This is a genomic window from Sphingobium chlorophenolicum (genome assembly GCF_000722875.1).
Lineage (GTDB): Bacteria > Pseudomonadota > Alphaproteobacteria > Sphingomonadales > Sphingomonadaceae > Sphingobium > Sphingobium chlorophenolicum.
Map to the genome: position 1 here is coordinate 1 of NZ_JFHR01000048.1, position 43064 is coordinate 43064.

44 protein-coding genes and 1 tRNA gene are annotated in these 43064 nt (G+C 64.7%); 16 read left to right on the forward strand and 29 right to left on the reverse strand.

What is annotated here, in order from left to right; genetic code table 11:
- Positions 1 to 219 (forward strand): GIN domain-containing protein (locus BV95_RS17120; protein WP_202901571.1); only part of this gene is annotated, 219 nt, incomplete at its 5' end.
- Positions 220 to 449: 230 nt separating this feature from the next.
- Here BV95_RS17120 and BV95_RS17125 read toward each other — a convergent pair.
- Positions 450 to 1322 carry an alpha/beta fold hydrolase gene (locus BV95_RS17125; RefSeq protein WP_037454873.1) on the reverse strand — a complete coding sequence of 291 codons (873 nt, stop codon included), beginning with the start codon at positions 1320 to 1322 and terminating at the stop codon, positions 450 to 452.
- 134 nt (positions 1323 to 1456) lie between these two features.
- Positions 1457 to 3025 (reverse strand): PAS domain S-box protein, encoded by a 1569-nt coding sequence (locus tag BV95_RS17130; protein WP_037454877.1) that lies wholly within the window; start codon positions 3023 to 3025, stop codon positions 1457 to 1459.
- A 172-nt stretch (positions 3026 to 3197) separates the two neighbouring features.
- Between BV95_RS17130 and BV95_RS17135 the strand changes: the two genes are divergently transcribed.
- Positions 3198 to 3271 (forward strand) — tRNA-Gly (locus tag BV95_RS17135).
- A 187-nt stretch (positions 3272 to 3458) separates the two neighbouring features.
- On the opposite strand, the gene BV95_RS17140 is transcribed toward BV95_RS17135, so the two are convergent.
- Genes BV95_RS17140 through cyoA form a run of 7 tightly spaced genes read right to left on the reverse strand, consistent with a single transcriptional unit; the run spans position 3459 to position 10092 of the window.
- Positions 3459 to 3989 carry a response regulator transcription factor gene (locus tag BV95_RS17140; protein ID WP_037454879.1) on the reverse strand — a complete coding sequence of 177 codons (531 nt, stop codon included), beginning with the start codon at positions 3987 to 3989 and terminating at the stop codon, positions 3459 to 3461.
- A complete protein-coding gene (locus BV95_RS17145) occupies positions 3982 to 5307 on the reverse strand; it encodes an ATP-binding protein (protein ID WP_037454776.1) in 1326 nt (441 codons plus the stop codon). The genes BV95_RS17140 and BV95_RS17145 overlap by 8 nt, the downstream gene beginning before the upstream one ends.
- Positions 5304 to 6029, reverse strand: coding sequence for an SURF1 family protein (locus BV95_RS17150; RefSeq protein WP_037454779.1), 726 nt, complete (start codon positions 6027 to 6029; stop codon positions 5304 to 5306). The genes BV95_RS17145 and BV95_RS17150 overlap by 4 nt, the downstream gene beginning before the upstream one ends.
- Positions 6026 to 6421, reverse strand: a complete 396-nt coding sequence (gene cyoD / locus BV95_RS17155) for a cytochrome o ubiquinol oxidase subunit IV (protein ID WP_037454782.1) — start codon at positions 6419 to 6421, stop codon at positions 6026 to 6028. Before cyoD ends, BV95_RS17150 begins: the two co-directional genes overlap by 4 nt.
- Positions 6418 to 7041, reverse strand: coding sequence for a cytochrome o ubiquinol oxidase subunit III (gene cyoC, locus BV95_RS17160; RefSeq protein WP_037454785.1), 624 nt, complete (start codon positions 7039 to 7041; stop codon positions 6418 to 6420). The genes cyoD and cyoC overlap by 4 nt, the downstream gene beginning before the upstream one ends.
- A gap of 5 nt (positions 7042 to 7046) precedes the next feature.
- Positions 7047 to 9047, reverse strand: a complete 2001-nt coding sequence (gene cyoB, locus BV95_RS17165; protein ID WP_037454788.1) for a cytochrome o ubiquinol oxidase subunit I — start codon at positions 9045 to 9047, stop codon at positions 7047 to 7049.
- Positions 9048 to 9051: 4 nt separating this feature from the next.
- Positions 9052 to 10092, reverse strand: coding sequence for a ubiquinol oxidase subunit II (gene cyoA, locus BV95_RS17170; RefSeq protein ID WP_156028699.1), 1041 nt, complete (start codon positions 10090 to 10092; stop codon positions 9052 to 9054).
- 244 nt (positions 10093 to 10336) lie between these two features.
- On the opposite strand from cyoA, the gene BV95_RS17175 reads away from it, so the two are divergent.
- Positions 10337 to 11668, forward strand: coding sequence for an MFS transporter (locus tag BV95_RS17175; RefSeq protein WP_037454793.1), 1332 nt, complete (start codon positions 10337 to 10339; stop codon positions 11666 to 11668).
- Between the two features lie 54 nt (positions 11669 to 11722).
- Here BV95_RS17175 and BV95_RS17180 read toward each other — a convergent pair whose 3' ends face one another.
- The 5 genes from BV95_RS17180 to epsC form a co-directional block, all read right to left on the reverse strand.
- Complete coding sequence (locus BV95_RS17180) at positions 11723 to 12574, reverse strand: glycosyltransferase family A protein (RefSeq protein ID WP_037454796.1); 852 nt, start codon at positions 12572 to 12574, stop codon at positions 11723 to 11725.
- Positions 12575 to 12576: 2 nt separating this feature from the next.
- Positions 12577 to 13845: an ammonium transporter gene (locus BV95_RS17185; RefSeq protein ID WP_037454881.1), complete on the reverse strand. Its 1269-nt coding sequence runs from the start codon at positions 13843 to 13845 to the stop codon at positions 12577 to 12579.
- A 334-nt stretch (positions 13846 to 14179) separates the two neighbouring features.
- The gene (locus BV95_RS17190; protein ID WP_037454798.1) at positions 14180 to 15112 is read right to left on the reverse strand and encodes an NAD(P)H-dependent flavin oxidoreductase; all 933 of its coding nucleotides are present in this window, start codon (positions 15110 to 15112) and stop codon (positions 14180 to 14182) included.
- Between the two features lie 217 nt (positions 15113 to 15329).
- The gene (locus tag BV95_RS17195; protein ID WP_037454800.1) at positions 15330 to 15689 is read right to left on the reverse strand and encodes a DUF2794 domain-containing protein; all 360 of its coding nucleotides are present in this window, start codon (positions 15687 to 15689) and stop codon (positions 15330 to 15332) included.
- Positions 15689 to 16399, reverse strand: a complete 711-nt coding sequence (gene epsC / locus BV95_RS17200; RefSeq protein ID WP_037454803.1) for a serine O-acetyltransferase EpsC — start codon at positions 16397 to 16399, stop codon at positions 15689 to 15691. Before epsC ends, BV95_RS17195 begins: the two co-directional genes overlap by 1 nt.
- A gap of 159 nt (positions 16400 to 16558) precedes the next feature.
- Here epsC and BV95_RS17205 point away from each other — a divergent pair, with 159 nt between their 5' ends.
- Positions 16559 to 17332, forward strand: coding sequence for a sulfite exporter TauE/SafE family protein (locus tag BV95_RS17205; protein WP_037454806.1), 774 nt, complete (start codon positions 16559 to 16561; stop codon positions 17330 to 17332).
- A gap of 39 nt (positions 17333 to 17371) precedes the next feature.
- Positions 17372 to 18298, forward strand: a complete 927-nt coding sequence (locus BV95_RS17210) for a hydrogen peroxide-inducible genes activator (RefSeq protein ID WP_037454809.1) — start codon at positions 17372 to 17374, stop codon at positions 18296 to 18298.
- Between the two features lie 119 nt (positions 18299 to 18417).
- Here the strand turns inward: BV95_RS17210 and BV95_RS17215 are convergent, their stop codons facing one another.
- The 3 genes from BV95_RS17215 to pgsA are packed head-to-tail and all read right to left on the reverse strand — an operon-like array spanning position 18418 to position 19676.
- Entirely contained in the window at positions 18418 to 18858 is a 441-nt protein-coding gene (locus BV95_RS17215; protein WP_037454812.1) for a molybdenum cofactor biosynthesis protein MoaE, read from the reverse strand.
- Positions 18855 to 19109, reverse strand: a complete 255-nt coding sequence (locus BV95_RS17220; protein ID WP_037454815.1) for a MoaD/ThiS family protein — start codon at positions 19107 to 19109, stop codon at positions 18855 to 18857. The genes BV95_RS17215 and BV95_RS17220 overlap by 4 nt, the downstream gene beginning before the upstream one ends.
- Before the next feature lie 3 nt (positions 19110 to 19112).
- Positions 19113 to 19676: a CDP-diacylglycerol--glycerol-3-phosphate 3-phosphatidyltransferase gene (pgsA, locus tag BV95_RS17225; protein WP_037454818.1), complete on the reverse strand. Its 564-nt coding sequence runs from the start codon at positions 19674 to 19676 to the stop codon at positions 19113 to 19115.
- Positions 19677 to 19822: 146 nt separating this feature from the next.
- Here pgsA and BV95_RS17230 point away from each other — a divergent pair, with 146 nt between their 5' ends.
- Positions 19823 to 21118: an MFS transporter gene (locus BV95_RS17230; protein ID WP_037454821.1), complete on the forward strand. Its 1296-nt coding sequence runs from the start codon at positions 19823 to 19825 to the stop codon at positions 21116 to 21118.
- Positions 21119 to 21128: 10 nt separating this feature from the next.
- On the opposite strand, the gene BV95_RS24990 is transcribed toward BV95_RS17230, so the two are convergent.
- Entirely contained in the window at positions 21129 to 21608 is a 480-nt protein-coding gene (locus tag BV95_RS24990) for a hypothetical protein (RefSeq protein WP_457920852.1), read from the reverse strand.
- Between BV95_RS24990 and BV95_RS17240 the strand changes: the two genes are divergently transcribed.
- The 8 genes from BV95_RS17240 (at position 21553) to BV95_RS17275 (ending at position 29571) form a co-directional block, all read left to right on the forward strand.
- Positions 21553 to 23517 carry a transglycosylase domain-containing protein gene (locus BV95_RS17240; protein WP_081873417.1) on the forward strand — a complete coding sequence of 655 codons (1965 nt, stop codon included), beginning with the start codon at positions 21553 to 21555 and terminating at the stop codon, positions 23515 to 23517. The two genes, BV95_RS24990 and BV95_RS17240, sit on opposite strands and share 56 nt — an antisense overlap.
- A 133-nt stretch (positions 23518 to 23650) precedes the next feature.
- Positions 23651 to 24073 carry an iron-sulfur cluster assembly scaffold protein gene (locus BV95_RS17245; RefSeq protein ID WP_037454828.1) on the forward strand — a complete coding sequence of 141 codons (423 nt, stop codon included), beginning with the start codon at positions 23651 to 23653 and terminating at the stop codon, positions 24071 to 24073.
- A gap of 14 nt (positions 24074 to 24087) precedes the next feature.
- The gene (locus tag BV95_RS17250; RefSeq protein ID WP_037454882.1) at positions 24088 to 25908 is read left to right on the forward strand and encodes a monovalent cation:proton antiporter-2 (CPA2) family protein; all 1821 of its coding nucleotides are present in this window, start codon (positions 24088 to 24090) and stop codon (positions 25906 to 25908) included.
- On the forward strand, positions 25905 to 26231 hold the full coding sequence (locus tag BV95_RS17255; protein ID WP_037454831.1) for a DUF423 domain-containing protein: 327 nt from the start codon (positions 25905 to 25907) through the stop codon (positions 26229 to 26231). Before BV95_RS17250 ends, BV95_RS17255 begins: the two co-directional genes overlap by 4 nt.
- 45 nt (positions 26232 to 26276) lie before the next feature.
- Entirely contained in the window at positions 26277 to 26747 is a 471-nt protein-coding gene (locus BV95_RS17260; protein WP_037454834.1) for a Fur family transcriptional regulator, read from the forward strand.
- Positions 26748 to 26796: 49 nt separating this feature from the next.
- A complete protein-coding gene (gene dxs, locus BV95_RS17265; RefSeq protein WP_202901572.1) occupies positions 26797 to 28731 on the forward strand; it encodes a 1-deoxy-D-xylulose-5-phosphate synthase in 1935 nt (644 codons plus the stop codon).
- A 65-nt stretch (positions 28732 to 28796) separates the two neighbouring features.
- The gene (locus BV95_RS17270; protein WP_037454837.1) at positions 28797 to 29252 is read left to right on the forward strand and encodes an SRPBCC family protein; all 456 of its coding nucleotides are present in this window, start codon (positions 28797 to 28799) and stop codon (positions 29250 to 29252) included.
- Complete coding sequence (locus tag BV95_RS17275) at positions 29239 to 29571, forward strand: ArsR/SmtB family transcription factor (protein WP_037454840.1); 333 nt, start codon at positions 29239 to 29241, stop codon at positions 29569 to 29571. Before BV95_RS17270 ends, BV95_RS17275 begins: the two co-directional genes overlap by 14 nt.
- 9 nt (positions 29572 to 29580) lie before the next feature.
- Here the strand turns inward: BV95_RS17275 and BV95_RS17280 are convergent, their stop codons facing one another.
- From BV95_RS17280 to gpmA, 8 genes are all read right to left on the reverse strand, one after another.
- Entirely contained in the window at positions 29581 to 29991 is a 411-nt protein-coding gene (locus tag BV95_RS17280) for a DUF3035 domain-containing protein (RefSeq protein WP_013847079.1), read from the reverse strand.
- Complete coding sequence (gene lspA / locus BV95_RS17285) at positions 29991 to 30506, reverse strand: signal peptidase II (protein WP_037454843.1); 516 nt, start codon at positions 30504 to 30506, stop codon at positions 29991 to 29993. Before lspA ends, BV95_RS17280 begins: the two co-directional genes overlap by 1 nt.
- Before the next feature lie 117 nt (positions 30507 to 30623).
- Complete coding sequence (gene ileS, locus BV95_RS17290) at positions 30624 to 33494, reverse strand: isoleucine--tRNA ligase (RefSeq protein WP_037454885.1); 2871 nt, start codon at positions 33492 to 33494, stop codon at positions 30624 to 30626.
- Positions 33495 to 33620: 126 nt separating this feature from the next.
- Positions 33621 to 34559 (reverse strand): bifunctional riboflavin kinase/FAD synthetase, encoded by a 939-nt coding sequence (locus BV95_RS17295; RefSeq protein ID WP_037454846.1) that lies wholly within the window; start codon positions 34557 to 34559, stop codon positions 33621 to 33623.
- An 8-nt stretch (positions 34560 to 34567) separates the two neighbouring features.
- On the reverse strand, positions 34568 to 35092 hold the full coding sequence (locus BV95_RS17300; protein WP_037454848.1) for a dihydrofolate reductase: 525 nt from the start codon (positions 35090 to 35092) through the stop codon (positions 34568 to 34570).
- A gap of 144 nt (positions 35093 to 35236) precedes the next feature.
- Positions 35237 to 36307 carry a 5-(carboxyamino)imidazole ribonucleotide synthase gene (locus BV95_RS17305; protein ID WP_037454851.1) on the reverse strand — a complete coding sequence of 357 codons (1071 nt, stop codon included), beginning with the start codon at positions 36305 to 36307 and terminating at the stop codon, positions 35237 to 35239.
- 1 nt (position 36308) lies between these two features.
- Complete coding sequence (gene purE, locus BV95_RS17310) at positions 36309 to 36803, reverse strand: 5-(carboxyamino)imidazole ribonucleotide mutase (RefSeq protein ID WP_037454854.1); 495 nt, start codon at positions 36801 to 36803, stop codon at positions 36309 to 36311.
- 158 nt (positions 36804 to 36961) lie between these two features.
- Positions 36962 to 37648: a 2,3-diphosphoglycerate-dependent phosphoglycerate mutase gene (gene gpmA, locus BV95_RS17315; RefSeq protein ID WP_037454857.1), complete on the reverse strand. Its 687-nt coding sequence runs from the start codon at positions 37646 to 37648 to the stop codon at positions 36962 to 36964.
- Positions 37649 to 37802: 154 nt separating this feature from the next.
- Here gpmA and sppA point away from each other — a divergent pair, with 154 nt between their 5' ends.
- Positions 37803 to 39704: a signal peptide peptidase SppA gene (sppA, locus tag BV95_RS17320; RefSeq protein WP_037454860.1), complete on the forward strand. Its 1902-nt coding sequence runs from the start codon at positions 37803 to 37805 to the stop codon at positions 39702 to 39704.
- Between the two features lie 121 nt (positions 39705 to 39825).
- Here the strand turns inward: sppA and BV95_RS17325 are convergent, their stop codons facing one another.
- Positions 39826 to 41049, reverse strand: a complete 1224-nt coding sequence (locus tag BV95_RS17325; RefSeq protein WP_037454886.1) for a polyhydroxyalkanoate depolymerase — start codon at positions 41047 to 41049, stop codon at positions 39826 to 39828.
- Positions 41050 to 41173: 124 nt separating this feature from the next.
- Here BV95_RS17325 and BV95_RS17330 point away from each other — a divergent pair, with 124 nt between their 5' ends.
- Positions 41174 to 41830 carry a glutathione S-transferase gene (locus BV95_RS17330; protein ID WP_037454864.1) on the forward strand — a complete coding sequence of 219 codons (657 nt, stop codon included), beginning with the start codon at positions 41174 to 41176 and terminating at the stop codon, positions 41828 to 41830.
- Here the strand turns inward: BV95_RS17330 and BV95_RS17335 are convergent.
- Both BV95_RS17335 and BV95_RS17340 read right to left on the reverse strand, forming a co-directional pair.
- Positions 41827 to 42528 (reverse strand): glutamine amidotransferase, encoded by a 702-nt coding sequence (locus BV95_RS17335; RefSeq protein WP_037454866.1) that lies wholly within the window; start codon positions 42526 to 42528, stop codon positions 41827 to 41829. The genes BV95_RS17330 and BV95_RS17335 overlap by 4 nt on opposite strands.
- Positions 42529 to 42599: 71 nt before the next feature.
- On the reverse strand, positions 42600 to 42848 hold the full coding sequence (locus BV95_RS17340; protein ID WP_037454870.1) for a CBU_0592 family membrane protein: 249 nt from the start codon (positions 42846 to 42848) through the stop codon (positions 42600 to 42602).
- Positions 42849 to 43064: the final 216 nt, after the last annotated feature.

The following is a 43064-nucleotide window of genomic DNA, read 5'->3' on the forward strand; positions in this document are numbered from 1 at the left end:
GTGCGGGTCAGCGGGCCGGGCGCGGTGGCGGCAGAGGGATTGCGGGCGCGGCAGGTTGTGGTGGCGAATGATGGGCCGGGGAACGTGGCGTTGATGGCGGAGGTGACGGCGAAGGTGACGGCGTCCGGGTCGGGCGATGTGACGGTGGCGGGGAAAGCCGCGTGCAGCGTCGATAATCGCGGGACGGGGCGGGTGAGTTGCGGGGGTGAGGTTTATTAGGGAGCTATTCAGAATGTCGGGAACTGGCCATTAGCAGACATCAATTCCTCCCTACGCGAAGCGTGGGGAGGGGGACCGCCGCCGAAGGCGGTGGTGGAGGGGAAATACGAAGGTCGTGCCACCTTCCCCTCCACCAGCCTACGGCTGGTCCCCCTCCCCATCTCTCGATGGGGAGGAATAGGATAGGTCGGCTAACCACCCACGCTGACGGGAGCGGTCAGCCCGTCGCTTTACAGGAACCCGCGCAATTCCGCGATGAAGCGGTCGAACTGGTCGTGATGCAGCCAATGGCCCGCATTCGCGAATTCGACCAGTCGGGCATTCTGGAAATGCGCCGCGCGTCCGTCCTTCACCGGATTAGACGCCCAGCTATCCAGCCCCAGGCACAGCAGCGTCGGGCAGGTGATCCGGCTCCAGAATTGGGGCAGGTCTTCGTCGTTCCACGCCTGGGGCGCGGGATCGTACACATAGGGGTCGAATTTCCAGCGGTAGCTGCCATCCTCGTTGCGGTTGACGCCGTGGATGGTGAGGTGCATCGCCTGTTCGACCGACAGATGGTCGTTGCGTTCCCGCATGCGCGCCACCGCCGCCTCTATAGTCGGATAATGGCGCCGGGTCTGGCGGGCGCGGGCGCGCCTTTTCTCTATCCAGCGCAGCCATTGTTCGGGGGCCGGTTTCCCGGCATATTCCGCGATCCGGGTAGGCGACAGGCCCAGACCCTCTATGGCGACCATCTTGGCGACCTTTTCCGGGAACAGCCCGGCATAGCGCAGGGCGATCGACCCGCCCAGCGAATGGCCGACCAATATCACCGGGTCGCGGCCCAACTGCTCCACCAGTTGCGCCAGGTCGTAGACATAATTGGTCATCATATAGGAGCCTTCGGCCGACCAGGCGCTGTCGCCATGGCCGCGCAGGTCGAGCGCGATGACATGATAATCCTTCGACAATTCCCGCGCCGTCCAGTCCCAGCTTCGCGCATGGTCGAACCCGCCATGCACCAGGATCAGCGTGGGCGCCGCGCTGTTGCCCCAGTCCAGATAATGGAGGCGCATGCGCAGCGACGTGTAGAAATGCGAAGTCGGCGCGGCTTGCCTGGTCATGCGATCCTGCGAATTTGTGGGACGGGGGCGGGCGATGTTCATCTCTCTTTGGCGAACTGCCCGTCGCATGCAAGGGGCGAGCGCGGAAAATCCATATTTTACGGATGTTTCGCCCGGTGCTGGTAAATATAGCGTTACAGGTCGCCCGGCTGGGGGGCGAGCCTGACGATCTTCCGTCCCCCTTGCGTCGCGGCGGTCACCATGCGGGCCAGTTCCACTTGCTTGAACGGCTTGTCGAGCCGGGGCCGCCGGGTCATGTTGGGCGGCAGTTCAGCGAAGCCGGTGATGATGATGACCGGCAGGCCGGGCAGCCTCCCCTCAATCTCCTCCGCCAGTTGCATGCCGTTCATGCCCGGCATGGCGAAGTCGGTGACGACCAGGTCGACGCTGCCCTGCTCCAGCACCCTCAGCGCGTCCGCGCCCGACGTCGCCAGGAACACCGTATGGCCCAGTTCCTCCAGCATGCCCGCGGTGTTGGTCAGCACCAGATCGTCGTCGTCCACCGCCAATATGACCATCGGCTCCGCCCCCGGCAGGGCCAGAACATCGATGGCCTCGGCCGCCTCTTCCGCGGCGGCGTCGGAAGCGACCGGCAGCCAGAGCGACACGGTGGTGCCCTGTCCCGGCTGGCTGGCGATCACCAGCGATCCGCCGCATTGTTCGGCGAAGCCATGCACCATCGACAGGCCCAGCCCCGTGCCCTTGCCCACCCCCTTGGTGGTGAAGAAGGGTTCGCGCGCCCGTTCCAGCGTCGCGGCGTCCATGCCCTCGCCCTCGTCCACGACGGACAGGCGTATATAGCGCCCGGCCTCCGGATCGGGGCGTCGGCCCGGCGGCGGGCTGTCCTCCGCGCCCTCTATGACGATCCGCCCGCCCTCCGGCATGGCGTCCCGCGCATTGATCGCCAGGTTGACCAGCGCCAGTTCAAGCTGCGCCGGATCGGCATGGGCGGCGCTCAGATGCAGGGGAAAGCGCGTCTCTATGACGACCCCCGCGCCCAGCGTCGCCCGCAGCAGGTCGGCCATGTCGCGCACCAGCGCCATGCAATCCACGCTTTGCAGCTTCAGTTCCTGCTTGCGGGCGAAGGCGAGCATGCGCTGCGTCAAGGTCGCGCCGCGTTCGGCGGCGGTCATCGCATTGTCGATGTAGCGCGACACGTCCGCCCCGGTCGCCAGCCGCTGCTTCGCCAGGTCCAGGCTGCCGACGATCACCGCCAGCAGATTGTTGAAATCATGCGCGACGCCGCCGGTCAGCTTGCCGATGGCGTCCATCTTCTGCGCCTGGAAGATGGTTTCCCGCGCCTCCTCCAGCGCCAGTTGCGCCTCCCGCCGTTCGGTGAGGTCGCGGGTGATCTTGGCAAAGCCGATCAGTTCGCCGTCCGCCTCCCGGATCGCGTCGATGACAACATGCGCCCAGAAGCGCGAGCCGTCCTTGCGGATGCGCCATCCCTCCGCCTCGAACCGGCCTTCCCGCGCCGCCGTTTCCAGCGCTCTAGAGGGCAGGCCCGCCAACCGGTCCTCCTCCGGATAGAAGCAGGAGAAGTGCCGGCCCAATATCTCTTCGGCCTCATAGCCCTTGAACCGGCGCGCCCCGGCGTTCCAACTGACGATGACGCCGTCGGGCGACAGCATGTAGATGGCATAGTCGGTGACGTTCTGGACCAGCAGTTCGAAGCGGTTTCCAGAACCTTCCGGCGGCGCCATGCTCATCTGAGGGGTTCCTGTGGAATATCTTGTTCGCCATGAACAACGCGCCCGCGTGCCGGACGTTCCGCTTCCGAAAGCGAATGTTCGCGGTCCCCTGCCGCTGCGTGAAATTCTGAGGGGCGATGTCGTTGACGCCATAAGGATCAGCGGCTAAGCCCCGTTCCATCAGGCGGGTGTAGCTCAATGGTAGAGCAGAAGCTTCCCAAGCTTACGACGAGGGTTCGATTCCCTTCACCCGCTCCAAGATTTTCCTGACATTTTCAGCCTGATCCTCCCTGCGCGAAGCGTGGGGAGGGGGACCGGCCGAAGGCTGGTGGAGGGGAAATGGCGTGACCTGCGTATCTTCCCCTCCACCATGCTTCGCATGGTCCCCCTCCCCATCTGTCGATGGGGAGGAATAGGATGGGTCACTCCTACACGAAACGCTCGCTTACCCCACCTGCCGTTTGGCCAGTTTGCGGGCCAGCGTCCGGCGGTGCATGCCCAGACGCCGCGCCGCTTCGGAAATGTTGAAGTCACTGTCTTTCAGCACCTCATGGATATGTTCCCATTCCAGCGTCTTGATCGATGTCGGGCGCGGGGCCAGCGGGGTGGAGGGGTCGCCGGTCGAACGGGCGAAGGCGGCCTCTATGTCGTCGGTGTTGGACGGCTTGGCCAGATAGTTGGACGCGCCCAGCTTGATCGCCTCCACGGCGGTGGCGATGCTGGCGAAGCCGGTCAGCACCACGATCACCATCGCCGGGTCATGGGCATGCAGCGTCTGCACGCAGACCAGCCCGGATTCCGCGCCAAGTTTCAGGTCGACCACCGCAAAGCCCGGCTTGCTGCCCGCCAGAACCGTCTCCAGCGCGGCATGGCTGTCCGCCGTCAGCACCGTGTAGCCGCGCCGTTCGAAGGAGCGTTTCAGGGTTTTCGCGAAGGCCTCATCATCTTCGACGATCACCAGCAGGCGCTCAGACATCGGCATGTTCCTCTTCCAGCGCCACGGTGCCCAGCGGCAGGCGCAGCAGGATCAACGCGCCGCCGTCCGCGCCGTTGCTGGCCGATACGCTGCCGCCCAGCTTACGCACGACATTGACCACCAGGAAGAGGCCCAGGCCATGGCCGCCCTGCCCCTTGCTCGACCGGTAGGGTTTGCCGAAATCCTCCAGCATGGCTTCGGAAAAGCCGCTGCCATTGTCGCGCACCGCGATGTTGAGCGAGGCGCTGTCGCGTCCCACCAGCAGGTCGATATAGGTCGCGCCCGCCTCCCGCGCATTGTCCAGCAGATTGCCGATCGCCTGCCGGATCACCGGATCGGCGATGATGCGCGGATAATCATGCGGCCCGAAATCGCAGCGCAGCGGCATGCCGGGATTGGCCCTGCGCCACTCCATGGCGATGCCGTCGATGAAGTCGCGCACATTGGTGACTTCGGGCGCCTCGCCCCGCGCCTCACCGGAGGAGATGAGGATGCCGGTGACGATTTGCTTGCAGCGCTGGACGGCGGCCTGCATCTCGTCCACCTCCTCGATCAGGGTGGGATGCTCCCTGACCTCCGGCATATGTTTCCAGTCGCCCAGCACCACCGCAAGCTGGGACAGGGGCGTGCCCAGTTCATGCGCCGCGCCCGACGCCAGCAGGCCCATGCGGACGATATGCTCCTCCTCCGCCGCCTGTTGCCGCAGCCGGGCGAGATAGGCCTCCCGCGCCTGAAGGTTGCGCGTCACCGGCAGCACAAACAGCACCAGCAGCACCGCGACCATGGTGAGGCAGATCCAGGTGCCGACGATATGCAGGTCGAACAAATGACCCTCCAGCGCCCCGCGCAGGTCCAGCGGCCGGTAATGCAGCGCCAGCAACCCCGCGCACAGCGCCGATACGAAGACGATGCCCCAGATGCTCCAGCGGTCGAGCAACACCGCGCCCAGCGCCACCTGCACCAGATAGAGGGAGATGAAGGGATTGGTCGCCCCGCCGGAAAGATAAAGCTGCGCCGTCAGCAGCAGCACGTCGAACAGCAGCGACAGGAACAGTTCGGCATGGGACACGTCGGTCCGCCTGCGCAGCACGCCGAAGCTGAGGCCGTTCATCACCATCGCCATGCCCGCGACCAGCAGCATCGGCGCCAGCGGCAGGCGGATGCCCATGATGAAATGCACCGCCAATATGGTGATGAGCTGGCCCGCGATGGCCAGCCAGCGCAATTGCACCAGCAGCGCCAGATTCTTGCGCCCGGCGGCGTCGGCGGGCCACTGGCTGGGTTGCCAGAGGGTGCTGATCGGCAGGTTCCGGTTCATCCCCGGCGGTCTTTTCGCGCCTGACGCATGACGATTATGTACCCGCCCGCGACCATCGCCGCCAGCACGAACCATGTGATCGCATATTCCAGGTGGCTGTTGGGGAATTTGACGATGGTGAGGCCGCCGACAGGCAGGCTGTCGGGGCCGCAGGCGGCGTCGGCGTCCATGAAATAATCGGCCAGCGGGCCGCTGATCCCCCGCGCGGCGGCGATGGCGGCGACGTCGCGGGAATACCAGCGGTCGGCCGCAGGGTCGTTGGAGCGCAGGAAGCCGCCGCCCGGTTCGCTGAGGCGCAGCAGGCCCGTGACAAGCACCTTCCCCTGCGGCCTTGCATAATCGCGGCGCTTATCGGGCGGCACGAAGCCGCGATTGACGATCAGGGTGAAGCCCTGGTCGGTGACGAGGGGCGTCAGCACCCAGAAACCCGCGCCGCGCACCGTCACGGCCTGCACCAGCGCGGCCTTGTCATGGAGGAAATGGCCTGAAATCCTGACCCGGCGATATTCGTCGGCTCTGGTGGCTGCGCGGGGGGCCGGAATGGGGAGCGCGTGGATTCGCGCATCGACGCGGGCGATCAGGTCGCGCTTCCAGGCGAGGCGCTGGACCTGCCAGCTTCCCAGGACGCAAAATCCCGCGAAGAAGAACAGCGCGATCAGCGTCAGGCCGATCGCAAAGGCCGGGGAGCGGCCGGAGCGCCCCCCGTCTTGGGCCGTCTTCACGGCATCTCGCTCATGTTCCGCATGGCGCTCATGTCCATGTCCGCATGCGGCATCATGTTGGCGTTCAGATGGTACATAACCCACAGCGATCCCGACAGGACGATGACGACCAGCACGAGCGTCAGCATCATCGCCATGAACGACCAGCCGCCTTCGATGCGGGTGTTCATGTGTAGGAAGTAGATCATGTGAACCACCACCTGCACGGCGGCAAAGCCCATGATGATCACGCCGGTCAGTTGCGGGTCGTTCAGCACGCCCGACATCACCAGCCAGAAGGGGATGGCCGTCAGGATCACCGACAGGCCAAAGCCGATCATGTAGCTGCGAAAGCTGCCGTGCGCGCCTTCTTCATGATAGCCGTGGTCGTGGGAATGGACAGCGTCGCTCACCGCAGGACTCCCATCAGATAGACAAAGGTGAAGACGCCGATCCAGATGACGTCCAGAAAGTGCCAGAACATCGAAAGGCACATCAGGCGGCGTTTGTTGGCGGGGATCAGGCCCTTTTTCGCGACCTGCACCATCAGCGTCACCAGCCAGATCGAACCGAAGGTGACGTGCAGACCGTGGGTGCCGACCAGCGTGAAGAAGGACGACAGGAAGGCCGAACGCTGTGGCCCCGCGCCCTCATGGATGAGGTGCGAGAATTCGTAGAGTTCGATGCACAGGAACGCCCCGCCGAACAGCAGGGTGACGAACAGCCAGCCCTGCGTGGCGCTGACCCGGTTCTTTTCCATCGCCAGCATGGCGAAGCCATAGGTGATGGAGGAGAAGAGCAGCATCGCGGTGTTGAGCGCGATCAGCGGCAGGTCGAACAGGTCCTTCGGCCCCGGCCCGCCCGCATAGCTGCCGCCCAGCACCGCATAGGTGGCGAAGAGGATGGCGAAGATGAGGCAGTCGCTCATCAGGTACATCCAGAAGCCCAGATTGGTGCTGTGGCCTTCGTGGAGGTGCGGTTCCTCCGGCAGATGATAGGCCCGGGGTTCCATCGTTGCAGTTGCGCTGCTCATGTGGGTTACACTCCCGCCGCGAGGATGCGCGTGCGCTCTTCCTCGGTGCGCGTGACGACATCCGCGGGGATGTAGAAGTCGCGCTTGTAGTTGAAGCTATGGCCGATGGCGACGGCGACCAGGCCGATGAAGCTCAGCCCCGCGAGCCACCAGATGTACCAGATCAGCGCGAAGCCGCAGAGCGTGGCGAGCGCGGCAAGGATCACGCCCGCTCCGGTGCTGCTGGGCATATGGATCGCCTGATATCCGGTCAGTGGACGCTGGTAGTTATTCTTCTTCATGTCAGCCCAGGTGTCGGTGTCGTAGACGACCGGCGTGAAGGCGAAATTATATTCCGGCGGGGGCGAACTGGTCGCCCATTCCAGCGTGCGGCCGTCCCAGGGATCGCCCTCCACCTTCAGCTCGTCGCGCTTCCAGATGGAGACGGCGAACTGGACCAGCATGGCGCCGATGCCCACGGCGATGATGGCGGCGCCGATCCCGGCGATGACGAACCAGATCTGGAGCGACGGATCGTCGAACACGCGCATGCGGCGGGTGACGCCCATGAGGCCGAGCACATAGAGCGGACCGAAGGCGAGCCAGAAACCGATGTTCCAGCACCAGAAGCTGACATGCCCCCAAAACTGGTTCAGCCTGAAGCCGAACGCCTTGGGCCACCAATAGTTGATCGCCGCGAACAGGCCGAACAGCACGCCGCCGATGATCACATTATGGAAGTGCGCGATCAGGAACAGCGAGTTGTGCAGCACGAAGTCCGCCGGAGGAACGGCCAGCAGCACGCCGGTCATGCCGCCGATGGTGAAGGTCAGCATGAAGGCGACGGTCCACATCATCGGCAGTTCGAAGCGAATCCTGCCGCGATACATGGTGAACAGCCAGTTGAAGAGCTTCGCCCCCGTCGGGATCGAGATGATCATCGTCGTGATGCCGAAGAAGCTGTTGACGCTGGCGCCCGACCCCATGGTGAAGAAGTGGTGCAGCCACACGAGGTAGGACAGCACCATGATCGTGCAGGTGGCGTAGACCATGGAGGTGTAGCCGAACAGCCGCTTGCCGGAGAAGGTCGAGGTGACTTCGGAAAAGACGCCGAACAGCGGCAGGATGAGGATGTAGACCTCCGGATGGCCCCAGATCCAGATGAGGTTGACGTACATCATCGGATTGCCGCCGAAATCATTGGTGAAGAAGGCGGTGCCCGCATAGCGGTCGAGCGACAGCAGGACCAGCGTGGCGGTCAGGATGGGGAAGGACGCGACGATCAGCACGTTCGCGCAGAGCGACGTCCAGGTGAAGACCGGCATCTTCATGAGGGACATGCCCGGCGCGCGCATCTTCACGATGGTCGCGATCAGGTTGATGCCCGACAATGTCGTGCCGACGCCCGCCACCTGCAGCGCCCAGATATAATAGTCGACGCCGGTTGCCGGGCTGTAGGCGATGCCCGACAGCGGCGGATAGGCGAGCCAGCCGGTCTGCGCGAACTCACCCACGAACAGCGAGATCATCACCAGCACCGCGCCGCCCGTCGTCATCCAGAAGCTGAAATTGTTGAGGAACGGGAAGCTGACGTCGCGCGCGCCGATCTGGAGCGGGACGATATAGTTCATCAGGCCGGTGATGAACGGCATCGCCACGAAGAAGATCATGATGACGCCGTGCGCGGTGAACACCTGGTCATAATGGTGCGCGTTCAGATAGCCTTCGGAGCCGTTGAAGGCCCAGGCCTGCTGGATGCGCATCATGATCGCGTCGGAAAAGCCGCGCAGGAACATGACGAGGCCCAGCACCATGTACATGATGCCGATCTTCTTGTGATCGACGCTGGTGAACCATTCCTTCCAGAGGTAGCCCCAGAGCCCGAAATAAGTGAGCGCCGCGACGAGCGCCACGCCGCCGATCACGACGCCGATGAAGGTCGCGACGACCACCGGCTCATGCCACGGGAAGGCGTCCCATGTCAGACGACCGAAGATCATCTGCGTTGTTGTGAGTGTTCCAGTCATGGCCTTACCGATGCTGCGCGTGCGCGTCAGCGCCGCTGTGGGAAGAGGGGGCGACAGGGGCGTCGGGGGCGGTTTCCTGCCCCTTATTCTCGTCCGACTGTTCGATCACATGGCTGTTGGGAAAATCGTAGCGCAGGCCCTTCGTGTCATGCGCCGACTCCTTGCCCGCGCCGCCCATCATGTTGATGTGCATCAGTTCGCCCATGCAGCGCTGGCCGGGCTTGGGGCAGAGGTTCACCACCGCGTCGAACAGCTTGGGATCGACGGCGGAGAAATAGGCGACGGGCGCCTTCTCGCTCGGCTTTGCCAGACCCAGATAGACGGTGCGGTCGAGATTCGCGCCGCTTGCCTTCACCTTCGCCACCCAGGCGTCGAAATCGCCCCGCTCCAGCGCCTTATAGGCGAAGCGCATATGGCTGAAGCCCGCGCCCGAATAGTTGGCGGAGAAGCCCGTGCCGCCGACCGCCTTGTTGGCGACCGCGTGCAACTGCGTCTTCATGCCCGGCATGGCGTAGATCTGCCCGGCCAGTTCGGGGACATAGAAACTGTTCATGACCGTCGAGGCGGTCAGGTCGAACCGCACTGGCACATTGGTCGGAATGGCCAGTTCATTGACCGTGGCGATCCCCAGTTCCGGGTAGATGAACAACCATTTCCAGTCGAGCGCCACGACCTCCACCGTCAGGGGCTTCACCTTCGGGTCGATGGCGGTCTTCGCGTCGATCCGGTCGAGCGGGCGATAGGGGTCCAGCTTGTGCGTGCTTACCCATGTCAGCGCGCCCAGACAGATGATGATCAGCAGCGGCGCCGACCAGATCAGCAGTTCCAGCTTGGTGGAGTGATCCCAGTCCGGATCATAATCCTTTTCCGCCGCTTTGTTGGCCGAACGGTAGCGCCAGGCGAAGAAGACGACCAGCGCCATGACCGGCACGACGATCAGCAGCATCAGCGCGGTCGAGATGAGGATCAGGTCGCGCTGCTGCACCGCAATATCGCCCGACGGGTTCATCACGACCCAGTCGCATGCCGTCAACGGCAGCGCCATGATCGGCGCGCACCTACGGAAAGTTCGGGTCCAATTAGGGGATAAAGGGTGTGACATGATGTGCGCCTAACCCTTCCGCTGGAGGCCGAAAAGTGGACAGTTTGTCCCATTGTGCGCAAACGCAAAAAACGCTTGAGCTATGGGATACTGCTTAGACTCTGCGGCTTTTCTGTTATGCTGCCCGCCAGTGGCCATCGGCAGAACAGAAAAAGGTTCCGATGGCTTAGCCAAGGAGCGGATGTCTATGAGTTCACAGGCAATGACCTTCACCTCCCGGTCGCTGGAGGATGATGCGCGCCTGATCAATGCGCGGGACCACAATATCGCGCCGGGTGACATTTCCATCGGTGTGATCATCGGTCGCACCTCCGAATTCTTCGATTTCTTCGTCTATGCCATCGCTTCGGTGATCGTGTTTCCCAGTCTGGTCTTCCCCTATGTGGATGCGCTGACGGGGACGCTCTATTCCTTCGCGATCTTCGCCGTCGCCTTCATCACGCGGCCGGTCGGTTCGCTGATCTTCATGGCCATCGACCGCCACTTCGGGCGCGGAACGAAACTGACGGTGGCCTTGTTCCTTCTGGGCGGGTCGACCGCGTCGATCGCCTTCATGCCCGGTTATGAGACGATTGGCCACTATGCCGCCGTCGTCCTGATCATTTTGCGGGCCGCGCAGGGGGTCGCGCTCGGCGGAACATGGGATGGACTCGCTTCGCTGCTGTCGCTGAACGCGCCGCGGCATCAGCGCGGCTGGTATGCCATGGTGCCGCAGCTTGGCGCGCCGCTGGCGCTGCTGGTGGCGAGCGGGCTGTTCGCCTTCTTCCTGACGACTCTGTCGCGGGCGGATTTCCTCGACTGGGGCTGGCGCTATCCCTTCTTCGTGGCCTTCGCGATCAACGTCGTGGCGCTGTTCGCCCGGCTGCGTATCGTGGTGACGCATGAGTTTGAGCGGCTGTTCGAGCAGAAGGACCTGCAACCCTCCGAAGTGCTGCCCACCGTCAAGGCGGAGGGGCGCAACATCGTCATCGGCGCCTTCGCCCCGCTGGCCAGCTTCGCGCTGTTCCACATGGTGACGGTGTTCCCGTTGAGCTGGGTGGCGCTCTTTACCAAACAGCCGCTGGAGCGCTTCCTGATCATCGAGATGATCGGCGCGTCGGTCGGCCTGCTGGCCATCGTCGTTTCGGGCTTCATCGCTGACCAGATCGGCCGCCGCTCGTTGCTGGCATGGTCGGCGCTGGGCATCGCGATCTTCAGCGTGATGGCGCCGCTGCTGCTGAATGGCGGCGATCTGGGCGAGGTCGCCTTCATGATCCTGGGCTTCATGCTGCTGGGGCTGGCGTTCGGCCAGTCGTCGGGCGTGGTGGCGTCGAACTTCGCGACCGAAACGCGCTATACCGGATCGGCGCTGACGTCGGACCTGGCGTGGCTGGTCGGTGCCGGTTTCGCGCCGCTGGTGGCGCTGCTGCTGTCGGTGAAGTTCGGGCTGGCCGCTTCGGGCATCTACCTGCTGTCGGGCGCGGTGGCGACGATGGTGGCGCTCTACATCAACAAGGAACTGGCGGGGCGGGATCGCTGAGGTCCGTCAGCCATATTCGAAACGGGGCCGGGGGAGTATTTTCCCCGGCCTTTTTCATGCCCGCGCAGAGGCCCGCATGCGCGCCAACGCCCGCCGGTCGAACCATCCCGCAGGCAGCGCGCGCGGCGAAAAACGCGGCAACCACTCCCCATAAAGCGCATCCATGCGCGCCGGCAGCCCGTCGACGCCCTCCCGGCCCATGATGTCGGAAATGATCCGGTTCTGGAAAAAGCGCACCGAATAGTTGATCATCCGCCGATATTGCATCCGCAGCGTGGAGGGCCGCAGCAGGCTCACCGCCTCGCACCGGAAGCCGGCATCCTCGCAAGCGAGCACCCGATCCCGCACCCAATCGGCATCGCGCCCCAGACCGGTATGCGCCCAGGCCGCGACCAGCCCGTCATCCCCGATCAAATCCTCCGGCAATCGCAGGCCCCGCGCCCGGATTGCGGCGGCGAACCGTCCCGACAGGGCGTAGAGATCGCCGAACAATCCACGCTCTTCCCGCAAGCTGCGGCGATAGGCCTCCACAGAGCGCCCGTTGACCGGCATCCCTGCCGCCGCGTGGGCCTCAGGCTGTGCCGCGAGGGCAGTTGTCAGCGCATCGATCGATCCGGTTACGATCTCCGCATCGCCGTCCAGGAAGATGACGGCATCCTCATCCCCGTTCAGCAGATCATGCACGAAATGATTCCAGGTCCGCGCCTTGCCCCCGGCGGCCAGATCATGGACGATGACATTCGCCCGTCCGTCCGCCGCCTCCCGCGCCCGCGCCGCCGTGGCGTCCGTCGAACCGTTCACCAGCACATGGAAGACGCTATCCGCCCGATCCAGCGGCAGGGACGCCAGGCACAGCCCGATCCGCCGCTCCTCCTGATGCGCGAATATGCCGACGGCGATGCCCACCTTCAGCGAAAATCCCAGCTTTGCTGTCCATGCTGCGCCAGATCGAGGCCCTCGGCTTCGTCCCGCACGCCGATGCGGGCGGGCACCACGACCGACAGCATCAGCGCGATAATCGCCGATCCCGCCATCGCCCAAAGCGCCACCGCCGCTATCCCGGCCAACTGCGCGACAAAGGCGCCGCTGAGGCTGATCCCCGCCGCGAAGCCGACCCCGCCCAACACCGGCAGCACGAAGGGGATCAGCAACAACATGCCGATCAGCCCGCCCAGCCCATGGATCAGGAAGACGTCCGCCGCATCGTCGATCCGCTCGCCCAGCAGCGCCTTGACCACCCGGCAGAGCAGAGCGGCGATCAGCCCGATCGCCATCGCGCCGCCCGGCCCGACCAGCGCCACCGAGGCGGAAATCGCCACCATCCCCGTCAAGGCTCCCGAAATCGTGCCCGTCGCCGTTACCCGGCCAAGGTCGATCCGCTCCACCAGAATCCAGCCGAATGCGCCTGCACAAGCGGCAAAATGCGCGTTGAGGATGGCCGTCGCGGCATTGTCCGTCGCGCCGAAGGCCCAGCCGCCGACGATCCCGGCCCAGCCGATCCACAACAGCGCGCCGCCCGCCAGTCCCAGCAGCGGCGCATGGCCGCCGGAGACGGCCCGCCGCTTGCCCACCACCAGCGTGAGCGCCAGCGCTGAAAAGCCCGCGCAAAGGTGAACGACCAGCGCGCCCGCAAAGTCCATGACGCCCAGATTCGCCAGCCATCCGCCGCCCCAGACCCAATGCACCACCGGCGCATAGACCAGCAGCAGCCAGAGCAGGGCGAAGACGGCCATCCACCCCAGACGCACCCGCTCCGCCACCGCGCCGGGCAACAGGCAGGCGGCAAAGATGGCCAGCCCCATCTGGAACAGCACAAAGGCCGATTCCGGCACGGTCAGCCCGTCCCGCAACGCCCCCAGATCAGCGAGCAGGACATGCGCCCGCCCACCCAGCCATCCGCTCCCCGGCGCATAGGCCAGACTATATCCGACGATCCCCCAGAGCAGCGAGACCCCTGCGGCCACCACCAGCCCCTGCATGCCCACCGACAGCGCGCTGCGCGCACGGACCAGCCCCGCGTGACGCAGAATCAGTCCCGGCAGCGCCGCCAGCAGCACCAGCACGCCGCACAGGATCATCCAGGCCGTATCGCCGCTATCGGCCACGGCGACCTGCGCCGTGGCGGTTTGCGGCGCCATCAGCGCGGGAAGGAGGAGAAACGCAAGCAGACGATGCATCAGGCGATCCAGCAGTCCAGAAATCGACCCGCCGTAACCCATGCGGAGTAAAGACTTGCCTAACCCCTGCTTAATTTCCGCGACTTAGGCGGCTTGGATGAATTTGGGATGGCGGGGGATGCAATGGCGGACGCTCTTAATCCTCCCTACGCGCAGCGTGGGGAGGGGGACCATGCGAAGCATGGTGGAGGGGAAATGGCGCGACCTGCGTATCTTCCCCTCCACCACCGCTTTCAGCGGCGGTCCCCCTCCCCATCTTACGATGGGGAGGAATAGGATGGGTCCGCTTTCCACCCAATCACTCGGTCGGGCGATAACCGAATTTGTCTACTGCCTAGGCTTTGAAACCGGCGGTCGCGGCCTGATATTGCGCCTTCAACTGCTCTATGAAGGCGGCGGCGGGCTGGACCTGGCTGATCGCGCCGATCCCCTGCCCCGCGCCCCAGACGTCGCGCCATGCCTTCTTTTCGCCGCGTGCCGCGCTGGAAAAATCCATGTCGGCCGCCTTGGGCAGATTGTCGGCGTCCAGCCCCGCCGCGGTGATGCTGGGGCGCAGATAATTGCCGAGGACGCCGGTGAAATAATCCGAATAGACGATGTCGCCCGCGCCGCTTTCCACGATCATCTGCTTGTAGGCGGAATCCGCATTGGCTTCCTCCGTCGCGATGAAGGGGGAGCCCATATAGGCGAAATCCGCCCCCAGCATGCGCGCCGCCGCGATCGACCGGCCGGTGGCGATCGAACCCGACAGGGCCAGCGGGCCGTCGAACCAGGCGCGGATCTCCTCCACCAGGGCGAAGGGCGACAGGGTGCCCGCATGGCCACCCGCCCCCGCCGCCACGGCGATCAGGCCGTCCGCGCCCTTCTCTATCGCCTTGCGCGCGAAGACATTGTTGATGACGTCGTGCAGGACGATGCCGCCATAGCTGTGCACCGCTTCGTTCACATCCTCCCGCGCGCCGAGCGACGTGATCACGATGGGAACGCGATATTTGACGCAGAGGGCGAGATCCTCCTCCAGACGGCTGTTCGTCTTGTGGACGATCAGGTTGACGGCGAAGGGAGCGTCCTTTTCCGTCAGCGCGTCCTGCAATTGTTGCAGCCATTGTTCGAACACGCCAGACGGACGGGCGTTGAGCGAAGGAAAGGAGCCGATGATCCCGGCGCGGCACTGCGCGATCACGAGCGCCGGTTGCGAGATGATGAACAACGGCGAACCGATCAGCGGCAGGGACAAACGGCCTTCCAAAAATGCCGGCAAACTCATGGGCCAAGCCTCTCCTTCATAATGTCGCGAATGCGCTATCATTTACCGCGGCGCAGCAAAAGACCGAATCTTGCGGTCGGGCGCGGGGGGGAAGGTTGCGTTCGGGGGGCGGGGATTTTGGCGCGACCGGAGCATTTCCCCTCCACCGGCCTGCGGCCGTCGAAGAGAGGCACGTGACTCTCTTCGACCCTCCCCATCTTTGATGGGGAGGATTGTGTCAATCGCTTACGATTTTCAGCAGGCGGCGTTCGACCGGAGCAAGGATGTTTTGAAGGTCCGCGCCGCGCTTCAGGACATGGCCCGCGTCCCCGATCAGCGCCCACATGCCCTGGCGGTGGCGCAGGGAAGGCCGCTTTTCGATGCGGAATTCAGGCCGTTCGGCGGCGCGGCGAAAGGCGGAGAAGATCGCGGCTTCCCGCCCCATGTCTATCGCATAGTCGCGCCAGTGACCGGCGGCCACCATGCGGCCGTATAAATCCATGATCCGTTGAAGTTCGAGCCGGTCGAAGCCGGTTTGGCTGGCGCTGGCCCCCGATCCCTGGCCCGCTTGCGACGGAAACGGCGTCACATTGCTCATCAGGCGCGGCCACGCTCCTTCACCCTGGAAATATCGTCATCGGGCGCGCCGCCGCGTTCGGCGATCAGTTCCGCCAGACGTTTACGCAATTGCTCCACCTCGCCCTGGAGCTGCTCCAGCTTCTGCTTTTCGGGATCGAGCGAATCCGTGCGCGGCGTGCCGTAGGGCAGGAATTCGCGCTGATAGGCGGTCACGTCGACCAGCATGGCGCGGGCGGGGATGCCCACCATCGTCGCGCCTTCCTTCACGTCCCTGGTCACGACCGCATTGGCGCCGATCCGCGCGCGGGCGCCGACCCGCACCGGGCCCAGAACCTGCGCGCCGGAACCGACGATGACGCCGTCCTCCAGCGTGGGATGCCGCTTTCCGGCGATGCCGTTCGCGGGATCGGTGCCGCCCAGCGTCACATTCTGGTAAAGGGTGACATCGTCGCCGATTTCCGCCGTTTCCCCGATAACGGTGAAACCGTGATCGATGAAGAAGCGTTTGCCAATGCGGGCGCCGGGATGAATGTCGTTGCCAGTCAGGAAGCGCGAGAAATGGTTCACGGCGCGGGCCAGGAAATAAAGGCGGGCGCGATAGAGGCGATGGGCGACCCGATGAAAGGCCAGGGACCAGACGCCCGGATAGAGCAGGATTTCGGCACGGGAACGCGGAGCGGGATCACGGGACTTGACCGAGTCCAGATAGGCAATGAGTCTGCGCGGCATGGAACGCCCCTGATGAAACCGACCATCCGGTACATAAGCGCAAAAGGATGAATTTTCCAGATGGCGGGCTATTTCGGCTTCGCCCGATAAAACAGAAAGTTTCTTGGCGGCCCGTGATATACCAATCAAGGCGGTAGACAATCATAACAGGGATATTGAATGATCGACATCTTTATCGCCCATTTCGGCGAAATCCTGCCCTTCATTCTTATCGGTTTCGGCGCGCAGATGATCGACGGCGCTTTGGGCATGGCCTATGGCGTCATTTCCAGCACGCTGCTGCTGGCGCTGGGCGTGCCGCCCAGCCGCGCTTCGGCCAGCGTGCATGCGGCGGAAACCTTCACCACCGGCGTATCGGCGATCAGCCATATCATCCATCGCAACGTCGACTGGCGGCTGTTCGCCCGGCTGATCATTCCCGGCGTGATCGGCGGGGTGACGGGCGCCTATCTGCTGTCCCATGTCGACGGCGCGGTCATCAAACCCTTCGTGCAATTCTACCTGACGGCGATCGGCGTCTATCTGGTGTGGCGCGGTTTCCATTATCCGCCCCAGGCGCGCAATCCCAAATGGGTCGCCCCGCTGGGTCTGGTCGGCGGCTTCATGGACGCGACCGGCGGTGGCGGCTGGGGACCGGTGGTGACGTCGAACCTGCTGATCCAGGGGGCCAGTCCGCGGCACACCATCGGCACGGTGAACAGCGTCGAGTTCATTCTGACCCTTTCGATCAGCATCACCTTCCTGCTGCATCTGGGGTGGGAAACCTTCACCACCTATACGGTCGGGCTGCTGATCGGCGGCGTGATCGCCGCGCCGTTCGGCGCAATGCTGGCCCGGCATGTCTCGCCCCGTACGCTGTTCATCGCGGTGGGCTCCATCCTGACGCTGACGTCGCTGTTCGGCGTGGCCAAATGGCTTGGATATATCGGGTAAGCCACTTATATTGGCCTTTCCAATCGAGGAAGGCGATCAATGTCGAGCTACATGCCCACGCTCAAGCAGCTACAATATCTTGTGGCGTTGAAGGAGCATGGCCATTTCGGCAAGGCGGCGGACAGTTGTTTCGTCACCCAGTCGACCCTGTCGGCGGGCATTCGCGAACTGGAATCACTGATCGGCATCACGCTGGTCGAGCGGACGCGGCGGGTGGTGCGTTTCACGGCGCTGGGCGACCGCATAGTGGAAAAGGCGCATCGCGTGCTGCGCGAGGCGGAGGAGCTGGCTGCCATCGCGGAGGCTTCGGGCAAGCCGCTGACCGGCGAATTGCGCATGAGCGTCATCCCCACCATCGCGCCCTTCCTGCTGCCGCGCCTGCTGCCCAAATTGCGGGGCGAGCGGCCGGAACTGAAGCTGTACCTGCGGGAAGAGACGACGCAGGCGGCAATCGAATCGCTGCGCCACGGCAATGTGGATTGCGTGCTGCTGGCCCTGCCCTTTCCGACCGGGGAACTGGACAGCGAATTGCTGTTCCAGGACCGGCTCTATGTCGCCTTTCCCCGCGACGATCCCCGCGATCCGCCCGAATGGATCGCGCCGGAAATGATCGACGAGGCCAAGCTGCTGCTGCTGGAGGACGGGCATTGCCTGAAGGACCATGCGCTGGCGGCGTGCAACCGGCCGGAAATCCGGGCGAGCGCGATGATGATGGGCACGTCGCTGCATACGCTGGTGCAGATGGTCGACAATGGGCTGGGCATGACGATCATGCCGGAAATGGCGATCGCCAGCGGCCTGCTGGACCATACGGATATCACGGCGCGGCCGCTGCGGTCGGAACGGGCGCACCGCGACATCGCGCTGGTGTGGCGCAAGAACAGCCCGCGGGAGAAGGAATTCCGGCTGTTGGCGGAGCTGCTGCGCGATGCGGCCGATTTGCCGAAGGTCAGTGCGGCGGCTTAGGCCCGTTTAGATTGAAGCGCAACGTGCTCCTGCGAAGGCACTCGAACGAGACGAGTGGCTCGTGAGAGCCCAGATCGGACGTTGGATTGGGTTCCTGCCTACGCAGGAACACGGCGGATTTAACGCTTCCAGCTATCGGCTTTCGCGTCATCCTCGGCGCGGGCTTCGACCCATTGGGTGCGATCCGCGAAATATTCCTTCTTCCAGAAGGGCGCCTGCGATTTCAGCCAGTCCATGAGGAAGGCGCAAGCCTCCAGCGCGGCCGTGCGGTGGCGGGATGCGGTGCCCACGAAGACGATCCGCTCGCCCGGTTCCAACCGCCCGAAGCGATGGATCACCCGCACCCCAAGCAGGGGCCAGCGTTCGCTTGCCTCCGCGACGATGCGTTCGACCTGGGCAGTCGTCATCGCCGGATAATGCTCCAGTTCGAGCGCGATCAGCCCGCCATCCCCCCGGACGATGCCGGTGAAGCTGGCGACGCCGCCTCCCCCGCTGGCCTCCAGCGCGGCGAGTTCGGCCGCCGGATCGAAATCCCCAGCCTGGATGGAAACCCGGCTCATCCGCCCGTGACCGGAGGGAAGATCGCCAGCTCCTTCGCTTCGCCGATGGGGCTGTCCAGCGGCACGAAATGCTGGTCGAGCGCGGCGCGCAGCTTTTCCGGTTGGGCGAAAGCCTCCGCATAGCCGCCGCCACGCGCCGCCAGCGCTGCGATCAGGGCGCGGATGGTGACGTCGGCGGCCGGCCGTTCGATCCGTTCCTCATCATGGCCGACGGCTTCGCGGACCCAGGCGAAATAGACGAGGCTCAGCATCGTTCAGTCCATATGCCTGATGCCGACGCGCAGATAGTCCCAGCCGGTGACGAGCGTCAGGATCGCCGCCGCCCAGAGCGTTACGATGCCCACCAGTTGCACGAAGGGGAATTGCGGAACGGCGCCCGCGAGGATCAGCGCGCCGAGCGCGATCAACTGGAAGGTCGTCTTCCATTTGGCGAGGCGGGAAACCGGCACGGAAACCTGGAGGCCCGCGAGGAATTCGCGCAGGCCGGACACCGCGATCTCCCGCAGCAGGATGATCATCGCCGCCACGATATGCAGGCCGGAGATGTCGCGGGTCGCGGCCAGCATCAGGATGACCGCGCCGACCATGATCTTGTCGGCGATGGGATCGAGGAAGATGCCCAGTTTCGACACCGCGCCCTGCGCCCGCGCCAGATAGCCGTCGAAATAATCGGTGATCCCCATCAGGCAATAAAGCGCGAAGGCCAGCATATAGCCGGTGGTCCAGCGCGCACCGATTTCGGCGGGCCAAAGCAGGGCGACCAGCAAAGGCACGGTCAATATGCGCGAAAGCGTCAGCAAATTGGGCAGCGTCAGCATGGCGGCGGACTGCCACAGTCAGCGCCCATGCACAAGCGGGCGCGGCAGCCGAACGACGCGCCTGTCGCACGGGAGGGTTGGACAGACCGGTCATCTGTGGCTAGACCCCGCCACGCTCATCCACAGCGAAGAAGACCCCATCGCCCATGCAAGCCTCTCTCAGGCTCCTCAACAAGCGACGTTTTCTGCCGCTTTTCATCACCCAGCTCCTAGGCGCCTTCAACGACAATCTGTTCAAGAACGCGATGGTGCTGTTCGTCGTCTACAGCGTCTATAACGACGAAAAATCCGAAACCTGGTTCAGCGCGCTGGCGACCGGCGTGTTCATCCTGCCCTTCTTCCTGTTGTCCGCCCTGTCCGGGCAGTTGGCGGACCAGCGGGACAAGGCGGCCATCATCCGCATCGTCAAGGCCGCCGAAATCGTCATCATGGCCGTGGGCGCCGCCGGGCTGGCGCTGATCTGGAGCGGGGTCGCGGTCCACGCCCTGGCCATTCCGCTGCTGCTGGCCGCCCTGTTCGCCATGGGGGTGCATTCGACCTTCTTCGGGCCGATCAAATATGCGATCCTGCCCCAGCATCTGCATGATGAGGAGGTGTTGGGCGGAACCGGGCTGGTGGAGGCCGGAACCTATATCGCGATTCTGGCCGGGACCATATTGGCCGGGATCATCCCCGTGCAGGCCGCCGCCGCCGCCATCGTCCTGACCGCCGTGGCCGGCTGGCTGGCTGGCCGCGAAGTGCCCGCCGCGCCGTCCCTGCTGGAACGGCAGCCCATCGATTTCCACATCGTCCGATCCTCCATCGCGCTGGTGCGGGGAACGATGCACATCCGGCGGCTGTTCCTGGCCGTGATGGCGATCAGCTTCTTCTGGGCGGTGGGCACGGTGCTGTTCATCCAGTTCCCGCCGCTGGTCAAGAATGTGCTGAGCGCCGACAAATCGGTCGCCAGCCTGTTCCTGGGCATTTTTTCCGTCGGCATCGCCATCGGGTCGGTGGCGATCAACCGGCTGCTCTGCGGGCATGTGTCGGCCCGTTATGCGCCCGCTTCGGTGATCGGCATGGGGGTCAGCATCGTCGCCTTCCATATCGTGTGCGATCTGTGGATGGCGGGGTCGAACGGGAAGATGCTGTCGCTGACCGGATTCCTCGCCCACCCGCTGGCGATTCCGCTGTCGCTCTGCCTGCTTTGCGTCGCGACGTTCGGCGGGATGTTCGTGGTGCCGCTCTACGCCTTCCTCACCACCACGGTCGAAAAATGCGAGGCGGCGCGGACGGTCGCGGCGAACAATATCGTCAATTCCGGCGCGATGGTGATCGGGTCGCTGATCACCATCAGCCTGAGCATCGCGGGCGTGTCCGTGGTGAACCAGTTGCTGCTGGTGGCGGCGCTGTGCCTGCCCTGCGCGGGGATCGCCTGGACGCTGCACAAGGCATGCGATTGATAAGAAGCGATTAAAAGATAAAGCTGTAAAAGGCCGTGAAGAAGGCGCCGAAGCTCAGCATGAACAGTTTCCAGTCATTGTCGTCGGAAACCGGCGGGCGTTCGCGCGCGGGGCCCGGTTGGGCGACGCGCAGGACGTGGCGCGGCAACCGTTGGCGGAACGGATGGCGCGCCGACTCGCTCGTCAGGACTAGAGGTCTGCTTCTCATGACGCATAGGTTAAGAGATTCTTTACCTTTTGGAATATCGCGATTTAAGGTTAACCCCGGATTGTCCCGCGACGGGACATGCTTGACCGTATCAGGTAAATAACACAGCATGTCCGAAGCGATGAACGATCCCCTGCCGACTCCGGAGCCTGAAACCCCGCCGTCCCGCGCCTTCGGCGCCGGTCCGCCCAGCGCCTTCGCGCCGCCCAGGCCCTGGAAGCGTCGGGTGCAGATCGCCGGATGGGTGGTCGCGGCGCTGCTGGCGTTGCTGATGATCGTCATCGCCTGGCTGGCTGTGACGGCCCCCTTGTCCCGTTCCTTGAAGCCCATCGCGCCGCCCAGCATCAGCCTGATGTCGGCGGACAGCCATCTGATCGCCCGGCGCGGCGCGATCATCGACCGGCCCGTGACCGTCGCGGCGCTGCCCAAGCATGTGCCGCAGGCCTTCATGGCGATAGAGGACCAGCGATTCTACAGCCATTGGGGCGTGGACCCGCGGGGCATTGCGCGGGCGGCCTGGCATAACCTCTGGTCCAGCGGGTCGTCGCAGGGCGGCAGCACGATCACGCAGCAGCTTGCCAAGGGCGTGTTCCTGTCCGCCGACCGGACCTTTGGGCGCAAGGCGCGGGAGGCATTGATCGCCTTCTGGCTGGAGGCGTGGCTAACCAAGGACCAGATCATGGAGCGCTACCTCTCCAACGTCTATTTTGGCGACAATGTCTATGGGTTGCGGGCGGCGTCCCTTCATTATTTCAACCGGCAGCCTGAACGGCTGACCATCCCGCAGGCGGCGATGCTGGCCGGGCTGCTGAAAGCGCCTTCACGGCTGGCGCCCACCACCAATTTGAAGGGCGCGCAGGAACGCGCCGCGCTGGTCACGCAGGCGATGGTCGAGGCGGGTTACATCAGCAAGGCGCAGCGCAACGCCCTGCGCCCCGCCCGGCTGAACGTGCATGAAACGCCCGATCCGACCAGCGGCACTTATTTCGCCGACTGGGTGCTGCCCCAGGCCCGCGACCGGGCGGGCGCGGTCTATGGCGCGCAGAATGTGACGACCACGCTCGACTGGCGCATCCAGCGGCTGGCGGAGGCGGCCATCCGCCGCGCTCCGCTGGGCAAGGCGCAGGCGGCGCTGGTCGCGATGAAGCCCGACGGCAGTGTGGTCGCCATGGTCGGCGGCAAAAATTATCGCGAAAGCGCCTTCAACCGGGCGGTGCAGGCAAAGCGGCAGCCGGGATCGACCTTCAAGCTGTTCGTCTATCTAGCCGCCTTCCGGGCGGGGATGACGCCCGACGATTTCGTCGAGGACACGCCGATCACCACGGGCACTTATCGCCCGGCCAACCATGGCGGCAAATATCGCGGCAGGATCACCCTGCGCCAGGCCTTCGCCGCGTCCAGCAATGTCGCGGCGGTGCGGCTGACGCAGAAGGTGGGCGTCGACAATGTGATCAAGGTAGCCCGCGACCTGGGCGTCACCGCGCCGCTGACCGAGGATCTTAGCCTGGCGCTGGGCACGTCGGAAATCCCGCTGATCGAGTTGACGGAGGCCTATGCGGCAGTCGCGGCGGGCGCTTATCCGGTGCTGGCCCATGGCCTGCCGCCGGAAGAGCAGGGCTGGTTCGGCCGGCTGCTCAGCCGCCAGAAGCGCTTCAGCGACGACCATCTGGAGATGATCCGCGACCTGCTGTCCTCCGCCGCCAATCGCGGCACGGGGAGCGCGGCGGCGCTGCGCACCAGCACCTTCGGCAAGACTGGGACGACGCAGGACAGCCGCGACGCGATCTTCGTCGGCTATGCGGGCGGGCTGGTGACGGCTGTGTGGATCGGCAATGACGACAACAGCCCCCTGCCCGGCGGCGCGGCGGGCGGCGGCGTGCCTGCGCGGATCTGGCGCAATTTCATGGCGGGCGCGATTGACGAGCCGGTCGAGGATGCGCCGGAGGAGACGAAGGACAGCGATCTGGTCAACGCCATTGCCAATGTCGCGACGGACGCAGGGCTGGGCAATATGAGCGTCAGCCTGGATACGCAGGGGGTGACGGTGAATGTCGGCAATGGGCAGCAGCTTCGCCTGCCGGTCGACCAACCGCAAGGTCCGCCGCCGGGTGCGCCCGGACCGCAGCCCGCCGCTCCGCCGCCGCGCATCATCGTTCCGGCCGATCCGACGGCGGGCAATCCAAAGCCTTGATGGTGGTGGAGGGATTGCGTGCTCCTGCGAAGGCAGGAGCACGTTGTGCTTCGGGACATCAGCCCCTTCAAAAAAATGCCGGTATGCCCATCCGCCCTTTCTCATGGGCATATCCTGTCCTACATGGGTGGGAATGAGCGCCCCCCTTTATAATAAGGATATTTTGCGGCTGGCCGCGAACATTCCCCATCACAAGCGATTGTCCGACCCGCAGGCGAGCGTGGAAAAGCGTTCGCCCACTTGCGGATCGCGCGTGACGGCGGACGTCAGGATGGAAGCCGGGCGGATCGCGGAGATCGGGCTGGACGTGAAGGCCTGCGCGCTGGGTCAGGCCTCTGCTTCGCTGATGGCCGCGCGGGCGGTCGGCCTGACCGCCGATGAGCTGGCCGATGCGCGGGACCGGCTGACCGCCTATCTGGCGGGGGAAAGCGACGATCTGGATTTCTGGCCGGGACTGGCTGTACTGGCACCGGCGCGGGGCTATCCGGCGCGCCATGCGTCGATCAGGCTGGGCTTTGAGGCCATTGCCGAAGCAGCGCGCATGGCCGACGCCTGATGCCCGGGCGCCTGATGCAGGAACAGGCGGCGCAGGTCGCCGCTTCGCCGATTTCCGCGACCGACATATTGCTGTCCGAAGGCGTGATCCTGCTGGGCGCGGCGGTGCTGTTCGTCATGCTGTTCCGCCGTCTGGGACTGGGCGCGGTGCTGGGCTATCTGGTCGCGGGCGCGCTGGTCGGACCGCAGGGGTTGAGGCTGGTCGGCGGCGCGGAATCGAAGCTCGCCATTGCGGAGATCGGCATCGTCCTGCTGCTGTTCCTGGTCGGGCTGGAACTGCATCCGGCGCGGCTGTGGCGGTTGAAACGCGACATATTCGCGCTCGGCATGGCGCAGGTGGTGCTGTGCGGATGCGCGCTCACCGCGATCATCTTCTACACCACCGGTTTCACCTGGGGCGCGGCGATTGCGCTGGGGCTGCCGCTGGCGCTTTCCTCCACCGCGCAGGTCTTGCCAGGCCTGAAGAGCAGCGGCCGCATCAATTCGCCCTTTGGCGAGAAGGTGTTTTCGATCCTGCTGTTCCAGGATCTTTCAATCGTTCCGCTGATCACCATCGTCGCCGCCCTGTCGCGCAACCCCGCCGATGCGGGCGGGCCGCCGGGATGGATGATGGCGGGCTATACGGTGGCCGCCATCGCCGGGCTGGTGCTGGCGGGCCGCTTCGTGCTGCGGCCGCTGCTCTATCTGGTCGGGCGGCTGGGCGAGCGGGAATTGTTCGTCGTCGTCGGGCTGTTCACCGTGCTGGCGGCGGCGGCGTTGATGCATGCGCTGCACCTTTCTACCGCGCTAGGAGCCTTCGTCGCGGGGGTGATGTTGGCCGATTCGCCCTACCGGCATGAGATAGAGGCGGATGTCGAACCCTTCCGCTCGATCCTGCTCGGCCTCTTCTTCCTGGCGGTCGGCATGGTGCTGGACCTGCATGCGGTGGCGGCCAACCCCTTCTTCGTCATCGGCATGGCGGCGATATTGGTGCTGACCAAGGCGGGGCTGATCATGGGACTCGCCCGGCTGTTCGGCATGGAGCGGAATCAGGCCATCGGCGCCGGGCTGCTGCTGAGCCAGGGCGGTGAATTCGGCTTCGTCCTGTTCGCGCAGGCGCAGAACGCCCTGCTGATCGCGCCTCAGGCGGCCAGCCTGTTCAGCGCCATCGTCACCTTCTCCATGGCGACGACGCCCTTCCTGATGCTGTTCGCGCGCAGGCTGGAATTCGCCAAGCCCAAGGCGGGGGCGGACCTGCCCCGGCCCGAAGACGCGCCGCGCGGCACGGCGATCATCGTCGGCTACGGACGGTTCGGCCAGACCGTCGCGCAGATGCTGATGGGCCACGGGTTCGGCGTCGTGCTGATCGACAAGAAACCTTCGCAGATAGAGGTTTCCAGCCGGTTCGACATGAAGGTCTATTATGGCGACGGCACGCGGATCGACCTGCTGCGCGGCGCGGGCGCGGAGGAGGCGCGGCTGATCGCCTTCTGCATCGACGATCCCTCGCTCGACGGGCAGGCGCTGGAGCCGATTGCCGAAGCTTTCCCGCAGGCGGCGCTGGTGGTGCGCGCCTTCGACCGGCGGCAATTGCTGGCATTCAAGGACATGGACCTGGCGGGCATCGTGCGGGAAGTATTCGAATCCGCGATTCTCATGGGCGTGCAGGCGATGCAGGCGCTGGGCGTGCCGCAGGAGGAGATTGAGGAGGTCGAGCGCCAATATCGCCGGAATGACGAGCAGCGCATGGCGCTTCAGATCGAGCATGGCGATTTCATGGCGGCCAAGGAATTGATGTACCGGCCGGGCAGGCGCATGCGTCTGCTGGCGCGGGGCGAAGGGGAGGAAGAAGCATGATCGCGGTACTGGCGGCACTTTCGGCAGCTCTGGCGATTGCGGCGGGCGCCTTTGGCGCGCATGGCGCGGCCAGCCCGCAGGCGGCGGAATGGCTGCGCACCGGCGGCCTCTACCAGCTTGTCCATGCCGTGGCTGCGATCGCCATCATGGGCGTGGCGAAGGGCCCGGCGGCGCTGCAACTGGGCGGCGCTGCGATCTTCGCTTTCACCCTCTACGCCATGGCGTTGGGAGCGCCCAAATGGCTGGGCGCGGTGACGCCGATCGGCGGAATGCTGATGATCGCGGGCTGGATCTGGGCGGCGTGGATCTATTGGCGGGGCTGATCGCCGCCACTTGCCCCCGCCCTCACCCACGCCTAGATTGAATATATGGCCGATCACCACCACCACGACCATCATGAACCCGCAGGCGACAATCTGGCGGACGCAGCGCGCGCCACGCTGGAGGCGAGCCAGGAACAATGGACGCCCATGCGCGCCGCCATCTTCGACGCTCTGGCGGCGGAGGAAACGCCCGCATCGGCCTATGACATAGCCGATACCGTGTCGAAGGCGCGGGGCAAGCGTGTGGCGCCCAACAGCGTCTACCGCATCCTGGACCTGTTCGTGACCAACAATATCGCGATGCGGGTGGAAAGCGCCAATGCCTATATCGCCAACGTGCATCCGGGCTGCCATCACGACTGCATCTTCCTGGTGTGCAAGAATTGCAAACAGGCCACCCATGTCGACGACGACAAGGTGACGGACAAGGTCCGCGCCGTCGCCAGGGCGGAGGGTTTCCAGCCGGAACGCCCGGTCATCGAGATATTGGGCACCTGCGCCAAGTGCGCGCCGTGAAGCAGGCGTTGCGCTTCGGCGCGGAACGGCTTAGCGCGGTGGGGAGTCTATGTCTTATATGAACGATCGCCCCTCCACCCCGCTGCTAGACCAGGTCGTCTGGCCTGCGGACCTGCGCAAGATGCAACCCGAACAGCTTCGGCAACTGGCCGACGAGTTGCGGCAGGAAGTGATTTCCGCCGTGGGTGTGACGGGCGGCCATCTGGGGTCCGGGCTGGGCGTGGTGGAGCTGACCACGGCGATCCATTATGTGTTCGATACGCCCAACGACAAGCTGGTCTGGGATGTCGGCCATCAATGCTATCCGCACAAGATATTGACCGGGCGGCGGGACCGCATCCGCACCTTGCGTCAGGGCGGCGGGCTGAGCGGCTTCACCAAGCGGGCGGAGAGCGAATTCGACCCCTTCGGCGCGGCGCATAGCTCGACCTCGATCAGCGCGGCGCTGGGCTTTGCTGTGGCGAACAAGATGCAGGGTAAGCCGGGCAAGGGCATCGCCGTCATTGGCGACGGCTCCATGTCTGCGGGCATGGCCTATGAGGCGATGAACAATGCGCGGGAGGCCGGGAACCGGCTGATCGTGATCCTGAACGACAATGACATGTCCATCGCTCCGCCGGTCGGCGGGCTGTCGGCCTATCTGGCGCGGCTGGTGTCGAGCCGGGAGTTTCTGGGCCTGCGCGATCTGGCCAAGCGGCTGGCGCGGCGGCTGCCCCGCCCGCTCCACAATGCGGCGCGCAAGACCGACGAGTTCGCCCGCGGCATGGCGATGGGCGGGACTTTGTTCGAGGAACTGGGCTTCTACTATGTCGGGCCGATCGACGGGCATAATCTGGACCAGTTGATCCCGGTGCTGGAAAATGTGCGCGATGCGGCGGAGGGGCCGTGCCTGGTCCATGTCGTGACGCAGAAGGGCAAGGGCTATGCCCCGGCCGAGGCGGCGGCGGACAAATATCATGGCGTGCAGAAGTTCGACGTCATCACCGGCACGCAGGACAAGGCGCCTCCGGGACCGCCCAGCTATACCGGCGTGTTCGCCAAGGCGCTGATCGCGGAGGCGGAGCGCGATCCGGCGGTGTGCGCGATCACGGCGGCCATGCCTTCGGGGACGGGGCTGGACAAGTTCGGCGCGGCCTTTCCCGAGCGGACCTTCGATGTCGGCATTGCCGAGCAGCATGCCGTGACGTTCGCGGCGGGGCTGGCGGCGCAGGGGATGCGGCCATTCTGCGCGATCTATTCGACCTTCCTGCAGCGGGCCTATGATCAGGTCGTGCATGATGTGGCGATCCAGAATCTGCCGGTGCGCTTCGCCATCGACCGCGCCGGGCTGGTGGGGGCGGACGGTTCGACCCATGCGGGCAGCTTTGACGTCACCTATCTTTCCAGCCTGCCCAATTTCGTCGTCATGGCGGCCGCTGACGAAGCGGAACTGGTGCATATGGTGCATACCTGCGCGATGCATGACGACGGGCCGATTGCGGTGCGCTATCCGCGCGGCAATGGCGTGGGGATCGCCCTGCCGGAGACGCCGGAGCGGCTGGAGATCGGCAAGGGGCGGATCGTTCGGGAGGGGCGTCAGGTGGCGATCCTGTCGCTCGGTACCCGTTTGGAAGAGGCGTTGAAGGCGGCGGAGGTGCTGGAAGCCAAGGGGCTTTCGACCACCGTTGCGGACTTGCGTTTCGCCAAGCCGCTGGATGAGGCGATGATCCGCAGGCTGCTGACGACCCATGAGGTTGCCGTCACTATCGAGGAAGGGTCCATCGGCGGGCTGGGCGCGCATGTGCTGACGATGGCGAGCGATCAGGGGTTGATCGACAATGGTCTCAAGCTGCGGACCATGCGTCTGCCCGACATCTTCCAGGATCAGGACAAGCCGGAAAAACAATATGCCGATGCCCGGCTGGATGCGGAGGCTATCGTGGATACGGTGCTGACAGCGCTGCGCCATAACAGCGCAGGCATCGGGTCAGAAGCGCGGGCCTGATTAGCAACCGGAAGGTTGCATGAAATCCCTTAGGCGCGCATATTGGCAACCAGGAGGTTGCTGATATGACCGATTCCATCGTCAAAACCATCGAGATCGCTGCGCCCGTCGAGAAGGTTTGGGACGCGCTGATCGATCATGAGAAATTCGGAACATGGTTCCGCGTGGCGCTGGATCAGCCTTTTGCGGTGGGGCGGGCCTCGACAGGGCATATGACCTATCCAGGCTATGAGGATTATCGTTGGGAAGCGAGGGTCGTCGCCATCGAGCCGATGACGCGCTTTGCCTTTGAATGGCCGGCGACCGGGGGCGATAAGGAATTGATGGAAAGCGGCGTGGCGGTGCCGGAATGGACGCTGGTGGAGTTTGTGCTGGAGCCGATGGGGAACGGCACGCGGCTGACCGTCACGGAGAGCGGGTTCGACAAGGTGCCGGAACCCCGGCGCAGCAATGTCATGCGCGACAATGACGGCGGCTGGGCCGAACAGGTGAAGAATATCCGCGATTATGTCGAGGGTTGAAAATGGCTCCGCTGCCCGGCTGTTTGCGGCCTTGGGCGACACGACGCGGCTGGGGTTGATCGAGCGGCTTTCCCAGCGCGGGGAGCGGTCCATCGTGCAATTGGGCGATGGATTGCCGATCAGCCGTCAGGCGGTGGCGAAGCATCTGGACGTGCTGCTGGGCGCCGGGCTGGTGCGGCGGACAAAGAGCGGGCGGGAGGTGCTGTTTGCCTTGCAGCCTGAGGTTTTTGCGGAGGCCAGCGACTGGCTCAGCAAAGTGGGAAGCCAGTGGGAGGGGACTTTGGGCCGGTTCAGGGACTTTGTCGAGAACCAGCCCTAAGCCGCTATTTTACTGCGGGGTGGAGGCGCGGGCGTCCTGGCCGTCGCCTTCCGGGGCGGCGATGATGTCGCGTGTGGTAGCGCCCTTCTCCACGACTTCGGTGCCGGGGTCGCCCGCCGAGGAGCGGATGCCCGCGGCGGCATTGGCGCGGCCGGCGGCGCTCAGCGTACCAGTTTCGGCGGCGCTGCGGGCGGCGGGGCCGCCGAACATCGCCTCCATCGCGGCCTTGCTGGAATCCACCTGCGCGGCGGCCGGGGTGCCCGGAGCGGGCGGGACCAGCGCGAAGTCGGGCGGAATCACCAGCGGAGCCTGACGCGACACGGCGAACTCATCGGGGCGGTCGCGGTTGAACAGGCCGCCACCGCCGCCGCAGGCGGACAGCATGGAAATCAGGCCAGCGGCGAGGATCAATTTACGCATCAGTTCAGTGACTCCGTCTTTGCGCCCTTCTCGCGCAGCAGAAGCGCCCGCGCAAGCAGGATCAGCACGCCGAAAGTGATGGCCGCATCGGCCAGGTTGAAAATCAGGAAAGGCCGCCATTCGCCGAAATGCAGGTCGGCATAGTCGACCACAAAACCCAGCCGCACGCGGTCGATGATGTTGCCGATCGCGCCGCCCAGCACCAGGCCGAGCGCCGCGACATCCTGCCGCGCCTTTTCGCGCCACATCCAGACGCCCACGAATCCCGCGATCAACATGGTCATGCCGACCAATATCCAGCGCATCACATCGGTTTCGGCGTGGAAGAAGCCCATGGAAACCCCCCGATTTTCCAACCAGCGCAGGCGGAAGATCGGCAGGATTTCAATGCCGTCGTCCATCCGGCTTTTCAGGGCCAGCGGATAGGTGACGGTATATTTGACGAGCTGGTCGAGCGCGAGCGTGACGGTCGCGACGATCAGGCCCAGGGGGCGGTGGTTGACGGGATTTGGCATCAATATGTGTTCAACCTGCGAATTTTAGCGCACCGTGCTCCTGCGAAGGCAGGAGTCCAGTTCGGCCTCTGGACTAGGCCCCTGCCTTCGCAGGAGCACGTACCGCTTGGCAAGAGTTTATGCGCCCAGCACCTCGTCGCAGCGGTCGCAGAGGGCGCCGTCCTCTTCCACTTCCGGCAGCAGGCGCCAACAGCGGCCGCATTTGTGCCAGTCGCTGGGCTTGACCGAGATGCCTTCGCCCTTACCCGTTTCGATGCGGGCGACGATGGCGATTTCGGCGAAGTTCACACCGTCGCTGGGAACCTGCTCGCCCATGGTGACGTCGGCCTCCAGGCTGGAACGGATGGTCTTTTCGCGGCGGAGGGGTTCGATGGCTTCGTTGACCTGATCGCGCTGGTTGCGGATCGCGGTCCATTTGGCGTCGAGGGCTTCATTTGCCCAGGATGCGTCGACTTCCGGCCATTCCAGGAAATGAACGCTTTCTTCCAGGTTTGCGAAGCGACTTTGCCACACTTCCTCAGCGGTAAAGGGGATGATTGGCGCGGCGTAGCGGACCAGGGCGTGGAACAGCGTATCGAGGACAGTGCGATAGGCGCGGCGCTTGGGGTCCAACTTCGCGTCGCAATAGAGGCAGTCCTTGCGGATGTCGAAGAAGAAGGCCGACAGGTCGCTGTTGACGAAGTCGAACAGGGCGCGGGTGTAGCGGCTGAATTCCAGCCAATTCTCGCTGCCCGCCGCCTTGTCGACCACGCCCTTGAGGTCCGCGTCGAGCCTGGCGAGCAGGTGGAGCATGTAGCGCTCCAGTTCCGGCATTTCGCTTACGGGAAGCTTTTCCTCTTCGGAGAAGTCGGAAAGAGCGCCAAGCAAGTAACGGAAACTGTTGCGGAGTTTGCGATAGGCGTCGGACGAACCGGCCAGCACTTCCTTGCCGATGCGGACATCGTCGAAATAATCGGTGCTGGCGACCCAGACGCGCAGGATGTCGGAGCCGCTTTCGGCAATGACCTTGAGCGGGTCGACCACATTGCCGAGGCTCTTCGACATTTTGCGGCCTTGCCCGTCCAGCGCGAAGCCGTGGGTGAGGACGGCGTCATAGGGCGCGCGGCCGCGGGTGCCGCTGGATTCCAGCAGGGAGGATTGGAACCAGCCGCGATGCTGGTCGGAGCCTTCGAGATAGAGGTCGGCGCGGGCGTCCGGGCCATAGCGGCCCTCCACGACGAAGCTGTGGGTGGAGCCGCTATCGAACCAGACGTCGAGAATGTCGTTCACCACCTCATAGTCGTTGAGGTCGTAATCCGGGCCGAGCAGCGCTTGGTGGTCGGCGCCGAACCATGCGTCGGCGCCTGCGCCCTTGAACGCTTCGATGATGCGGGCATTGACTGCTTTATCAACGAGATATTCGCCGGTCTTGCGATGCACGTAGAGAGCGATGGGGACGCCCCAGGCGCGCTGGCGGCTGATCACCCAGTCGGGGCGGCCCTCCACCATCGAGCGGATGCGGTTGATCGAGCGTTCGGGCACCCATCTTGTATGCTCTATGCTGTTCAGGGCGAGGTCGCGCAGGGTGGCGGCGTTGCCCTGCGGCTTCTCGACTTCGCTCGAAGCGAACGGCTGTTGTGATGCGGAGGAAGGCTGGTCCATCGGGATGAACCATTGGGGGGTGCAGCGGAAGATGATCTTCGCCTTGGAGCGCCAGCTATGGGGGTAGCTGTGCTTGAAGTCGTCGGAGGCCGCCAGAAGCCCCCCTGCTTCGCGCAGATCGGTGCAGATCGGGCCGTCCTTGCTGACGAATTTGGGGTTGATGACCGATCCCTGACCGCCGAGCCAGAGCCAGTCCTCGCGATATTTGCCGTCATTTTCGACGGCGAAGACCGGGTTGATGCCGTTCGCCTTGCAGAGCGCGAAGTCGTCCTCGCCATGGTCGGGGGCCATGTGGACAAGGCCGGTGCCCGCGTCGGTGGTGACGAAATCGCCCGCGAGGAACGGGCGGGGCTTGGCGAAGAAGCCGCCGAGATGGTGCATCGGGTGGCGGGCGACGGCTCCGGCGAGGTCGGCGCCTTTGCCGCGCCAGAGGATGGTTGCCTCGGGCGTTGCGTTGGAGGTGACGTCGGGAGATGGATTCCCGCCTTCGCGGGAATGACGGAGAAGGACGGAGGGGACGAGGGCTTCGGCCAGCAGGAGTTTGCGGCCATTGCTTTCCACGAGGACATAATCGACTTCGGGCCCATAGGCCAAAGCCTGATTGACCGGGATCGTCCACGGGGTCGTCGTCCAGATCACCGCATGGGCGCCGACCAGTTCCGGCGCGTTCGGCGCTTCGACAATCTCGAACGCCACGTCGATCTGGGTCGAGACGATGTCCTCATATTCGACCTCCGCCTCGGCCAGCGCGGTCTTTTCGACCGGGGACCACATGACGGGCTTCGCGCCGCGATAAAGCTGGCCGCTTTCCGCGAATTTCAGCAGTTCGCCGACGATGGTGGCTTCGGCGTCGAACTTCATGGTGAGATAGGGATCGTCCCAGTCGCCCATGACGCCAAGGCGCTTGAACTGTTCCTTCTGCACGCCGACCCACTTGTCCGCATAGGCGCGGCACTGGGCGCGGAATTCGGACGCGGGGACTTCGTCCTTATTCTGCTTCTTCTTGCGATATTCCTCCTCGATCTTCCATTCGATGGGGAGGCCGTGGCAGTCCCAGCCGGGGACATAGGGCGCGTCCTTGCCCAGCAATGACTGGCTGCGGACGATGATGTCCTTCAGCACCTTGTTCATCGCATGGCCCATATGGATGTCGCCATTGGCGTAGGGCGGGCCGTCGTGGAGGATGAAGCGTTCCCGGCCCTTCCGCCGTTCGCGCAGTTGGCCGTAGAGGTCCATCGCTTCCCAGTGCGCGAGGATCGCCGGTTCCTTCTGCGCGAGGCCCGCCTTCATCGGGAAGTCGGTGACGGGAAGGAAGACGGTGGCTTTATAGTCGGGTGCGTCGGTCATGGGTATCCAGAACAACCAAAAATCCGTCGCCCTGCGCTTGTCCAAGGGCCGCTCTTCCTTTCGAAAGAAAGGAAAGGGGTTTCGACAGGCTCAGGGCGAACGGGTGAGAAAAACGTGCCCGGTGCCCTACGCGAGGTGGGGCGTTCCCGCAAGGATTTGCCGCGCATCGTCGCAGTCCTTCGCGATGGCGGCCATCAGGGCGTCGAGGCCGTCCAGCTTCGCTTCGGGGCGGAGGAAGTGGATGAGTTGAACCTCTATCCGCTGGTCGTAGAGGCTTTCGGCGAAGTCGAAGAAATGCGGTTCCAGCAATTCCTTCGGCGGGTCGAAGGTGGGGCGAATGCCGAGATTGGCGGCGCCGTCCAGCACCCGGCCGTCGGGCAGCAGGGCGCGCACGGCATAAATGCCGTAGGCCGGGCGCAGATAATGGCCCATGTCGACATTGGCGGTGGGGAAACCGATGGTGCGGCCCAGCTTGTCGCCGTGCTGGACGATGCCCTCTATGGTGAAGGGGCGGGTCAGCAGGCGGGTGGCGGTGGCGCAGTCGCCGGATTTGAGCGCTTCGCGGATGCGGGTGGAGGAGATGATCTCTCCGTCCTGTCCGGTGATGGGGGCGACGGCCTGCGCCGTCAGGCCCAGGGGCGCGCCGAGTTGCTTCAGCGTGTCGATGGAACCGGCGCGGTCCTTGCCGAAGGTGAAATCCTCCCCTGTCACCACGCCCGCCACGCCCCATTGGGCCAGCAGGTCGACGAAGGCCTGCGGGTCGAGCGCGGCCAGTTCGCGGGTGAAATCGAACACCAGCATCGCGTCGGCCCCTGCCCTGTCGAACAGGCGTTCGCGCTGGTCGAGCGTGGTCAGGCGGAACCAGGGCGTGTCCGGGCGGAACAGCCGCATCGGATGCGGATCGAAGGTGGCGATGATGGCGGGGCGACCCTGGGCGCGGGCAAGCGCGATGGCGCGGCGAGCCACGGCCTGGTGCCCGGCGTGAAATCCGTCGAAATTCCCCAGCGCCATGATGCTGCCGCGCAGATGGGCGGGCATCGGGGCGCTGCTGTGCAGCCGCTCCATGAGGCGCGCTATAGGGGGGTGTCAGGCCGCTGGCAATGCGCGGTCGTGCGGTGGAGGGTGACGAAGCTGTAGGCGGGGCGGCCATTTTCCGCCGGATGGTCTTCGCGGGCGACCTCCTGCCAGTCTGCGGGATCGGGATAGGGGATGTGGGTGTCGCCTTCCGTGTCGATATGGACTTCGGTGAGTTCGATGCGGTGCGCGAGGGGGAGGAAGAGTTTCGTGATCTCCGCGCCGCCGATGACGGCGATGGTGGGCGCGGCGGCCTTTGCGATGGCGGCCTGCACCGTGGCGACGGGTTCGGCGCCCTCCCCTGTCCATGCCGTGTCGCGGGTGAGGACGATGTGGCGGCGGCCGGGGAGCAGGCCGGGCAGGCTGTCGAAGGTCTTGCGGCCCATGACCATCGGGTGGCCCAGGGTGAGCGCCTTGAAATGTTTGAGGTCGGCGGGGAGGCGCCAGGGCAGGTCGCCATCCTTGCCGATCACGCCATTGTCGGCGCGGGCCAGGATGATGAGGATTTCGGGGGTATTTGTCATGATGCCTGCTTGGCGCCTTTCAGGCCAAGCCCTTCATTCCCCCTCAAGAAAGAAAAGCCCCCTTCGACTGCCTGCCTGCGGCAGTCGCTCAGGACAGGCTTCGACAAGCTCAGGGCGAACGGGGTGGGGTTGTGGCTCATCGCGTCAGAGGGTCAGTCGGGTGACATGGCCCATTTTGCGACCGGGACGGGCTTCGTGCTTGCCGTAGAGGTGGAGATGGTTGGCCGGGTCGGACAGGATTTGCAGCCAGTCATTGGCCTGTTCGCCGATGAGGTTGCGCATCTCCACCTTCGCGGCGGCAAGGCCGGTGTCGCCCAGCGGCAGGCCGCAAATGGCGCGGACATGGTTTTCGAACTGGCTGGTGAGCGCGCCTTCGATGGTCCAGTGGCCGCTATTGTGGACGCGGGGGGCCATTTCGTTGAAGACCGGGCCGTCGGCGCTGGCGAAGAACTCCAGTGTCAGGACACCGACATAGTCGAGGGCGTCGGCGACCTTCGACGCGAGGGCGCGGGCTTCGGGGAGTTGGCCTTCGATCAAGGAGCCTGCGGGGACGGTGGAGGTGTCGAGAATGCCGTCCGTATGGACATTGGCGGCGGAGTCCCAGAAGCGGATCTGGCCGTCCGCGCCGCGCACGAGGATGACGGAGAATTCCTGCGCGAAGGTGACGAAGCCTTCCAATATGGCGCTCTGGCGCTGAATCGCGTTCCATGCGCCGACCGCATCGCCGGGGTCGGAGAGACGCGCCTGCCCCTTGCCGTCATAGCCCATGCGGTTGGTTTTCAGGATCGCCCGGCTGCCGATCCGGTCGATGGCTTCTTCCAGATCGTCGAGGCTTTCGACCGGGGCGAAGGGGGCGGTCAGGCCGCCGAGGTCGCAGACGAAGCGCTTTTCGGCGAGGCGGTCCTGGGCCACGCGGAGGGCCTGCGCGCCGGGGCGGACGAGGCCGTGGGTGGCGAGGACTTCGACGGCCGAAGGGTCGATATTCTCGAATTCATAGGTGACGACGGCCACGCTGTCCGCGAAGGCCGCTAGGGCGTCGGCATCCTCATAGGCGCCTTGGGTCCAGCGGGGGGAGACGTCGGCGGCGGGGCCGCTCGATTCCGGGGCGTAGATGTGGGTGCGATAGCCAAGCTGCGCGGCGGCGATGGCGATCATGCGGCCGAGCTGGCCGCCGCCGAGTATGCCGATGGTGGAGCCGGGCGGGATCGTCGTCATCTTATTCCGGGGTTTCCGCTACGTCATTGGTCTGCTTTTCGCGCCAGGCGTCGAGGCGTGCGGCCAGCGCTTCGTCGATGGTGGCGAGGATGGAGGCGGCGAAGAGCGCGGCGTTGATCGCGCCGGGCTTGCCGATGGCGAGCGTGCCCACGGGGATGCCGCCGGGCATCTGGACGATGGAGAGCAGGCTGTCCATGCCCTTCAAGGATTTCGATTCGACTGGGACGCCCAGGACGGGGAGGCGGGTCATGGAAGCCACCATGCCGGGGAGGTGCGCCGCGCCGCCAGCGCCCGCGATGATGACCTTGAGGCCACGGTCGACCGCGCCGGTGGCGTAGTCGTAGAGGCGCTGGGGCGTGCGGTGGGCGGAGACGACCTTGCATTCATGGGGGACGCCGAGCGCTTCGAGGGTTTCGGACGCGTGGCGCATCGTCTCCCAGTCGGATCGGCTGCCCATGATGATGCCGACTTTTGCGGCTTCGACTGCCCCGGTCATTTCGCTTCGCACTTTCCCTGATAATGCGGAAAGCAAAGCCCCTTAGCGGGAGGTGGGCGGAGGGGCAACGGATTTAACGGATAGAAATCCGTCACAATGACGGATGACGGACATGCCCTCCCCTAACCCCTCCCGCAAGCGGGAGGGGGATTCAATGATCAGCGTTCCGACAGGTAGTAGCGGTCCTTCGCCGTCAGGTCGTCGGCCAGGTCATAGACGATGGGCTGGCCGGTGGGGATTTCCAGTTCGGTGATCTCGTCATCGGGGATGTTCGAGAGGTGCTTCACCAGCGCGCGGAGCGAATTGCCGTGGGCGGAGATGACGACGCGCTTGCCCACCTTCAAATCGGGGGCGATGCGTTCTTCCCAATAGGGCAGCACGCGGGCGATGGTGTCCTTGAGCGATTCCGTGGAGGGGATGGCAATGCCTGCATAGCGGCGGTCCTTCGACAGGTCGAATTCGCTGCCCGCCTCCAGCGGCGGCGGGGGCGTGTCGAAGCTGCGGCGCCAGATCTTCACCTGATCGTCGCCATGCTTGGCCGCCGTCTCCGCCTTGTTGAGGCCGGTGAGGCCGCCATAATGGCGTTCGTTGAGGCGCCAGTCCTTCTCCACCGGCAGCCAGAGGCGGCCCATTTCCTCCAGCACCAGGTTCAGCGTCTTGATGGCGCGGGTCTGGACGGAGGTGTAGCACTGGTCGAAGTCCAGCCCCTTGTCGCGCAGCAGGCGGCCGGCGGCGCGCGCTTCCTCCGCGCCCTTCTCCGTCACATCCACGTCCCACCAGCCGGTGAAGCGGTTTTCAAGGTTCCAGGCCGACTGACCGTGGCGGATGAGGACGAGAGTGGGCATGGGGCGCGTCTCCTGCACAAGAGCGAAATGTCGCGCCCTCCCATAGCGCCGGAAATATCCGGCGCAAGCTTGCGCAGGCCCCGCCCGCCCCCACATTGCAGTCGGTCCGTCGATGGGATAGCCCATTCGGATATTGTAAGAAGGAAGCGGCGACTTGGCATTCGTGAAGGGCATGTGGCGCATATTGGTCGCCATCAAGGACGGGCTGGTGCTGCTGTTCCTGCTGGGTTTCTTCGGCCTTCTCTATGCGGCGCTGTCCTGGTCGCCCAAACCCGGCCAGAGCGTGAGCAGCGGCGCGCTGTTGCTGAAACTGGACGGCAGCATCGTGGAGCAACCCGCCGAGGTCGATCCGATGGCGCTGCTGACCGGCGGGGGCGACCGGGCGAAGGAATATGCGCTGGCGGACATCGTCGCCGCGCTGGATGCCGCCAAGGATGACAAGAAGGTCAAGGCCGTGGTGCTGAACCTCGACGGGTTCACGGGCGGCGGTCAGGTCGCGCTGGGGCGGGTCGGCAAGGCGCTGGATGCGGTGCGGGCGGCGAAGAAACCGGTCTTCGCCTATGCGACCATCTACAGCGACGACAGCTATCAACTGGCGGCCCATGCGACCGAGAGCTGGGTCAATCCGCTGGGCGGGGTGGCGATTACCGGGCGTGGCGGGTCGGGGCTTTACTATAAGGGGCTGATCGACAGGCTGGGGGTCAACACCCATGTCTATCGCGTCGGCACCTATAAGAGTTTTGTAGAGCCGTTCACGCGGACCGGGCAGTCGCCGGAAGCGAAGCAAGCCAATCAAGCGCTGGCCGATGCGCTGTGGGAGGATTGGCGGCAGGAAGTGGCTACCGCCCGGCCCAAGGCGCGGCTGGCGGCCTATGTGAACGATCCGGCGGGTCTGGCGCAGGCGGCTGGTGGCAATCTGGCGAAGGCGGCGCTGGGCGCGGGGCTGGTCGACAAGTTGGGCGATGAGGCGGCCTTCGGCGCGCGAGTGGCGGAGGTGGCGGGCGACGCGCCGGACGACAAGGATGGGGATTTCGCGGCCATCGACCTTCGCACCTATATGAAGGCGCACAAGCCCGCCAATGACGGCGAGATCGGCGTGCTGACCATTGCCGGGGATATTGTCGACGGCGAGGCCGGACCGGGCACGGCGGCGGGCGACACGATCGCCAAGCTGCTGCGCAAGGCGCTGGCGGAGAAGGATCTGAAGGCGCTGGTGGTGCGGGTCGATTCGCCGGGCGGATCGGTGATGGCGTCGGAGAAGATACGCGGCGCCATCATGGAGGCGAAGTCGGAAGGACTGCCGGTAGTGGTGTCCATGGGCAATGTCGCGGCCAGCGGCGGATATTGGGTATCCACGCCCGCCAATATGATCTTTGCCGAGCCGGATACGATCACCGGCTCCATCGGCGTGTTCGGCATACTTCCCAGTTTCGAGGGGACGCTGGCGAAGATCGGCGTGACCACCGACGGGGTGAAGACGACGCCCCTTTCCGGGCAGCCTGACGTGGCCGGGGGCACGACGCCGGAATTCGACCGGATCATGCAGATGGGGGTCGAGGATATTTACGGCCGCTTCGTCGGGCTGGTGGCGCAATCCCGGCGCAAGACGCCGCAGCAGATCGACGCCATCGCGCAGGGCCGCGTCTGGGACGGGGGGACGGCGCGGCAGATCGGGCTGGTGGACCGCTTCGGCGGGCTGGAGGATGCGATTGCCGAGGCGGCAAAGCTGGCGAAGATCGATCCGGCCAAGGCAAAGCCCTATCGCATCGCCAAGGAACCGGACCCGTTCACCCAGTTCGTCCAGTCCATCGTGGATCGCGAGGAAGAGGATGATGCCGGTGCGCCCGATGGCACGATGGGGCGCGACTTGCTGGGGCGGCAGGCGATGGTGCAGCGGAACTGGGCGTTGCAGGCTGTGGCCGATGTGCGGGCGCTGGTGAGCGGCGCCGGGGTGCGGGCGGATTGCCTGGAATGCCGGGGCTATGGCGCGCCGAGGATGGCGAAGACGGATGAGCGGGGGTGGATGGCGGTGTTGCTGGGGCTTTGGAAGGGATGATTGGGCTGGGCCAGTTGCGAATGTTCGAATTGAACCGCAGGGGCCAATCCACAGGTTAAGGCTTGGCTACCGGAATGTGCCTTTGCGGGAACGCGTAGAAGCTCCCTTTAATGGGCGTGGTTCAGTTCATCGCCAGGATCATGTTCCGCACTTGCGGATAGACCTGCTTTTCCCATTTGCTGCCGGAGAAGACGCCATAATGGCCGACGCCGGGCTGGAGGTGATGGCGCTTCAGGTGCGGACGCAGGCCGGTGCAGAGCGCATGGGCGGCCGCCGTCTGGCCCACGGCGCAGACATCGTCCTTCTCGCCCTCCACCGTCAGCAGCGCCGTGTTGCGGATCGCGCCTGGATTGACGGGACGCCCGCGATAGGTGAGCTCGCCCTTGGCCAGCAGGGTCCGCTGAAACACCTTGTCCACGGTTTCGAGGTAGAATTCCGCCGTCATGTCGAGGACCGCGAAATATTCCTCATAAAAGGTCTTGATCCTGTCAGCCTCCACCTGCTTGCCGTCGGCCAATAGCTGATAGAGTTCGCGGTGCGCCGCGCCGTGGCGGTCCATGTTCATCGACATGAAGGCGGAAAGCTGGAGGAAACCGGGATAGACCCGGCGGCCGCGCCCGGCATAGCGCATCGGCACCATGCTGATCAGATTATCCTCGAACCATTCGATCGACTGGTCGTTGGCAAGTTCGTTGACCACCGTGGGGGCCGCGCGCGTGTCGATCGGCCCGCCCATCAAAGTCATGGAACGTGGGGTGGCGGGGTCTTTATCCTCCGCCATGATCGACACGGCCGCCATGGCCGGAACGCAGGGCTGGCACACCGACACCAGATGCGACCCCGGCCCCAGTTCCTGCATGAAGGTCATGATATAATCGACATAATCGTCGAAACCGAAGCGTCCCGCGGAAAGCGGCACGTCGCGGGCGTTCTTCCAATCGGTGATGTAGACGTCATGGTCTCGCAGCAACGTCTGCACCGTGTTGCGCAGCAGCGTAGCGAAATGGCCGGACATGGGGGCCACCACCAGCACCTTCGGCTGGGCCGTTTCCACATCGTCCTTCACGAAGTGCAGCAGATTGCCGAAGGGCAGGTCCATCGCCACTTCTTCCCGCACGGCGACATCGGCATTGCCGCTGCGCACCTGCGTTATGGCGTAGGCGGGGCGACGATGGGTCAGCTTCGCACCCTGGAACACGTCCATCAGGGCGAACATGCGGCGGGGCATCGGCCAATCCCCGGCCGGACCCATGCGATCCTTCAGCGAAAGAGCGATTTGAGCGCCGAATCGCGCAGGAGCCATCATGTCGTTCCAGGCCTGATAGCCGCTATATAACATCATCATCTTGCTCAAACGCGTCCCAAGCCCCTTCGGCGCCGATTCGGCCCCCACCGACCCGTATACAGCTTTTCCATATTGCACCGCATCATGATTGATGGAAACATGGCGGCAAAGCGGGAGGATTGCCATGGCCGACGCAGAATTGACCATTTCCAGCAAGACCTATTCGTCCTGGTCCCTTCGCGGATGGCTGTTGTGCCGCCTGGCGGGGCTGAAGGTCGGGGAAAAGACGATCGCTCTGGATGATCCTGAAAACAGGGCGGAACTGCTGCTGCTGTCGCCATCCGTGCTGGTGCCCCGGCTGACCCATGAGGGGGCGAGCGTATGGGACACGCTCGCAATCGCGGAATATCTGCATGAACTTTATCCGCATGCTGGGCTGTATCCGGCGGACCGGATCGCCCGCGCCCATTGCCGGTCGGTTTCGGGCGAAATCCATTCCGGCTTCATCAATCTGCGGTCAGCCCTGCCGATGAACCTGAAGGTGAGGCATGAGAAATTCCCGGTCTTTTCGGGCGCCCGGCAGGATATCGAGCGGATCGAGGAAATCTGGACCGAATGCCTGGGTGCCTATGGCGGGCCCTGGCTGTTCGGGGAGCAGCCGACCGTGGCGGACGCGATGTTCGCGCCGGTGGCGCAGCGTTTCCTGACCTATGCGGTGCCGCTGTCGGCCAAATCCGCCGCCTATTGCAACAGGAGCAACGACTGGGAGCCGATGCGCGAGTGGATCGACGCGGCGCGCAGGGAGAAGGATGAGGTTGAGGAACTGGAAGTCGAGTTTTAAACTTCCAGACCGGCCAGCCATTCCGCGATCATGGCGCGGCCCGCGGCGACGGCGCCGGGGCCGTGATCGGCATGATCCTGCCGCAGGGCGATGCCGCATTGCCGGGCGATGTCCAGATCGGCCCAGAAATGAGTCAGCCAATCCTCGAAACGGGGGTCTTCGCCCATTTCGGCGTGGAATTGCAGCGCGAGCAGGTTGCGGCCCCGGCGAAAGGCCTGGTGCGCATAATATTCGGTCGAGGCGAGCAGGTCGACGCCCGCAGGCAGGTCGAACGTGTCGCTGTGCCAGTGCAGCACCGGCACGTCCTGCAAGTGACGAAGCGGGGAATCGGCCCCTGCCCCGTTCAGCGCGACCGGCGCGAAGCCCAGTTCCATATGCCTGCCGGGATAGACGCGGGCGCCCAGGGCGGCGGCGATCATCTGGCTGCCGAGGCACACGCCGAGCGTCGGCAGATCTTGCTCCAGACGGGCGGCGAGCTTTTCGATCTGGAGCGGAATCCAGGGGTGGATGTCATGTTCGTAGACGCCCATCGGGCCGCCCATCATGATCAGCAGGTCCGGCGTGCAGAGGTCGACATCGGCGAAGTCGGCGCTGGCGACGTCGACCCGCTCGATCACATAGCCTGCGGCCTCGATCGGCTGAAGATAACCCGCCGCTCCTTCCCGCGGCACATGTCGGACGATAAGCGCTTTTTTCATCTCTACCAACTTGGTAGCCAAATCGGACGCGGCATGCCACCCCAGCCTTTCTTGGCTTTGCGAAATAACTGCTATGGGCGCGGGATGCGGCGGATGCGCCAGAGCGCCGCGAAGCCGATGCCGCTCCAGATGATGTTCAGCACCATCGACGGGATGGCGCCGTGCCACCAGGTGTTGAGGACGAAGAAGGCGGCGCCTAGCGCGTTCATCCATTGGAAGGCGGGCGATGCGCCCGACAGGCGGCCCGTGGAGACGAGAATATAGGCGCCGAGAACGAGAATCGCGCCGAGCCAGCCTACAAGTTCGACAAGGATCGGCAATCCATCCCCCTAGGAAAAGGGATGCTCTAATTCATAAAAGCCGGGGTTGAATAGCGGCTTTCAGATATTGCTCCTCATCAATGGAAATTTTTAGGCAGCGTGGACAAATTCAAGACTCGCCGGACTGAGTGATTTTGGGTGGTTTGCGGTCATTCCCCCTCCCGCAGGCGGGAGGGGGAATGACCGCAAACCACCCAAAATCACTCAGTCCGGCGA

Bases quoted from the DNA above. Each gene is read 5' to 3' on its own strand.
- BV95_RS17130 (WP_037454877.1), bottom strand. From the start codon at position 3,025: ATGGCGCCGCCGGAAGGTTCTGGAAACCGCTTCGAACTGCTGGTCCAG.
- ileS (WP_037454885.1), bottom strand. From the start codon at position 33,494: ATGACCGACGCACCCGACTATAAAGCCACCGTCTTCCTTCCCGTCACC.
- BV95_RS17245 (WP_037454828.1), top strand. From the start codon at position 23,651: ATGAGCGCCCCCCTTTATAATAAGGATATTTTGCGGCTGGCCGCGAAC.
- BV95_RS17230 (WP_037454821.1), top strand. From the start codon at position 19,823: ATGCAAGCCTCTCTCAGGCTCCTCAACAAGCGACGTTTTCTGCCGCTT.
- cyoA (WP_156028699.1), bottom strand. From the start codon at position 10,092: ATGGCGCTGCCGTTGACGGCATGCGACTGGGTCGTGATGAACCCGTCG.
- BV95_RS17270 (WP_037454837.1), top strand. From the start codon at position 28,797: ATGACCGATTCCATCGTCAAAACCATCGAGATCGCTGCGCCCGTCGAG.
- BV95_RS17140 (WP_037454879.1), bottom strand. From the start codon at position 3,989: ATGTCTGAGCGCCTGCTGGTGATCGTCGAAGATGATGAGGCCTTCGCG.
- BV95_RS17220 (WP_037454815.1), bottom strand. From the start codon at position 19,109: ATGCTGAGCCTCGTCTATTTCGCCTGGGTCCGCGAAGCCGTCGGCCAT.
- BV95_RS17125 (WP_037454873.1), bottom strand. From the start codon at position 1,322: ATGACCAGGCAAGCCGCGCCGACTTCGCATTTCTACACGTCGCTGCGC.
- BV95_RS17210 (WP_037454809.1), top strand. From the start codon at position 17,372: ATGTCGAGCTACATGCCCACGCTCAAGCAGCTACAATATCTTGTGGCG.
- BV95_RS17295 (WP_037454846.1), bottom strand. From the start codon at position 34,559: ATGGAGCGGCTGCACAGCAGCGCCCCGATGCCCGCCCATCTGCGCGGC.
- BV95_RS17300 (WP_037454848.1), bottom strand. From the start codon at position 35,092: ATGACAAATACCCCCGAAATCCTCATCATCCTGGCCCGCGCCGACAAT.
- gpmA (WP_037454857.1), bottom strand. From the start codon at position 37,648: ATGCCCACTCTCGTCCTCATCCGCCACGGTCAGTCGGCCTGGAACCTT.
- BV95_RS17190 (WP_037454798.1), bottom strand. From the start codon at position 15,112: ATGAGTTTGCCGGCATTTTTGGAAGGCCGTTTGTCCCTGCCGCTGATC.
- BV95_RS17175 (WP_037454793.1), top strand. From the start codon at position 10,337: ATGAGTTCACAGGCAATGACCTTCACCTCCCGGTCGCTGGAGGATGAT.
- BV95_RS17255 (WP_037454831.1), top strand. From the start codon at position 25,905: ATGATCGCGGTACTGGCGGCACTTTCGGCAGCTCTGGCGATTGCGGCG.
- purE (WP_037454854.1), bottom strand. From the start codon at position 36,803: ATGACCGGGGCAGTCGAAGCCGCAAAAGTCGGCATCATCATGGGCAGC.
- BV95_RS17185 (WP_037454881.1), bottom strand. From the start codon at position 13,845: ATGCATCGTCTGCTTGCGTTTCTCCTCCTTCCCGCGCTGATGGCGCCG.
- BV95_RS17305 (WP_037454851.1), bottom strand. From the start codon at position 36,307: ATGACGACGATCCCGCCCGGCTCCACCATCGGCATACTCGGCGGCGGC.
- dxs (WP_202901572.1), top strand. From the start codon at position 26,797: ATGTCTTATATGAACGATCGCCCCTCCACCCCGCTGCTAGACCAGGTC.
- BV95_RS17195 (WP_037454800.1), bottom strand. From the start codon at position 15,689: ATGAGCAATGTGACGCCGTTTCCGTCGCAAGCGGGCCAGGGATCGGGG.
- BV95_RS17250 (WP_037454882.1), top strand. From the start codon at position 24,088: ATGCAGGAACAGGCGGCGCAGGTCGCCGCTTCGCCGATTTCCGCGACC.
- BV95_RS17330 (WP_037454864.1), top strand. From the start codon at position 41,174: ATGGCCGACGCAGAATTGACCATTTCCAGCAAGACCTATTCGTCCTGG.
- BV95_RS17215 (WP_037454812.1), bottom strand. From the start codon at position 18,858: ATGAGCCGGGTTTCCATCCAGGCTGGGGATTTCGATCCGGCGGCCGAA.
- pgsA (WP_037454818.1), bottom strand. From the start codon at position 19,676: ATGCTGACGCTGCCCAATTTGCTGACGCTTTCGCGCATATTGACCGTG.
- epsC (WP_037454803.1), bottom strand. From the start codon at position 16,399: ATGCCGCGCAGACTCATTGCCTATCTGGACTCGGTCAAGTCCCGTGAT.
- BV95_RS17145 (WP_037454776.1), bottom strand. From the start codon at position 5,307: ATGAACCGGAACCTGCCGATCAGCACCCTCTGGCAACCCAGCCAGTGG.
- cyoB (WP_037454788.1), bottom strand. From the start codon at position 9,047: ATGACTGGAACACTCACAACAACGCAGATGATCTTCGGTCGTCTGACA.
- BV95_RS17325 (WP_037454886.1), bottom strand. From the start codon at position 41,049: ATGATGATGTTATATAGCGGCTATCAGGCCTGGAACGACATGATGGCT.
- BV95_RS17275 (WP_037454840.1), top strand. From the start codon at position 29,239: ATGTCGAGGGTTGAAAATGGCTCCGCTGCCCGGCTGTTTGCGGCCTTG.
- BV95_RS17260 (WP_037454834.1), top strand. From the start codon at position 26,277: ATGGCCGATCACCACCACCACGACCATCATGAACCCGCAGGCGACAAT.
- cyoC (WP_037454785.1), bottom strand. From the start codon at position 7,041: ATGAGCAGCGCAACTGCAACGATGGAACCCCGGGCCTATCATCTGCCG.
- BV95_RS17205 (WP_037454806.1), top strand. From the start codon at position 16,559: ATGATCGACATCTTTATCGCCCATTTCGGCGAAATCCTGCCCTTCATT.
- lspA (WP_037454843.1), bottom strand. From the start codon at position 30,506: ATGCCAAATCCCGTCAACCACCGCCCCCTGGGCCTGATCGTCGCGACC.
- BV95_RS17280 (WP_013847079.1), bottom strand. From the start codon at position 29,991: ATGCGTAAATTGATCCTCGCCGCTGGCCTGATTTCCATGCTGTCCGCC.
- BV95_RS24990 (WP_457920852.1), bottom strand. From the start codon at position 21,608: ATGACGATCATCAGCAACGCCAGCAGCGCCGCGACCACCCATCCGGCG.
- BV95_RS17335 (WP_037454866.1), bottom strand. From the start codon at position 42,528: ATGAAAAAAGCGCTTATCGTCCGACATGTGCCGCGGGAAGGAGCGGCG.